The 56,892-nt window shown below is 60.4% G+C and carries 54 protein-coding genes and 1 pseudogene (1 of these 55 only partly in view); 42 read left to right on the top strand and 13 right to left on the bottom strand.

Annotation, left to right across the window (positions count from 1 at the left end; genetic code table 11):
* The 3 genes from QN224_RS29550 to QN224_RS29560 all read left to right on the top strand — a co-directional run.
* Positions 1-959 (top strand): methyltransferase domain-containing protein (locus tag QN224_RS29550; RefSeq protein WP_283979579.1); only part of this gene is annotated, 959 nt, incomplete at its 5' end.
* A 135-nt stretch (positions 960-1,094) separates the two neighbouring features.
* On the top strand, positions 1,095-1,595 hold the full coding sequence (locus tag QN224_RS29555) for an OsmC family protein (protein ID WP_283979580.1): 501 nt from the start codon (positions 1,095-1,097) through the stop codon (positions 1,593-1,595).
* A gap of 72 nt (positions 1,596-1,667) precedes the next feature.
* Positions 1,668-1,904, top strand: a complete 237-nt coding sequence (locus QN224_RS29560) for a hypothetical protein (RefSeq protein ID WP_283979581.1) — start codon at positions 1,668-1,670, stop codon at positions 1,902-1,904.
* 444 nt (positions 1,905-2,348) lie between these two features.
* Here the strand turns inward: QN224_RS29560 and zigA are convergent.
* A pseudogene (gene zigA / locus QN224_RS29565) lies at positions 2,349-3,580 on the bottom strand (zinc metallochaperone GTPase ZigA).
* A 132-nt stretch (positions 3,581-3,712) separates the two neighbouring features.
* On the opposite strand from zigA, the gene QN224_RS29570 reads away from it, so the two are divergent.
* The 3 genes from QN224_RS29570 to QN224_RS29580 all read left to right on the top strand — a co-directional run bounded on the left by QN224_RS29570 (position 3,713) and on the right by QN224_RS29580 (position 6,051).
* Positions 3,713-4,273 carry a hypothetical protein gene (locus QN224_RS29570; protein ID WP_283979624.1) on the top strand — a complete coding sequence of 187 codons (561 nt, stop codon included), beginning with the start codon at positions 3,713-3,715 and terminating at the stop codon, positions 4,271-4,273.
* A gap of 929 nt (positions 4,274-5,202) precedes the next feature.
* A complete protein-coding gene (locus tag QN224_RS29575; protein WP_283979582.1) occupies positions 5,203-5,781 on the top strand; it encodes a hypothetical protein in 579 nt (192 codons plus the stop codon).
* Positions 5,782-5,889: 108 nt separating this feature from the next.
* Positions 5,890-6,051, top strand: coding sequence for a hypothetical protein (locus tag QN224_RS29580; protein WP_283979583.1), 162 nt, complete (start codon positions 5,890-5,892; stop codon positions 6,049-6,051).
* 342 nt (positions 6,052-6,393) lie between these two features.
* On the opposite strand, the gene QN224_RS29585 is transcribed toward QN224_RS29580, so the two are convergent.
* Positions 6,394-8,316, bottom strand: coding sequence for a GGDEF domain-containing protein (locus tag QN224_RS29585; protein ID WP_283979584.1), 1,923 nt, complete (start codon positions 8,314-8,316; stop codon positions 6,394-6,396).
* Positions 8,317-8,419: 103 nt separating this feature from the next.
* Between QN224_RS29585 and QN224_RS29590 the strand changes: the two genes are divergently transcribed.
* Entirely contained in the window at positions 8,420-8,590 is a 171-nt protein-coding gene (locus QN224_RS29590; RefSeq protein WP_283979585.1) for an SDR family oxidoreductase, read from the top strand.
* 148 nt (positions 8,591-8,738) lie between these two features.
* Here QN224_RS29590 and QN224_RS29595 read toward each other — a convergent pair whose 3' ends face one another.
* On the bottom strand, positions 8,739-9,842 hold the full coding sequence (locus QN224_RS29595; protein ID WP_173513735.1) for a LacI family DNA-binding transcriptional regulator: 1,104 nt from the start codon (positions 9,840-9,842) through the stop codon (positions 8,739-8,741).
* A 235-nt stretch (positions 9,843-10,077) separates the two neighbouring features.
* Here QN224_RS29595 and QN224_RS29600 point away from each other — a divergent pair, with 235 nt between their 5' ends.
* The 7 genes from QN224_RS29600 to QN224_RS29630 all read left to right on the top strand — a co-directional run bounded on the left by QN224_RS29600 (position 10,078) and on the right by QN224_RS29630 (position 17,765).
* Positions 10,078-11,070, top strand: coding sequence for an autoinducer 2 ABC transporter substrate-binding protein (locus tag QN224_RS29600; RefSeq protein ID WP_173513734.1), 993 nt, complete (start codon positions 10,078-10,080; stop codon positions 11,068-11,070).
* A 124-nt stretch (positions 11,071-11,194) separates the two neighbouring features.
* Entirely contained in the window at positions 11,195-12,709 is a 1,515-nt protein-coding gene (locus QN224_RS29605; RefSeq protein WP_283979586.1) for a sugar ABC transporter ATP-binding protein, read from the top strand.
* On the top strand, positions 12,702-13,703 hold the full coding sequence (locus QN224_RS29610; RefSeq protein ID WP_283979587.1) for an ABC transporter permease: 1,002 nt from the start codon (positions 12,702-12,704) through the stop codon (positions 13,701-13,703). The genes QN224_RS29605 and QN224_RS29610 overlap by 8 nt, the downstream gene beginning before the upstream one ends.
* Positions 13,700-14,698 (top strand): ABC transporter permease, encoded by a 999-nt coding sequence (locus QN224_RS29615; RefSeq protein ID WP_173513731.1) that lies wholly within the window; start codon positions 13,700-13,702, stop codon positions 14,696-14,698. The genes QN224_RS29610 and QN224_RS29615 overlap by 4 nt, the downstream gene beginning before the upstream one ends.
* 2 nt (positions 14,699-14,700) lie before the next feature.
* Positions 14,701-15,549, top strand: coding sequence for a sugar phosphate isomerase/epimerase (locus QN224_RS29620; RefSeq protein WP_173513811.1), 849 nt, complete (start codon positions 14,701-14,703; stop codon positions 15,547-15,549).
* A 51-nt stretch (positions 15,550-15,600) separates the two neighbouring features.
* Entirely contained in the window at positions 15,601-17,034 is a 1,434-nt protein-coding gene (locus QN224_RS29625; RefSeq protein WP_283979625.1) for an FGGY-family carbohydrate kinase, read from the top strand.
* 26 nt (positions 17,035-17,060) lie between these two features.
* Complete coding sequence (locus QN224_RS29630) at positions 17,061-17,765, top strand: class II aldolase/adducin family protein (protein WP_173513730.1); 705 nt, start codon at positions 17,061-17,063, stop codon at positions 17,763-17,765.
* 70 nt (positions 17,766-17,835) lie between these two features.
* On the opposite strand, the gene QN224_RS29635 is transcribed toward QN224_RS29630, so the two are convergent.
* From QN224_RS29635 to QN224_RS29660, 6 genes are read right to left on the bottom strand one after another with little or no spacing between them, the layout of a single operon-like run.
* The gene (locus QN224_RS29635; protein ID WP_283979588.1) at positions 17,836-18,726 is read right to left on the bottom strand and encodes an SIS domain-containing protein; all 891 of its coding nucleotides are present in this window, start codon (positions 18,724-18,726) and stop codon (positions 17,836-17,838) included.
* A 29-nt stretch (positions 18,727-18,755) separates the two neighbouring features.
* The gene (locus QN224_RS29640) at positions 18,756-19,619 is read right to left on the bottom strand and encodes an MBL fold metallo-hydrolase (RefSeq protein WP_283979589.1); all 864 of its coding nucleotides are present in this window, start codon (positions 19,617-19,619) and stop codon (positions 18,756-18,758) included.
* A gap of 6 nt (positions 19,620-19,625) precedes the next feature.
* Positions 19,626-20,561: a phosphoglycerate dehydrogenase gene (locus QN224_RS29645; RefSeq protein WP_283979590.1), complete on the bottom strand. Its 936-nt coding sequence runs from the start codon at positions 20,559-20,561 to the stop codon at positions 19,626-19,628.
* Positions 20,558-21,511, bottom strand: a complete 954-nt coding sequence (locus QN224_RS29650) for a shikimate dehydrogenase (RefSeq protein WP_283979591.1) — start codon at positions 21,509-21,511, stop codon at positions 20,558-20,560. Before QN224_RS29650 ends, QN224_RS29645 begins: the two co-directional genes overlap by 4 nt.
* Positions 21,508-22,161 (bottom strand): bifunctional 4-hydroxy-2-oxoglutarate aldolase/2-dehydro-3-deoxy-phosphogluconate aldolase, encoded by a 654-nt coding sequence (eda, locus tag QN224_RS29655; RefSeq protein ID WP_283979592.1) that lies wholly within the window; start codon positions 22,159-22,161, stop codon positions 21,508-21,510. The genes QN224_RS29650 and eda overlap by 4 nt, the downstream gene beginning before the upstream one ends.
* 28 nt (positions 22,162-22,189) lie before the next feature.
* The gene (locus QN224_RS29660) at positions 22,190-22,813 is read right to left on the bottom strand and encodes a glucose-6-phosphate isomerase (RefSeq protein WP_283979593.1); all 624 of its coding nucleotides are present in this window, start codon (positions 22,811-22,813) and stop codon (positions 22,190-22,192) included.
* Positions 22,814-23,015: 202 nt separating this feature from the next.
* Here QN224_RS29660 and QN224_RS29665 point away from each other — a divergent pair, with 202 nt between their 5' ends.
* From QN224_RS29665 to QN224_RS29700, 8 genes are all read left to right on the top strand, one after another.
* Positions 23,016-23,996, top strand: coding sequence for a substrate-binding domain-containing protein (locus tag QN224_RS29665; protein WP_283979594.1), 981 nt, complete (start codon positions 23,016-23,018; stop codon positions 23,994-23,996).
* Positions 23,997-24,098: 102 nt separating this feature from the next.
* Complete coding sequence (locus tag QN224_RS29670) at positions 24,099-25,613, top strand: sugar ABC transporter ATP-binding protein (protein ID WP_283979595.1); 1,515 nt, start codon at positions 24,099-24,101, stop codon at positions 25,611-25,613.
* Positions 25,610-26,593 (top strand): ABC transporter permease, encoded by a 984-nt coding sequence (locus QN224_RS29675; RefSeq protein WP_283979596.1) that lies wholly within the window; start codon positions 25,610-25,612, stop codon positions 26,591-26,593. The genes QN224_RS29670 and QN224_RS29675 overlap by 4 nt, the downstream gene beginning before the upstream one ends.
* Before the next feature lie 162 nt (positions 26,594-26,755).
* Positions 26,756-28,258 carry an FGGY family carbohydrate kinase gene (locus QN224_RS29680; RefSeq protein ID WP_283979597.1) on the top strand — a complete coding sequence of 501 codons (1,503 nt, stop codon included), beginning with the start codon at positions 26,756-26,758 and terminating at the stop codon, positions 28,256-28,258.
* Positions 28,255-28,938, top strand: coding sequence for an HAD family phosphatase (locus QN224_RS29685; RefSeq protein ID WP_283979598.1), 684 nt, complete (start codon positions 28,255-28,257; stop codon positions 28,936-28,938). The genes QN224_RS29680 and QN224_RS29685 overlap by 4 nt, the downstream gene beginning before the upstream one ends.
* Position 28,939: 1 nt before the next feature.
* Complete coding sequence (locus QN224_RS29690) at positions 28,940-29,713, top strand: SDR family NAD(P)-dependent oxidoreductase (protein ID WP_173513718.1); 774 nt, start codon at positions 28,940-28,942, stop codon at positions 29,711-29,713.
* Complete coding sequence (locus QN224_RS29695; protein ID WP_283979599.1) at positions 29,704-30,795, top strand: glycerol dehydrogenase; 1,092 nt, start codon at positions 29,704-29,706, stop codon at positions 30,793-30,795. The genes QN224_RS29690 and QN224_RS29695 overlap by 10 nt, the downstream gene beginning before the upstream one ends.
* A 14-nt stretch (positions 30,796-30,809) precedes the next feature.
* Positions 30,810-31,556 carry an SDR family oxidoreductase gene (locus QN224_RS29700; RefSeq protein WP_283979600.1) on the top strand — a complete coding sequence of 249 codons (747 nt, stop codon included), beginning with the start codon at positions 30,810-30,812 and terminating at the stop codon, positions 31,554-31,556.
* Between the two features lie 495 nt (positions 31,557-32,051).
* Here QN224_RS29700 and QN224_RS29705 read toward each other — a convergent pair whose 3' ends face one another.
* Positions 32,052-33,170, bottom strand: coding sequence for a histidinol-phosphate transaminase (locus QN224_RS29705; protein ID WP_173513715.1), 1,119 nt, complete (start codon positions 33,168-33,170; stop codon positions 32,052-32,054).
* Between the two features lie 130 nt (positions 33,171-33,300).
* Between QN224_RS29705 and QN224_RS29710 the strand changes: the two genes are divergently transcribed.
* The 9 genes from QN224_RS29710 (at position 33,301) to QN224_RS29750 (ending at position 42,853) form a co-directional block, all read left to right on the top strand.
* Complete coding sequence (locus tag QN224_RS29710; RefSeq protein WP_283979601.1) at positions 33,301-34,074, top strand: glucose 1-dehydrogenase; 774 nt, start codon at positions 33,301-33,303, stop codon at positions 34,072-34,074.
* A gap of 133 nt (positions 34,075-34,207) precedes the next feature.
* Positions 34,208-35,329, top strand: coding sequence for an ABC transporter ATP-binding protein (locus QN224_RS29715; protein ID WP_283979602.1), 1,122 nt, complete (start codon positions 34,208-34,210; stop codon positions 35,327-35,329).
* Between the two features lie 33 nt (positions 35,330-35,362).
* On the top strand, positions 35,363-36,478 hold the full coding sequence (locus tag QN224_RS29720; RefSeq protein ID WP_210267597.1) for an ABC transporter substrate-binding protein: 1,116 nt from the start codon (positions 35,363-35,365) through the stop codon (positions 36,476-36,478).
* A gap of 70 nt (positions 36,479-36,548) precedes the next feature.
* Complete coding sequence (locus tag QN224_RS29725) at positions 36,549-37,493, top strand: ABC transporter permease (protein WP_173513713.1); 945 nt, start codon at positions 36,549-36,551, stop codon at positions 37,491-37,493.
* Positions 37,490-38,290 carry an ABC transporter permease gene (locus QN224_RS29730; RefSeq protein ID WP_173513712.1) on the top strand — a complete coding sequence of 267 codons (801 nt, stop codon included), beginning with the start codon at positions 37,490-37,492 and terminating at the stop codon, positions 38,288-38,290. The genes QN224_RS29725 and QN224_RS29730 overlap by 4 nt, the downstream gene beginning before the upstream one ends.
* Before the next feature lie 47 nt (positions 38,291-38,337).
* Positions 38,338-39,660, top strand: a complete 1,323-nt coding sequence (hisD, locus tag QN224_RS29735) for a histidinol dehydrogenase (protein WP_283979603.1) — start codon at positions 38,338-38,340, stop codon at positions 39,658-39,660.
* 11 nt (positions 39,661-39,671) lie between these two features.
* On the top strand, positions 39,672-40,730 hold the full coding sequence (locus QN224_RS29740) for a zinc-binding dehydrogenase (RefSeq protein ID WP_283979604.1): 1,059 nt from the start codon (positions 39,672-39,674) through the stop codon (positions 40,728-40,730).
* Complete coding sequence (hutC, locus tag QN224_RS29745) at positions 40,727-41,458, top strand: histidine utilization repressor (RefSeq protein ID WP_173513709.1); 732 nt, start codon at positions 40,727-40,729, stop codon at positions 41,456-41,458. Before QN224_RS29740 ends, hutC begins: the two co-directional genes overlap by 4 nt.
* 87 nt (positions 41,459-41,545) lie before the next feature.
* Positions 41,546-42,853 (top strand): hypothetical protein, encoded by a 1,308-nt coding sequence (locus QN224_RS29750; protein WP_283979605.1) that lies wholly within the window; start codon positions 41,546-41,548, stop codon positions 42,851-42,853.
* A 419-nt stretch (positions 42,854-43,272) separates the two neighbouring features.
* Here the strand turns inward: QN224_RS29750 and QN224_RS29755 are convergent, their stop codons facing one another.
* Together QN224_RS29755 and QN224_RS29760 are read right to left on the bottom strand one after the other, a co-directional pair.
* Entirely contained in the window at positions 43,273-43,686 is a 414-nt protein-coding gene (locus tag QN224_RS29755; protein WP_283979606.1) for a Fur family transcriptional regulator, read from the bottom strand.
* A 202-nt stretch (positions 43,687-43,888) separates the two neighbouring features.
* Positions 43,889-44,878: a GTP-binding protein gene (locus QN224_RS29760; RefSeq protein ID WP_283979607.1), complete on the bottom strand. Its 990-nt coding sequence runs from the start codon at positions 44,876-44,878 to the stop codon at positions 43,889-43,891.
* 144 nt (positions 44,879-45,022) lie between these two features.
* Between QN224_RS29760 and aztA the strand changes: the two genes are divergently transcribed.
* The 11 genes from aztA (at position 45,023) to QN224_RS29815 (ending at position 56,658) form a co-directional block, all read left to right on the top strand.
* Entirely contained in the window at positions 45,023-45,808 is a 786-nt protein-coding gene (gene aztA, locus QN224_RS29765; protein ID WP_283979608.1) for a zinc ABC transporter ATP-binding protein AztA, read from the top strand.
* Entirely contained in the window at positions 45,801-46,667 is an 867-nt protein-coding gene (gene aztB / locus QN224_RS29770; RefSeq protein WP_173513704.1) for a zinc ABC transporter permease AztB, read from the top strand. Before aztA ends, aztB begins: the two co-directional genes overlap by 8 nt.
* Before the next feature lie 20 nt (positions 46,668-46,687).
* A complete protein-coding gene (gene aztC / locus QN224_RS29775) occupies positions 46,688-47,659 on the top strand; it encodes a zinc ABC transporter substrate-binding protein AztC (RefSeq protein WP_283979609.1) in 972 nt (323 codons plus the stop codon).
* 118 nt (positions 47,660-47,777) lie between these two features.
* The gene (locus QN224_RS29780; protein WP_283979626.1) at positions 47,778-48,878 is read left to right on the top strand and encodes a GTP-binding protein; all 1,101 of its coding nucleotides are present in this window, start codon (positions 47,778-47,780) and stop codon (positions 48,876-48,878) included.
* A complete protein-coding gene (locus QN224_RS29785; RefSeq protein ID WP_283979610.1) occupies positions 48,875-49,180 on the top strand; it encodes a hypothetical protein in 306 nt (101 codons plus the stop codon). The genes QN224_RS29780 and QN224_RS29785 overlap by 4 nt, the downstream gene beginning before the upstream one ends.
* 282 nt (positions 49,181-49,462) lie before the next feature.
* The gene (locus QN224_RS29790; RefSeq protein ID WP_173513700.1) at positions 49,463-50,299 is read left to right on the top strand and encodes a MurR/RpiR family transcriptional regulator; all 837 of its coding nucleotides are present in this window, start codon (positions 49,463-49,465) and stop codon (positions 50,297-50,299) included.
* A gap of 27 nt (positions 50,300-50,326) precedes the next feature.
* On the top strand, positions 50,327-51,448 hold the full coding sequence (locus tag QN224_RS29795; RefSeq protein WP_283979611.1) for an extracellular solute-binding protein: 1,122 nt from the start codon (positions 50,327-50,329) through the stop codon (positions 51,446-51,448).
* 79 nt (positions 51,449-51,527) lie between these two features.
* On the top strand, positions 51,528-53,252 hold the full coding sequence (locus QN224_RS29800; protein ID WP_336621135.1) for an iron ABC transporter permease: 1,725 nt from the start codon (positions 51,528-51,530) through the stop codon (positions 53,250-53,252).
* On the top strand, positions 53,249-54,349 hold the full coding sequence (locus QN224_RS29805) for an ABC transporter ATP-binding protein (protein ID WP_283979613.1): 1,101 nt from the start codon (positions 53,249-53,251) through the stop codon (positions 54,347-54,349). The genes QN224_RS29800 and QN224_RS29805 overlap by 4 nt, the downstream gene beginning before the upstream one ends.
* A complete protein-coding gene (locus QN224_RS29810) occupies positions 54,346-54,951 on the top strand; it encodes a histidine phosphatase family protein (RefSeq protein WP_173513697.1) in 606 nt (201 codons plus the stop codon). The genes QN224_RS29805 and QN224_RS29810 overlap by 4 nt, the downstream gene beginning before the upstream one ends.
* Before the next feature lie 30 nt (positions 54,952-54,981).
* Entirely contained in the window at positions 54,982-56,658 is a 1,677-nt protein-coding gene (locus QN224_RS29815; RefSeq protein WP_283979614.1) for a Na/Pi cotransporter family protein, read from the top strand.
* Between the two features lie 86 nt (positions 56,659-56,744).
* On the opposite strand, the gene QN224_RS29820 is transcribed toward QN224_RS29815, so the two are convergent.
* Positions 56,745-56,892, bottom strand: the 3' portion of a protein-coding gene (locus tag QN224_RS29820) for a DUF2274 domain-containing protein (RefSeq protein ID WP_283979615.1). Its footprint extends 92 nt past the window's final position; the window shows 148 of its 240 coding nt (coding positions 93-240); its start codon lies beyond the right edge, outside the window; the stop codon is at positions 56,745-56,747.

A 56,892-nucleotide genomic window follows, 5' to 3' on the forward strand; every position in this document is an offset into this window, starting at 1 on the left:
AGCACTTTCGACTGGTGTCGGAGATGTGGGATGGCCCGACCCGCTCGAGAGATGATGATGGTGCACTTCCACTTATCTATTCAAACCAGCCGCTGATGTACGTCGGAAACAAGGGTGAGAGTTTCCAGGCGTCAAGTTCTGAGCCGGCTTTTATCATGCATCTTCTTGCTGCCCTGGACGTTCAACCAGGTCACAGGGTGCTTGAGATCGGCTGCGGTACCGGCTGGTTGTTGGCAATGATGGCCGAACTTTCGCAGGAACCTCGGAATGTCACCGGCATTGAGATCATACCGGAGCTTGTCAAGCGAGCCCAAGTTAATTTGGAGAAGCTCGGCCTGGGCGAAGTTGCGGTGAAACTGGGTGACGGAAATGTGCTGCCGACCGACATTGGCTCGTTTGATCGAGTGATGTACACCGCTTCTTCATTCACGTTTCCGACTTACCTCTTCGACATTTGCCAGATTGGGGGGAAGGTGGTCATCCCCCTCAGGAATCGAGGATTGGCAGAAGAGGTTCAGATACTAGAGCGGACGGAACAGGGTTTCCAAGCTGTCGCCGCGCGGTTGTGCAAATTCGTTCAGATGACGCAAAGATTCGGAAACGATCCGTCCGGCATCACGCTCAGCGACGAGGCGCTACGCAATAACTATGAACATGCCGATCGGGAGCCCCTTGATATTCCAGGTGGACCGCCCGGCACGCTTGCCTTCTCATCATTCATGTCAAAGACCAGGCCTGATTTCCTCGTTATTGGTTTGAATGATCCCAAAATCCCGTCTGGTTTCAACGCCGGGGGTTTTCGGAGATCCGCAGGCTATTGGTCTGGGCGATCCTTGCCAATGACTGGACCGCGGGAGCGATTTGGAACCGAGGCTTTCTCCGGAGTTTTGGTGGAGGGGACTATCGGAACAAATTCATCGAAGGCCTTTCTGAATGGATCTCGTGCGGTCAGCCTTTAGGCGCGCAGCTTCGGCTGACAATTTCAAAAAACCTTACCGACGGTGATGCCGACAACAGAGGAAAAAGATGGCGCGAGGTCCGTGGGATTCCGTCTTCACTTGGTCTCTTTAGCAACGCACCAAAAGGGAAATCTGATGTCGACGCTTCGGGAGTTTCTGCAACAAAAACGTGCCGCATTACTGTTGAGGCGCGAATGGCTCCATCGCACGCCTGACGCGGCGCTCGTCACGATATCCGCGAGCGCCACAGCTGAGGGACGAAGCGGTATCCGGCGGATTAGACTCAGGGATTTGCAAATTGTCTCAGACAGTCCTGCGAATTTCGCCGGCTACGATCTTGGGGCTACGTCTCCTGAACTGTTGCTTGGTGCGTTATCCAGTTGTCTCACGCACACCTATCTCATCCAAGCTGCGGATCTGCGTATACCCCTCGATGATGTTCGTGTTAACGTGTCCGGTCAGATCGACCCCCGTGCTGGGACACCGGGATTTGAGGATGCTCTGATTTATCCTCACGAGATCCGTTACATCGCTACGGTCGTAACAGAGGTCGAAGATCTATCGCACCTAAACTCAGCAGTAGAGCGGTTCTGCCCAGTCTTCGCCGCGGCAACGAGGTTGTGGGTGAAATCCTGAGAGTTCCGCCTTCTGAGAGGGACGCTAACCTGGCACAGGCCGCCGACCGATAGTCGCGAAAGGGTACAGATCATGAACAAAACTGCCGCGATCACTGCGCTCAGCCTCGTATTCTCTACCGCCAACCCCGCAACCTCCATGATGGTTCACCGCGATGAGAATATCATCCTGTTGGGTGAAGAAATCCCCATAACAGATATCAATCCTGTTGAAACTTTGCTGCCGGCTAAAGTTCCGTCAGAGATCAAACCGCTGACGATTGAGGACCCGATTATAAAACCGTTTTATAGGTGTATAGCGCGGTCATAACGGAAGCTCAGGGAGATCGCGTGAAGGTTTTCAATTCCTGTGGCCGTAATTCGATAATACGGAACCGGGAATACGTTATGTATGGGCAAAGATTTATTACGGAACCCTTCTTTTGCCAAGGGAGAATGCTTCTGAGTTGCTTAGGCTTCAGGAGGATGGGACTTTATTTGGACTTTATTATAGTCGTTCCGTGCACATGCCATCTCGTATCATCTTGACTAAACAACCGGTGAATTAGGACACAAGTAAGCCTTCGACATCGCAAGATGCAGGACGAAGCCGTGAATCGAAAATTGGGGAGTTGATCGACAGGCACTCTTTCGAGCGCTGAAGAGACATCCGCGTTGAGCGTCCGCTGCAAAATGCGGACCGGATTATCCATAAGGATGTCGCGGGCTAGGCACTTCGCGGTGGGGCGGCGGCGGTGGCGGCACGATGGCGGGGTCAGGCAGCATTGGCGGGCTCCCATGCCGGGAATGGATCAGGCAGGTTTCGCCACGCTTTCGGATCGAAGCGTTCAGTATCTGAACTGCCGACGAGGCAGGCATCGAGCGCGGCGCGGATCTTGGCCTCATCCATGCCGGTGCCATGAAGACCAGCTCCTGGCGGCGATCGCCCCATATGTCATGCCAGTTGCGCTTGAGAACGCGCTGCCACTCCGGATGATCGGGCCAGCGATATTTCGGAACCGCGGCCCACCAGCGCCCCAGGGGAATCGAGCGGGCGATGGCGCCGGCGAGCGAAAATTCGCCGACCCAGTCAGGTCGAGTCGCAAGCCAGAAATGCCCTCTTGCGCGGATCAGGCCTGGCCAAGTCTGGTTGATGAAGGTGTTGAAGGTCATGGGATGGAATGGACGGCGCGCGCGATAGACGAAGCTCTGGATGCCGTACTCCTCGGTTTCGGGGACATGGTCCTTGAAGCCATAAAGTTCCTTGAACCAGAGCGGATGACGGTCAGCCTTCTCTTCGCTGAACAGCCCGGTGTCGAGGATGTCGCCCAGTGGGGCGCGACCGAAATCGGTTTCGACGATCCGGGCATCGGCGTTGAGGGCCACCACCACCTTGCGGATCAGGGCACGCTGTTCGGGGGAAACCTCGGAGACCTTGTTGATCACGATGACGTCGGCGAACTCAATCTGTTCGACCAGGAGATCGACGATCGTCCGTTCGTCGCCGTCGCCGGCGGTTTCGCCACGATCGCGCAGAAAGTCGTTTGAGCCGTAGTCCTTCAAAAGGCTTGCCGCGTCGACGACGGTCACCATTGTGTCGAGTCGGGTGATGTCGGACAGGCTGCGGCCCTCCTCGTCCCGGAAAGAGAAGGTGCTGGCGACGGGCAGCGGTTCGGCGATGCCAGTGCTTTCGATGAGAAGGTAGTCGAAGCGCCCACTCTCACTGAGGCGGCGGACTTCCTGGAGCAGATCGTCGCGAAGTGTGCAGCAGATGCAGCCATTGGTCATTTCGACCAGCTTCTCGTCGGTTCTGGAGAGATTTGCGCCGCCCTGGCGAACGAGATCGGCGTCGATATTCACTTCACTCATGTCGTTGACGATGACCGCGACGCGCCGGACTTCGCGATTGTTGAGGACGTGATTGAGGAGGGTCGTCTTGCCGGCGCCGAGGAAGCCGGAAAGAACGGTAACGGGAAGGCGGTTATCGATCGGATTCGTTTGCGACATGGAGCGTTCCTGCGAATGATGAAACGTTATAACATTGCATTCTTGTAGCGTTTATGGCAATTCCAAGTCAAGGGTCCGAGTGATCAGCATAGTGTGGTCCGGGGCTCCGACCAGGAAATGGGAGTGAACTGCATGATTCGCCGTAATCCGCGGGGCGATTGGCCACGTGTGGCCGAGAGCGCCTTTGTCGATCCAACCGCAATCATCTGCGGGCTAGTGATTATTGAGGATGACGTGTTTGTCGGCCCCTACGCCGTGATCCGAGCAGACGAAACGGACGAAGCCGGCAACCTGGAGCCTATTCGCATCGGAAGGGGTACGAATATCCAGGACGGCGTCGTGATCCATTCGAAGTCAGGAGAGGCGGTGACGATCGGATCGCACTCGTCGATCGCGCATCGGTCAATTATTCATGGCCCCTGTACGATCGGCGACGAGGTGTTCGTCGGCTTCAATTCAGTCCTGTTCAATTGCACTGCCGGGAATGGAGCGGCGATCCGGCACAACTCTGTGGTCGAAGGCTGCCATCTCCCGGCTGGATTCCACGTTCCTTCCACCACAACTGTGCACTCCGATTCCGATCTCGCCGGCATTCCGCAGGTGACAGTCGACGTCACGGCATTTTCCGAGCACGTCGCGCGGACGAATGTCGGCCACGCTCGGGACTATCGGAAGCTGAGGAATGACTTCTGAGAGGATGCGAACGCAGTTCGATCAGGGATTTTCGACGGTCGAACCGGTGGCTCGTCCTTTTTCGGCGAATAGATTCAGCGAGACATCAGGAGGGTTTCACCCACGGCATTGGGGGGAGCGTCGCAGCATCGTCGCAGAGGTCGAGCATCGCGCCTGGACCGACGATGGTAGGTTCAGGCATTCTTCGTTCAAGGTGATCGGGGAGCGGGCGGATAATGCGACGTTGTTTGGTTGGGCTACGATTCAAGAAAGACCCCGCTCGACGGCGGGGCAAGTTGCGCATCCCGTTGGCTCATAGATGCGGGGAAAGATGTAGTTCCCAGAGAAACCACGCCGCGACGCTACTGGCATCCGCTGGCGAAAGGGAAGGTCGGATTCCTCAATTCCGGTACGCCTCTGCAAATAAGCCGATGCGACGTTGCTGATGAAATTCCAATGCCGGCTTGTGTTCACCGCGTTCCTATTCTCTTGCCGTCCGTTCATCGTGGGAGTTTGGAGCATATCGGCGCCGTGATCGTCGGCTTCTAGTCCATGTTTCCAAATCCTCCTCTCCATCAGCCCAGTTGGCACGATGTTGCTGTCCTACCTCGATGTGGCTGATCGGCCTTGGAAAACCCTCCGGAAGCGCAAAGATCCGTTGCCCCCGCCGGCCAATCTCTTCTGCAGGGCGGGTCAAGAACAGAAGTCAAGGTTAAACCCTCAACAGCAACGCTCCCTAGCACGCCCTGTGAGCCTGCGCCGGTATTGTAAATGCCACACAGTGGCTCCTCCCGCATCAAGGCCGAGGAACTGCACGAAAGCATCGCTACGGATCGTCATAGGTGTTGGTGTCGCCGATATAGAGCGCCTGAGGTCGTGGCGGCAAATCCTGCCCGTCTCTCTTGATGGCCATGGTAGTCGCTGCGCGATCCAATCACGAGCACGCGCCCTTGACCGCGCGCCATTCGCCCTTTGAGGTAGCCGGCGGTGGCACCGTCCTCGAACTGATTGATGCCACAATTTTGGACGCCTTGGATCACGGGGAATTCGTTGCCACGGTTGCAACCGGCTCCCTCGACCGATCACATGTTCGACAGCTTTACGCACTCGCGGGTGATCCGGGACGGCGAGCACAATGCCTTTGCGCTTGTAACCGGCCACTGAATGAACTTGACGCTAGCTTCGATACGGCTTTCGGGAAGTATGCGGCGGTGCAGCACGATACGGTTACCAAGCATATCGCTAAGCTGCAGGAAAGCGTCATGCAGCTGCCAGAAGAAAGGCGTCCTGTTCGGCGGCAGCAGAATATCGAAACTGTCTCTGGAAGACTTTTCGCAATGGTCGGGGCGCTTGGCTGCAACGACGTCGAGATCCGCAACGACCTGCCCGATGTCGTGGACACGATCGCGCCCGAGGAGGCGCGCGTCTTACGTTTGAAGCCGGCGGCTTTGATTGGGATTTGCAGATGCGTGAGCGACACTTCCCCGGACCGGTCGACCGGATCGGAAGCCCGCGCAGCAAGAAGGTGACGGCCAGAAACTGGCGGCTGCCTTGGGCGCAGAGCTCGATCGTATGGATCAAGCCAACATCTATCCCTGCCTGCCTACGCGCTATCAGGGCAAGCCCATGGACTGCCGATGACTTTCCAGGCCGAGCCGCACTCGATCGTCGTTAATCGATTAGGCAAGCGCTTCGTGAGCGAAAACGATTTTAACATCGGCGAGGCGATTGATGCCGTGGACCGGACGGCGCCCCAATTCATTTGCCCTGCCATCTCGTCGGCGATCGTCGGTTCCTGAAGGTGTCCTTGCCCTTCCGCTGGTATGCCTCATACGAGCGCGACTGGGTACACAAGGCTGGCACGGCGGGACTTGCAATGTCCAATCCTTTCGGAACTCGAGCCGTGGGCGCAGGCACAACCATAGGTCCAAATATGACCTGGGGCTATATTTCTGCGGAAACGATCCTGCAGCAAAACCGCTAACGCAAAGTGCGACCGCACTGTACGCACGACGCTGCATGGAAACGCTGCAATCGCCGGCGAGGTCGGCTCATCGAATGTGGGAGGTCGGCGGGGTGGTCTGCGACAATCATCTGATCTCGTGCCGGCTAGGCAGCGGCTTTAGCCGCAGCAGCCAAGTTTAACCGGCCATTGTATTTGGCCGCAAGACAACGAGTGCCTCCATTGCTGGTCGAGCGAAGCGTACTCGGTTGCGGCCATCGGCCTTCGCCCGATAAAGTGCCTCGTCGGCTGCCGCCACAAGCTCCTGCCATTCATCGACACCGCGCCTGCCGTGGGCCACTCCCAAGCTTGCCGTTAACTTGAGCGGCAGTCCATCGGGTGTCGTGAAGCTATGATTCTGCAGCGCGATCCGAATTTTCCGCGCAACCGATATGGCGCCACGAAGAGTGGTGGGAACGAGAACGGCGAATTCCTCGCCGCCGAACCGGGCCACGACGTCGCTTTCGCGCAGAATGGAGCGAAGCAGTTCTGCCGTCTGGATCAGCGCCCGGTCGCCGGCCAGATGGCCATGCGTGTCGTTGACAGCCTTGAAATGATCGATGTCGATCAGGATCAGTGAGACATTCTTGTCGGCGAATCCGCCCTCGGTCTCGTTCTGGGCTATGCGGTCGAGCGCGCGACGGTTGGTGAGCGCTGTCAGCCCATCTGTTTCTGCCTGCGCCTTTAGCTGGTTCATCAGGAATGCACGTTCCTGCAGCCGTCCGCGCACCAGGTCGATGGCATTGAAGATGCGCAGCATTTCTTGTCTGGCGGCGTGGTCCGACGCTGGTCGCTGGGGACAATCGTCGGCGAGCCGGATGACCTCGTCGTGGACGTGCATAAGAGGGCCGAAGACGTGGATTCTCGCGACAAAGATGAGCCCTGCCAGGATGGCGAGAATGACGGCTGCCACCAGTGCGGCGGTGAGTAGCAGAATGAGGGACCAATTGCGGGCCCCATTGTAGTTTGCGATCGCGGCGTCAAGAAACGCACTGCGATAGGCTTCGAGCGGCTTCATAGTGGGTACATAGCGGTCGGTAAGCTCAGTCGCGGTGAGCGAGTACGTCTCACCCCGCCGGCTCTCCGCGATAAGTTGCTCGATGAGGCTTCCGCCTTTCCCAAGGAACTGCTGTTCAGTTTGCCGGCGCAGTTCGGAGAGCCGCCCGTCAGTATCAAATGCTGGCTCGCCCTCGGTGAGCGTCCAGAGTTCGAGAATGCGACCCTGGGACTGGCGCGTACTAATCACGTTTTTGAGCGGCAGTTTCTCACCGACAGCGACCGGGGCGATAAGATGCGAAGCGAGCCTTCCACCATATTCTCTAAGCTCGCCCAGCATGCGTCCGATCAGCACGGGTGTCGACAATCCGCTGTCATGTTTGACGAGTTCGTTAGCGCGCCAAGCGATCACGCTCTGGTAGCGATCAACGACTTGGAACATGTTTTCAATGGCATCCTGCATTTCCAACGCGCTCACCCTATCGCGAGGTATGGGTGCGATGCGATCGACCTTCCTGCGGGCGACGTCGAGCTGTTCGCGGACGTTGGTGAGCATTGTGGGTGGGATGGAATGATTATGTAGTCCCCACGGGCCGTCACTCGGAGCCGCCAGTCGGGCAAGGGCAGCATCGGTACGCGCTCTTGCTTTTGCAAGCCGCCGGGCCCCTTGGCCCGTAGGTGCCGGATCTTCGGACATGACGATATTGGAAGGGCCTCGCTCCGCCGAAAGATGGTTGGCAGCATCGAGGACAAGTCGGTATTCCTCAAGGTCATAGAGGTTCTGGCGTGCAACGGCAAAATCCTGATACGACCGCTGAATGATCATCAACGCAAGAATGCTCGTGCAGACACTTGCGACGCATACGCCGATTGAAAGGCTGCGGCTAAGCGTCTGATCCGCTCCGGCCCGCCGGTCCGAAGTGGCAAAGTGGAAGCGGTTCCCTCTCAATGACTGCAGTCGCGAGACGATCATCGTGAACATGACGTTCCAGTATTTGGCTGTCGTTACCTCGATGGCAGCTTTGCGCCCAATTGGAGGCGCTATGACCTCAACCTTCGGTTTCATGACGGAAATTAGTTAAACGATCGCAAACCAAAGCATGGAGGAGCTCGACTCTCTCGGTTCGCTCTGCCGCACGGTGTAGGATGCCTCACCGACATAAGGCCGTATGAACCTCGATGATCCCAAGGTCCGCAAGACCTGGCGGGACAAGATCGCCATGCGCCGCATCGGTGATCCGGAAGACGTAGTCGGCGCCGTCGCCTTCTTCGCCTCGGACGACGCAGCTTTATCACGGGGCCAGACGCTGAATGTCGAGGACGGGATCGTGTTGAGCTAGAGCCGGGGGCAGACGGCGCACTACACCACGATGCCGCATAGCGCGTGTTCGAACGGCTATTGTCGTTTGCGACCCTCCGTCGAACCCGACCTATGGCTGGGTCTTGTGGGCTATCCCCTTTTTTCTCTGCGACTGACCACCGAAGAGTCTATGCGGATCGGCTTGCGGCGGAGTCCGAGTCCTGGCCGCCTGACAAGTCGATGTCTTTGAGCGCGTCGAGGGGGCCAGTGAGCGCCGTCCTTGGTGGCACCAGCTCCGGCTGGACCAGGTGAACTTTCGGCGGCGGCCGCAGTTCCTCGATCACCTCGAAGGCTTTGGCGATCATCTCCTCGATGTTTTGCCGGATCATGATGACGGGGAAGGGGAGGAATGACGCAAAAGGATCGTAGTCGTAGCAGCCGACGACGAGGTCGGCGAAATTTTCATGCGGATGCCCCGCCATAAATCGCAGTAACCCCTCGAAGTTGATTGAGGAGTTGACGAAAAGGCCGCGCGGCAGCTTGCCGTGCCTCATATAAAAAGCTTCGAAGGCTTTTTGCGCATTATCCGCAGCGTAGCCGGTCGGCTGAATGCATTCATCCGGATCGCTCCGGAGCAATTCCGTCTTCACGGCGCGAAAGCCGCGGATACGCTCGCGGCTGGCATGATCATTGCGGCCGCCGAACAGGTAGAGATCATCAGGCTGGAGAGGCCGGTCGGCCGGAAAGTGGCGGATGATCGCCTCGGTCAGCAACCTCCCACCTTCATAGTTGTCGCTGATGACTGACGACACCTTCGTACCGGGCAGATCGATGTTGATGTGTTTCAGGCCTGCCGCTTCACAGACCTCGTGGACGCCGTCGGGATCGGTCGCGCCGCAGATGAACAGCTCGTCGATGGAATAGGAGATCAGTGTCTCGGCCGTCTTGCGCTCCTCCTCGGGATCGCGGCTCGCACTGACAACAATTGGGCATTGGCCTTTGCTGCGCACACGCGCCTCGAAGGTTTGGGCAAGCGAGGAGAAATACCGGTTGTCATGTACGGGCAACAGCAAGCCGACGAGGCCGGAGCGAGAGCTTCGCAATCCCCGGGCTTGGCGGTTCGCCGTGTATTGATGCGTCTCGGCAAGATTGCGGATGAACTCGGCGGTGCTCTCCTTGATGCGTCGTTTGCGCCAAGTCCCGTTCAGGACTGCGCTGACCGTTGAAGGCGAACTGCCCGAGAGCACGGAGAGATCGTAGATCGTCGCCTTTTTCCTGCTGCTATTCGCCATCCGAGCCTCCTCGAATCTCTTAGAGCCGATTTCCGCTTGACGAAAGATTAAGTCTGCAGGATAGTCTTTGCACCATCGATTGTGCAAATAAGAAATATCGATTGTGCAAGTCTTTGGGTCGTCTGAGGAGGCGGCGAACGGCGGCGGGAACTTCCTTCCGCCCGAGGGAATTAACTGGAGGCCGGCGCCAAGCGCCCGGGAGCGTTCCCTTTGCGGGAACATGTGGAGGAGAGAGATGATCAGGAAAATTCTTGCCGCCGCTCTGGCGGCGTCGCTTTCGCTTGCCGGTGCCTTTTCCGTCGCGGCACAGGACGCAGCCAAGGTGGGTGTCGTCGTCAAGATCGGCGGCATCCCGTGGTTCAACGCCATGGAAGCGGGTATCAAGGAGCGCGGTGAGAAGCTTGGCGTCGACGCCTTCATGGTCGGGCCGACCAGCGCCGATCCAGCACTGCAGGTTCGCGCCATTGAGGATCTGATCGCCCAGGGCGTGAAGGTCATCGGCGTCGTGCCCAACGATGCCAAGGTGCTGGAGCCGGTCCTGACTAAGGCCAAGGAAAAGGGCATCATCGTCATCACGCATGAATCGCCCAGCCAGAAGGGGGCCGACTGGGACTTCGAACTCGCTTCGTCTACCGGTTTCGGTGAGGCGCATGGAAAGCTGCTCGCCGAGAAGATGGGCGGCAAGGGCGAGTATGCCGTATTCGTCGGCTCGCTGACGGTGCCGCTGCACAATGCCTGGGCGGATGCGGCGATCGCCTACATCAAGAAAAACTATCCCGAGATGACGCTCGTCGGCGAGCGCTACGGTGTTGCCGAAGACGTCGACAAGAGCCGCTCGACGGCGCTCGACCTCATCTCCGCTCATCCGAATCTCAAGGGCTTCCTGGCTTTCGGCAGCCAGGGCCCGATCGGCGCCGGTCGTGCCATCGAGGAGCGCCGCAAGGTGGGCCAGATCTTCGTTCTCGGGCCCTTCTCGCCGGGACAGGGCCAGAAGCTCGTGAAGTCCGATGCGATCTCCGGCGGCTTCATGTGGAACCCCAAGCAGGCCGGTGAGGTGTTCGTGACACTCGCCGACAAGCTGATCAAGGGCGAGGAAGTCAAGGACGGTGACGAGATCGAAGGTCTCGGCGTTGTTCATCCAGACTTCGAAAATCGCAACATCATCGTTGACCAGCTTGTACCGATCAACAAGGACACCGTCGCCGATCTCGCCGCCATGGGTCTCTAGATAACGAACGTTCCGACGATATGCGGGGCGCATCCCACGCGATTGACGGGTTCTCCCGGCTGCTGGGCCGGCTCCGGCCGGCCTGGCAAGTCTTCAGAAACGAAGTTCGACGGGCGCAGGGTCCATGCATCAAGTAACGAGCGCGACGGCTGGCGAAATGCCGCTTCTGTCCCTTCGCAACATCAATATGACGTTCGGCGGCGTCAAGGCACTGAAGAACGTAAGCTTCGAGGTGCGCCCTGGCGAGGTGCACTGTCTTGCCGGCGAGAACGGATGCGGTAAGAGCACGCTTATCAAGGTGATCACCGGGGTCTATCGGCCGGCAGACGGGGCGGTGATCGAATATGACGGCGAGACCTACGCGCACATGTCGCCGGTCACCGCGCAGGATCGCGGCATCCAGGTCATCTGGCAGGACCTTGCGCTTTTTCCGGAAATGAGTGTGGCCGAGAACATCGCCTTTCATACGGTACTCGGTCGTGGTCCGCGTCTCGTGGATTACGGCCGCATGCGACAGATTGCCAATGACGCCCTTCGGCGGCTTGGCGTCACACTCGATGTCGACCTGCCGCTTAAGGAGTATGCGATCGCACAACGGCAGATCGTGGCGATCGCCCGCGCGCTCATCGGTGAAGCGAAGCTCGTTTTCATGGACGAGCCGACCGCATCGCTTACGCAATCGGAAACCGACCATCTGCTCGACATCGTGCGCAATCTCTCAACTTCTGGTGTCGCGGTCGTCTTCGTGAGCCATCGCCTCGCGGAGGTTCTTGAAATCTCGGATCGCATTACGGTGCTGCGCGACGGCGCACTGGTCGGCGTCTACCCGGCCGAGGGCATGACCCAGTCGCGCATTACCGAATTGATGACCGGCAAGACCTTCGACCAGAACGTCCGCGCCCGGTCGAAGAAAGACCAGCCAGTCGTGCTTGAGGTTCAGGGGCTGACGCGACCGGGGCAGTTCGAGGACATTTCCTTGACCCTCCGGCGTGGCGAAACACTCGGCATTACAGGTCTGCTCGGCGCCGGACGGACCGAACTGGCGCTCTCGCTCTTCGGCATGCTGAGGCCCGCACGGGGCGTCATCAGGATTGAGGGTAGGGAGGTCCGCTTCTCTTCCAACCGCGATGCGATCAAGGCCGGCGTCGCCTATCTGTCGGAGGACAGGCTGTCCCTGGGGCTCATCCAGCCACAGTCGATCGCCGACAATCTCGTCATTGCCTCGCTTCGCAAGATCCTTTCCGGAGGGCTGCTGTCAGAGGATCGCCAGCGTAGCCTCGTTTCGCGCTGGATCGCCGATCTCGGCATCAGGATTGGGCGGCAGGCCGACGCGATATCGACGCTTTCCGGCGGCAACCAGCAGCGCGTCGCGATTGCCAAGTGGCTCGCCATCGATCCGAAAATCTTGATTCTCGACTGTCCCACCGTCGGGGTCGATGTCGGCGCCCGCGCCGGCATCTTTGACATCGTTGCGAAGCTCGCCGAGGGCGGCCTTGCGATCATCCTTATCTCCGACGAGGTGCCGGAGGTCTATTTCAACGCCGACCGGGTCTTGCATATGGCGCAGGGCCGCATTGTCGGCAGCTACGATCCGCGCGAGGCGCGGCTGGAAGAGATCGAGGCGGCCGTCTATGCGTAGCTTGATCCGCACTCACGCGACCGAATTCTCGTTATTGGCGGTGATTGTCGTCATCAGCACGGTGCTTTCCGTCGCCACGGCGAATTTCTTCTCGCTCAGCAACGCCTTCGACCTCCTGAACATCAGTGCGGTCAACATCATCTTCGCGGTCGGGCTCCTGGTCGTTCTGGTCGCGGGAGGCATTGATATCTCCTTTGCCGTCGCCGCCTCCATCGTCCAATACGGAACGGCGATCGCGCTCGGCTGGATCGGCGGCGGCAGCTGGATCTCGGGGTTGCTGATCGCCGGCTCGCTCGGCATCCTCCTCGGCTGCGTCAATGCCTTCCTGATCCATCGCTTCCGGATCATTTCAATCGTCGCAACGATCTCCACGTTCAACATCTATTTCGGGCTGTTGATGTTCTTCACCAGAGGCGTGTCGATCTACGACCTGCCCGATTGGCTGACCGACCGTGTCATCCTTTTTGAACATGAGATGTCTGACGGAACCTGGATCGAGATCACATTGCCTGTTCTCGTGATGATCCTCTGCGTCATTGCGACCTGGACCCTGATTACCCGCACGACGACCGGCCGCCAGCTCTACGCCTTCGGCGACAATCCGGAAGGCGCGCGCCGTTTCGGCATCAATATCGGCGCGATGCAGTTCATCGCCTTCGGCTGGCTCGGCCTGATGGCAGGGATCGGTGGGCTGATCCAGGCACATTACGCCCAGGAGGTGGTGCCCAACGCCCTCTATGGACGCGAGCTCGACGTGCTTGCTGCGGTCGTGCTGGGCGGCGCGCGCCTCGGCGGTGGAAAGGGCACGGTGCTCGGCTGCGTCCTAGGCGTGCTCTTGATCTCGATCACCCAGAACGGCCTCAATCTGATGGGCGTCTCGCCCTTTGCCTTCAAGATGATCGTCGGGGCCATTATCCTGATCGCCATCACGATTTCCAATACCCGGATAGAGCGGCTGCTGCCCTTTATCGGGCAGAGCGGAGGGGCACGATGATAACTGTTGCCGATCGCGTCAAAGCGGTCCTCGGGCCGGAGATGGCCGGTCCCGGCCTGGCCTTTCTCGCCGTCGTCCTCGTTTTCGGTGTCGCCTCGCCACAGTTCTTGAGTGCAGCAACGTTCGGCTCGGTCGCCTTCCAGCTCCCGGAACTGGGGCTCCTGACGCTTGCCATGCTGCTGCCGATCCTCACCGGCGGGCTCAACCTTGCGATCACCTTCACGGCAAATGTCGCCGGACTTACGGTGGCCTGGGTCTTGAAGGCGAATGGCGGGCTCGATGCGAGCTTCGGCATCTTCGTCGTCGGCTGCATCCTGGCGCTGATGGTCGGGGCGGCGAGCGGCGCAGTCATGGGGCTGGTGATTGCCTTTACCCGTGCCCACCCGATCCTCGTTTCGCTCTCGATGATGATCTTTCTCCGCGGGCTCGGCGAGTTCCTTACGCGCGGCGGCGATATTTCCGGGTTTCCGGCCTTCGTAGGGCCGCTCGGTCATGGCTCGATCGCCGGCATTCCCGCGCCGCTGATCGTCTTCATCCTTTGCGTGCTTGCCTGGCACTTGCTTCTTGGCCGCACCAAGCTCGGCTTCAACACATATATGATCGGCTCAAATCTCGAGGCGACGCGCTATTCCGGAATCAACACGCGCAAGGCCATCGTTCTCGTCTATACGCTGTCCGGCATCATGTGCGCGGTCGCCGGTATCATCATGCTGGCCCGGTTCAACTCCGTGCGCATCGGTCATGGCGAATCTTACCTGCTGATCACCGTGCTTGCTTGCTTCCTCGGCGGCGTCAATCCGTTCGGCGGATTCGGCCGGGTGATGCCGGTCTTCGTGGCGCTCGTGGTGCTGCAGCTTCTGTCGTCCGGCCTCAATCTCATCGGAGCCAACCAGCATCTCGCGACTGCCGTCTGGGGTATCCTGCTTGTGGGCGTGATGATCCTTCGTTGGGTCGCTTCCAGGATCAAGATTTCAATTGTCAGAAGAGGATCATGACCATGCAGGGTTTTGGCGTCCATACGAGCATGTGGACCATGAATTGGGACCGTCCCGGCGCGGAGCGGGCGGTAGCGGCCGCGGTCAAATACAAGGTGGACTTCATCGAGATTCCGATGCTCAACCCGCCGGCCGTCGACACGGAGCACACCCGTGCGCTGCTCGAAAAAAACCGGCTGCGGGCGCTCTGCTCGCTCGGTCTGCCCGAACGCGCCTGGGCGTCAGTGCGGCCGGATGCGGCGATCGATCACCTGAAAGTCGCCATCGACAAGACGGCCGATCTCGGCGGCGAGGCGCTCTCCGGCGTAATCTATGGCGGAATCGGCGAGCGGACGGGCGTTCCCCCGACGCTGGAGGAGTATGACAATATCGCCCGCGTTCTGGAGGCAGCAGCCAAACACGCCAAGTCGCGCGGCATCGAGCTCGGTGTCGAGGCGGTGAACCGCTATGAGAACCATCTGATCAATACCGGCTGGCAGGCGGTCAAAATGATCGAGCGCGTCGGCGCCGAAAACATATTCGTGCACCTCGATACCTACCACATGAATATTGAGGAAAAGGGGGTCGGCAGGGGCATTCTCGATGCCCGCGAGCACCTCAAATACATCCATCTGTCGGAAAGTGACCGCGGCACGCCGGGCTACGGCACCTGCGGCTGGGACGAGATCTTCTCGACCCTTGCGGCGATCGGCTTCAAGGGCGGGCTTGCCATGGAGAGTTTCATCAATATGCCGCCGGAAGTCGCCTATGGCCTCGCCGTCTGGCGACCGGTCGCGAAGGACGAGGACGAAGTGATGGGCAATGGACTGCCGTTCCTGCGTAACAAGGCGAAGCAATACGGGTTGATCTGACGGACCGTGTCCGCGACGCGGGCAAGCGAGGAACGACACGTGGGTGTTTTGGTGAACGGTCGAGAGGGCAGAGCGGCGATGGTCGCCGTCCTCGACGTCGGCAAGACCAATATCAAGCTTAGTGCCGTGGGCGCGGACAGTGCCGTCATGGAGACCATCAGCGTTCCCAATCCCGTTCTGCCTGACCCGCCCTGGCGTCACCATGACCTCAAGACCCTGGGGGAATGGGTCTTCGAGACCTTGGCGGTACTGTCACGGCGTCATGACTTTTGCACAGTCGTGCCGTCGGGGCACGGTTCCGGTGGCGTTCTGACGGGCTCGGATCCAGATGCCGGCGATGGCGCCGTGCTGCCGATGATCGACTACGAGCAGTCATTGCCCGAGGAGATCCGCGATGGCTATGCGCCGCTATCCGGTTCCTTTCTCGACCGCGGCAGCGCCACCATGCATGGCGCGACCCACCAGGCCCGCCAGCTCTATTGGATGCAGGAGCGGGAGCCGCGCGCCTTTCGCAAAGCGCGTTGGTACCTCGGCCTGCCGCAATATTGGGCGTGGCGGCTCTCCGGGGTTGCTGCTTCGGAGGTAAGTTTCCTCGGCGCCCAGTCGCATCTGTGGAATGTTGCGGAACGCCGCTGGGCGCCGATCGTCGGCACTCGCGGCTGGGAGCCGCTGATGCCGCCCTTCGCCAGGGCATGGCAGAGGCTTGGGCCGATCCGACCCGAACTCGTTCATCGCTACGGCCTGCCAATAGAAATGCATGTGCTCACGGGAGGCCACGACAGCAGCCTCAACCATTATCGCTACCACGCCGCGGGGCTCAGGAATTTTTCGGTCATCTCGACCGGGACCTGGATCGTCGGCTTTTCCGGCTCGACCCCGATCGAGCGTCTCAACGAACATCGCGGCATGACCTTAAACAGCGACGTGTTCGGTAATCGCCTTGGCGGCATCCTGACCATGGGCGGCCGTGAATTTTCGCACATCGCTGGCAGCGATCCGCCCACCGATCCCGTGCCGCTCGAAGTGCTTGCGCGGCTGTTGGCACGGCGTACCATCGCGGTTCCTTCTTTCGGCGACGACGACGGTCTCTTCCCGGGCAGCGCCGGAAGCGGCCGCATCCTCGGGCCGCCGCCCGAAACAGCAATGGAACGCAAAGCCCTGGCGCTGCTTTATTGCGTGCTCTTAACGGTGGAATGTATCGATACGCTTTCCGACGACCGTTTCGTCGTGCTCGACGGGAGCTTCCTGCGCGATCCGCTTTATGCGAGCCTCGTTGCGTCCCTGCTACCGGGGCGCAAGGTGCGTTTCAATCTCGATGCCTGTGGCGTAGCCGCCGGGGCTGCACTGCTCGCCAGTCACGAAGCGCGCGAGAGGCCGGCGCCACTTGGTTTGAGCGACCCCATCGAGCTCGGCGCGCTCACGCGCGAACTTTCCCGATACGCCGCCGATTGGCGGAGCCTCGCCCGCGCAGCCCCAGCGAGATAACATCCAGAACATGAAAGGACGATTTAATGGCTGAACCCGCGACAACCGACAAGCTGGCGCTGAGGCGCGAGATGGTTGATATCTGCCGGCGGATGAACACGAGCGGTATCAATCAGGGCACGGCTGGCAATCTCTCCGTTCGCACGAGCGATGGATTCCTCATCACCCCGTCTTCCATGCCCTATGAGACGATGCAACCAGAAGATCTGGTGGAGATGGGTTTCGATGGCACCTATGTCGGGCGTCGTCCATCCTCCGAATGGCGCTTTCACCGCGACATCCTGCGCGAACGCGTCGACATCAACGTGGTGCTGCACTGCCACTCGATCTATGCGACGACGCTCGCCTGCCATCACAAGACCATCCCGAGCTTTCACTACATGACAGGCGTTGCCGGCGGCACCACCATCCGTTGCGCCAAATACGCGACCTTTGGCACGCAGGCGCTCTCCGACAATGCGCTCGTCGCGCTCAAGGACCGGTTGGCCTGCCTGCTTGGCCAGCACGGCCAGATCTCGCTTGGCAAAACGCTCGAGTCCGCACTCTGGCTTGCGATCGAGGTCGAGACGCTGTCGCGGATGTATGTTCAAGCCCTGACGCTCGGCGAACCGCCGATCCTGCCCGATGACGAGATGGAGCGCGTCATCACGCAGATGCGGCGCATGAGCTACGGCCAGGCGCCCGATGCGGAAGGCGTGAACGACATCGCCCGCCCGCGTGGTGTCTTATAAAGTTCCTTGCGGCCGCTTCATCTCCGAAAATCGAGAGTAGCGTTGCCGACGTCAACAAACTGGATACCGCTCAAAGAGGTTGCATGCGCCTCATATCGGACAATTGCCGCTTCATTTGATGGATGCGCGCCTGATACTCTGCGGGTCGCCGCATTGCGACACTTGTGGAAAGAATATCAATTACGACCAGGGCAGCGATGCGCGAGGTCGTCGGCGTGTACATGTTCGTGTTTTCGAGCGTCTCGACGATCAATGAGACGTCGCAATAATTGGTCAGGGGGGAGTCCGATCCAGTCAGACAGATAACGGTCGCCCCATTACCGCGCGCGATGCGGGCGATCTCGATAATCGAACGCGTCGTGCCGGTGTTGGAAATGACGAAGGCGACCTCTCCCTCCTTCATCATTGAGGCAACCATGACTTGCTGATGCGAATCCAGCTCGGCGCCACAAGGCACGCCAAAGAGGGGGAATTTCTGCTGGGCATCTCGCGCGACGATGCCTGATGCGCCGAAGCCAAAAAAAACGATCGACTTGGCCGCCGTAAGGATATCGACCGCCTTGTTCATCGCCTGCTTGTCCAAGCGGGAACGGGCCCAGTCGAGGCTCGTCATCGTGTAATCGAAGATCTTCTCGGCCACTGTCTCAGGTTGGTCGGTATCCAGCAGCACCGAATGCGTCGCGGGAGTGCCCAGCGCGAGACTTTGCGCCAGGCGTATCTTGAAATCGGGAAAGCCATTGCAGCCAACGGCCGTCGTGAATCTCAGAACAGTCGGCTGGCTGACCTGGGCTAAAGCCGCTGTCTCACCGACTGTCGCATTCAGAATGCGACGCGGATCCTCTAGGACGACATCGGCCACCTTTCTATCGGATTTACGCAGTTCGGGACGCATCGTCCGGATGACTTCTACGATGTTTCGTCCGCCAAGGCCGCGCCCTTCGATGCGGGAATCGGTATCCATGAGCAATGTCCTTTTAATCGGCTCCTATGCTAAGACGCAGCCCATTCGAGAGCAATTGCTTCTCTTGCCCTGAGCAGACGCGGAAACACTGTTGATCGCGCTACGGAATCGATGAGTTCCGGACCGATCGTGTTGAAATCGAATAGGCCATAGTGATGGGCGACGATCGTACCCGCGCCGATAGCGCTGCTGAGGTCAACCGCTTCGGGCAGCGTGAGATTGCCCGGTACGCCTCGGGACGAGAGCTCTGGCCGGCGGCCGTTTACGGGCATGAGCGCGATATCAGGCTGCATTGCTTTGACCTCCTCGACAAGACCGTCGAAGGGAATGGTGTCGCCGGAATGCCAGATCTTCACGTGGGGGCTCTCGAGCATAAAGCCGAGAAACCGGTGATTGCCACTGTTGTCCTGTTCCAAGGTTTCGTGGGCGGAGCGGGTGGCAACGAGACGAAGACCCTCCGCAAGGTCAAGCGTCTCGCCAGCATTAACCAGGAGAATGCGCTCCTCACTAAGCCCAGATCGTTCGAGCGCCGCTGACCGCACTGCCCGTGGAGCCACCAGGCGCGCCGACGGATTGGCAGCGAACAGGCCCGGCAGCGTTCCCGGATCCATATGATCCGTATGGGCATGCGTACAAAGAACATAGTCTACCCCAATCAGACCTGTCGGCTCGATCGGCGGCGGCATCATACGCTGATGCGGATATTGCGTTCCCCGATATTTCTCCGCCAGGGAATCGGAAAGATAAGGGTCGATGACCACGCGGCAGCCCGCGATATCCACGACGAAACCGGCCTGTCCCAGCCAGAGGAGGCGCTCCGCGCTTCCGGACGGCTTTGCCAATTGCTCGGCCAGCGAACCGTTAAACCGCCTTTCCCTCAATCGACCCGTCATCGTTTGTCAACCCCTGAGCGCCGAAAGTAGGTTGTCGGCGGCGATCCGGGTCGCGCGGTCGACACTTTCTGCCGTGAAGCCCCCGATGTGACTCGTTGCAATGACCCGTTCGTGGCCTGCCAAGCGCAGGGAGACCGGAGGCTCGGGTTCGAAAACATCCGTGGCATAACAACCAACCTGTCCGGCGTCCAACGCTTCGATCAGGGCGTCTTCATCGACGAGCCGTGCTCGCGCCGTATTGACGAGCACGAGCCCGGGGCGCGCCGAATGCAGGCGCTTGCGGTCGAGTAACGAGGAGCCGTCCTTCGGCAGGGGACAGTGCAAGGAGAGGACTTCCGCTTCGCCCATGAGGTCATCGACGTCGGCATACTCAAAAGCGCTCGACGGCAGGTCGAGATTAGGCCTCGCCGGATCATGGGCGATGACTCTTGCGCCGAGAGCGACGACCATGCGCGCCACCTCGCGTCCGATCGCGCCGCATCCGATGATGCCTACGGTCCGGCCGCGGATTTCCATGCCGCGCATGCGCGGCCAGTCGCCCGCCTTGATGCCTGCATCGGCGCGCGGGATAGAGCGCAAGGCGCTGAAGACGAGGCCGATGGTGAGTTCGGCAACGCCAAGCGCGTTCGCCCCCTCGGCGATCATGATCTTGACGCCCTTCTTTGCCAGCATGTCGACAGGAAGATTATCGACGCCAACACCATTGCGGCTGATGACCCGCAGATTGCCAGCCGCTTCGACGACCCGTGGGGTCACCGGTTCGACACCCGCGAGCCAGCCGACGCAATCGGGGACAAGCTCAAGAAGCTCGTCTTCGGTGGGCGTGGCGCCGGGGCGCGAATAGACGATGTCGAACCCGCCATCGCGCAGGCGCTCCACGTCCGGATGCGGTTCTGCAGTGAGCGAGCGAGGCGTTACAAGGATACGGGCAGTTGTCGTCATCGTCCTGCTGCCTCGCGTGCTATTTCGGAGATGCGGTCGAAGGATGGGCCGGATGTCGGAATTTCAACATCGAAAACCTCGGCGATGACCTGCGTCCAGCCGTGAATGAAATAGGTCCATCCATCCTCGACCTGCAGCGAGCGTTGCTTCTGCTGGCCGCGTGCTTGGTCGAGAAAAATGAGTTCGCCGCGATAATTGAGATCCCAGGCGACCGCCTTCTCGGGAAAACGTGCGGCACCAGACAAAGGCGAGCCCGGCGCGTCCTTCCCAAGGCCCGTGGCATTGATGACGAGCGAGCCGGGCTTCAGGCCGGCAAGCACGGCATCGTTGTCCTCGGGTTTCGGGGCAAGCACGTATTCGACGGGCACATCGCTTTCGACGCTTTCATGAATGCGCTTTATCTCGTCGAGTCGATGCTGGCTCCGGTTGGAGACGACGATACGCCCGGGCACGTCCCTGCCGCGCGAACGGCGCATCAGGTGCCAAGTGATCGCGATTGTCGATCCGCCGGTGCCCATCGAAAATAGGTCGGCTCCCGTCCGGGCGAAATAGCCCTGACCAAGGAAGCCGTCTATGGCGAGGCCGGAGGAAATCGGATCCTTGGCATGGCAGACAAACTTGCCATTACGTTTCGAGATGCAGCTCGTCTCGTCCATGAGCTTCGCGTGGGGATCGATAACGTTGAACAGGTCCTTGCAGGCCGCAAAGAGGTCGATCTTGTGCGTCGTCACCAACGCGCCCATGGAAAGGGGATCGTCGCGGATGAATTCGACGGCCGCACGGTAGGCGGTCGGGTCGTCGTGGAGCTTGAAGTCGATGCCTTCGATGACGGCGTCCTTCAGGCCGAGATGCTCCGCCCATGCCGGGAAGACCTTCATGATCGAGCTTTTGGCCGTTGTCACGCCGATGAAATAGAGCGTCGCCTGCTTAGCTGGCTGATAGAGGGTCACGCGCGCTTCTCCAGGGCTTCCTTGGCTGCCTTCACGGCTTCTGCCGCGTTGCGGGAAATATCGGCGAAGCGGCCCTCCCGGATATCCTCCGTCTTGGCGATCCAGGTGCCGCCAACGGCAACGACGTGCCTGACCGCGAGCCACTCGCCGATCGTCGCCTGGGTGACGCCACCTGTAGGGATGAAGCGGACATCGAGGTGGGCGAAGGGAGCGGCGATGCCGCAGAGTGCCTTCGGGCCGCCCGCAACGCCCGCCGGGAAGAACTTTGCCAGCCGGACGCCATGCGCGGTGGCAAGAGTGAGGTCCGTAGGCGTCATGATTCCGGGGCAGAAGGGAAGGGTGGCGGACTTCGCAGCGTCGACGATCTCAGGGTCGTAGCCGGGTGCGAGAGCGAATCGGGCGCCGCTTTGGATCGCGCGATCCAGACTCTCTTTGTCGAGGATAGTGCCGGCGCCAATGCAGAGCTCCGGTCGCGCGTCACGGATCGCCGCCAGCACATCGGCGGCGGCTTGCGTGCGGAAGGTGATCTCGGCCACCGGCAGTCCGCCTTCCAACAGGGCATCGGCGAGCGGTACTGCGTCGGAGACACGCTCGATCGCGATGACGGGCACGACGCCGAGGCTGGCGATCAGGTCGATAGAGTTGTCCATAGGGCTTTTCCTTGCGTCCGTTCGGTTCTTACGCGTATCGTTTCATCAGGTCTGCGATGTTTTCGCCGCTGCGCGGACGGTAGTCTTTGTTCTCGACAAGGCGCCAGCCACCGTTCCCATCAGCCATGACACGATGGCGCATGCCGTTCGAGGCTTCGATGATCCCGTAGTCCTGGCCGCTGTCGGACGGGTAGGCGAAGACCATGACGAGGTCGTCTTCGCCGACATTGATGGATCGGTGGATCCAGTAGGGCGGCACGTAGCAGATTGTCTGCGGACCGATCTCGACGATACGCGTCTCGCCCTCGGGCGATTCGAGCTGCATCAGCCCCTTGCCCTTCTGGCCGTAATAGATTTCCGGGCGGTCGGCCTTTGCGTGAATATGGCCGCGCGTCAGGAAGAATTCGCGGCCGATCAGGCCCGGCATCATCCGCGTCACACCATAGATCAGGTCGCCGGCGTGATCGCCCGGACGAAAGTCCTCGACCGCGTAGACGACCGGGTCATCGAGGCGGCGGGTGAGGTCTGAATGGGCGGCGGCGTCCTCGTAAAGGCCTGCGAGGTCGCTCAGCCGCTTTTCATAGCGCCCGGTGTTTCCACTCATTCCGCCTCTGCTTGCGTCGATGACGCTCGTGACCGGTTCTCTCAACATTTCAATCTCCGCAGTTACGTAGCAAAATTACATAAATGACTGGCAAAAATCTGACAAGTGCAAAAATACGCCGTTTTGCACCGCAATAAATCGCCAATGTGCCCGAAATTTTATGTTGACGGAAAAAAAATCTGTAACTACGCTACATTTCAGCCAAGAAACACTGGCTCGCGATCAATCGCGTCCACCCGGAGGAGAAATCATGACCCGCATACCAAGGACCGCCCTGAAGATCGCATTGGCGGCTGCCGCCTCGCTGCTGGCCATCGGCGCCGCCGAGGCCGCCGATTGCAAGATCGGCATTTCGATGAAGACGCTCGACGCGCCCTATTTCGCCGCCCAGGAAGTTTCTGCCAAGAAACATGCCGAAGAGCTCGGGTGCGAAGTGATCTCGGCCGACGCGCAGAACGACCTTAACAAGCAGATCGCCGACATCGAGGACATGGTCGCCCAGGGCATCGGCGCACTGATCGTCAATCCGCGCGACAGCAAGGGCATGGTTCCGGCGGTAAACGCCGCCTCCGCCGCCGGCGTGAAGGTCTTCGTCATCGACTCCACCCTCGACCCAACGGCGAATTTCGTGACACTGGTGCAGTCTTCCAACAGCCGCAACGGCATGCTCGTCGGCCAGTGGCTGGCCGACCAGACCAAGGGCAAGGACCTGAAGATCGCGCTGCTTTCCGGCGACAAGGGCAATGAGGTGGGGCAGGAGCGCCGCCTCGGCGTGCTGGCCGGCCTGCTCGAGGGCCAGCTGCGCAACGAAGGCCGGGCCCGCTTCGAAGTCGTCGGTCAGGGCTGGGGGCTGTGGGGGCACGAGGGTGGCCTGAAGGCGATGGAAGACCTTCTGGTGGCCAATCCGGACATCAACGTTGTGCTCGGGGAGAATGATTCCATGGTGCTCGGCGCCCGCAAGGCGCTGGAACAGGCGGGCCGCGTCGATGACGTGCTGCTGCTTGCCGCTGCCGACGGGCAGAAGGAAGCGCTCCAGATGATCAAGGAGGGCACTTACGGCGCCACCGGTCTCAACGATCCGGCGCTCGTCGCCTCGACGGCCGTCGACCTCGCCAAGAAGGCACTCGACGGAGAGCTGCCGGGCGACACGTCGAAGATTACCTACACGACGCCCACGGCGATCACCAAGGACAATGTCGACCAGTATTACAAGGCCGACGCGGTCTTCTGATCAACTGATCCTCCCGGGCCGGCGGGTCCTTCGCGGCTCGCCGGCCACCACCCGACGGTGGTCGCCAGGAAGCGGACCCCTGCGTCGAAGAGACATCGCACTATGGAAAATCTCGTAGAACTTTCGGGCATCCGCAAATCCTTCGGCGGCGTTCATGCCCTGCAGGGCGTGGATTTCGCGCTTCGGCCAGGCGAAGTCCACGCGCTTCTCGGCGAGAACGGCGCGGGTAAGTCGACCCTCATGCGGGTGCTCGGCGGCGAATATATCGCCGAGGCCGGCATGGTGAAAGTCGCGGGCGAGGAGCCACATTTTCGCTCGCCGTCGGACGCCATCTCGAAGGGAATCGCGATCATCCATCAGGAAATGGCGCTCGCGACGGATCTGACCGTCGCTGAAAACATCTTCCTTTCCGAAATTCCCTCCGTCATTTCCTGGCGCGACCTCAACCGGCGGGCGCGCGAGCTTATCGACAGCCTCGGCTTTTCGATTCACCCGGGCGCGACCGTCGGCGACCTTTCCGTCGCGCACCAGCAGGTGGTCGAGATCGCCAAAGCGCTGTCGCGCAACGCCCGCGTGATGGTCTTCGACGAGCCGACGGCTGTGCTTTCCGTACAGGACGCCGAACGATTGCTCGGCATCATCCGCACGCTTCGCGCCCGCGGTGTCGGTGTCATCTATATTTCCCACCGTCTCGACGAGGTCTTCCGCATCGCCGACCGCATTACCGTCATGAAGGACGGAGCGTCTGTCGCGACCGTGGACCGTTCCGCGGTCGAGATCGACGACGTCATCCGTATGATGGTGGGTCGGTCGCTGAAGGCGCTTTTCGGCGAAGGTGTCGAGCGCCGGCCTGGCGCAGAGGTGCTGCGCATCGAGAACCTCTCGGATGGAGACCGCATCAAGGGCGTGTCGCTCAGCGTTCGCGCGGGCGAGATCGTCGGGCTCGGCGGGCTTGTCGGTGCGGGCCGAACGGAATTCGTCCGACTGGTTTTCGGGGCGGAGCGGGCGCAGTCCGGCCGCATTTTCGTGCATGGCAAGGAAAAGTCGATCCGCTCGCCGGGCGACGGGGTCAAGGCGGGCATTGGCCTTGTCCCCGAAAACCGCAAGGAGCAGGGGCTCATTCTCGACTTTCCGATCCGGGTGAACGCGACCATGGCGAAACTCGGGCCCCTCGTGAACCGCTTCGGCTTCGTGCGCCGCGCCGTCGAGCGGGCGGCGGTCGAGAACCTCGCGAAACGCTTGCGCCTTAAAGCCGGCAGCCTCAACGATCCGGCGTCCAGCCTGTCTGGCGGGAACCAGCAGAAGGTCGTGCTCGCCAAGTGGTTCCATGCCGACGGCGACATCATGATCTTCGACGAACCGACGCGCGGCGTCGATGTCGGCGCGAAGACCGAGATCTATTCGCTGATCAAGGCACTCGCCGCCGAGGGGCGGGCGGTTCTCGTCATCTCTTCCGAGCATCTGGAGCTCTTCGGGCTCTGCGACCGCATCCTCGTCATGCGGGAGGGCGAGATCACGGGCGAACTCGGACCCGAAGACTACACTGAGGAAAATCTCCTGAAGCTTGCGATGGTGAACACCGTCACCTCGCCCGAAAAGATGGTTGTGAACTCATGAGCAGCACCGTGTCAGACCTAGCCGAAACCACTCGCCCGTCGCTGAACGTCAGCCAGATCCTGCAGCGCTACGGCACGATCGCGATCCTGGTTGCGCTGGTCATCGTGGCGGCCTCGATGTCAGACGTGTTCCTGACCGAGCGCAACATCTTGAACGTTCTGCGCCAGATCTCCGGGACCAGCCTCATGGCGATCGGCATGCTATTCGTGATCCTGACGCGCGGCATCGACCTTTCAGTCGGCTCCGTCGCCGCCCTCGGCAGCGTGCTTTCCGCGATCCTGATCCAGCAATACGGGACCGGCCTTTCGATGACAGCAACTCTATTTGCCGGCGCGGCTTGCGGTCTGGTTTCAGGCGTGCTTGTCGCCTTCCTGAAGCTGCCGCCCTTCGTGACGACACTCGCGATGATGACGGTGGCGCGCGGGCTCTCGCTGATCATCTCGGCCGGCCAGCCGATCGTGATGGGCGACAGCGGCGCAGCGATAACTGCGTTCGGCTCAGGCGCGATTGCGGGCGTTCCGTATCCGGTGATCCTGATGACGTTCGTGTTCCTGGTTGCGGGCACGGTGCTGATGTTCACGCGGTACGGCCGTCTCGTGAAGGCGATCGGTTCGAACGTCGAGGCGGTCCGGCTCTCGGGCATTCCGGTGGCTTGGTATACCATGTCGGTCTATGTCATCTCTGGCGTGCTCGCCGCCGCCGCCGGTGTCGTTTCCGCCAGCCGAACCGGCGTTGGTTCGGCCAATATCGGGGTCGGTGCGGAACTCGACGCGATCGCCGCCGTCGTCATTGGAGGCGCGAGCCTGATGGGTGGGCGCGGGGGCGCGTTCAACACCTTTATCGGCGTCATTGTGCTCGGCATTATCGCCAATATGATGAATCTCGCCCGTGTGCCCGGCTATCATCAGCAGGTCTTCATGGGTTGCATCATCATCGGCGCCATGCTCCTGCAATACGCATCCAACTGGCTGCGCCGCTAGAGCAATTTCAGGAACAATGTGTAATCGTTTTCCGTCCGGAATTGCGTCGCTTCAAAGAGTTAGATCCTCTCATTGTTTCTATGAAACAGTGAAGTGATCCAGGGCCGCAGCACACCCGCCCGGGCGAGTGCCCGGGTGGAGGACGCGGAGATGGGTGGATTCATGTCTGAAGACTTGTTTTTGACGATCGACGTTGGAACTGGCAGCGTTCGCGCGGCCCTCGTCGACCGGCGCGGCAAAGTGGTCGAGATCGCGGCGCGCGAGCACGAGCAGATCGTGCCGCAATTCGGCTGGTCCGAGCAGCGGCCGATCGATTGGTGGAACGGCGTCATTGCCTCGATCCGCGAAGTTCTCTCCAGTGAGCCAGACGCCAGCCGCCGAATTGCAGCCATCTCGGCCTGCGGCCAGATGCACGGGACGGTGCTGGTTGACGACCGCGGCGATCTCGCCCGCGAGACAGCGCCGCTGTGGAACGACAAGCGCGCGATCGGCCATGTCGCGGCCTTTGAGAAGGTACACCGGCCAGACAGCTATCTCGCCGACAGCGCAAATCCCGCGACGCCCGCCTGGCCCGGCTTCAAGCTGCAATGGTTGCGCGACAGTGACCCGGAAGCCTGGCGCCGGACGGCTGCCGTCCTCATGCCCAAGGACTGGATCAACCTGAGACTGACCGGCGAGGTCGCGATGGACCGCACCGACGGTGGCGCGAGCTTCCTGATGGATCCGCGCACGAGCGAATGGTCCGAACGGATGATCTCTCTGCTTGGCCTCGACATGGCGAAACTCGCGCCGCTGCGCAACCCCGTCGAGATTTTGGGCCACGTAACCGCCAAAGCGGCGCGCGAGACGGGCCTTCGAGAAGGAACACCTGTGCTTGTCGGTGGCGGCGACTATCCGGTTGCGTTGCTCGGCTCCGGGGTTTGCCGGCCCGGTATCGGCTCGGAGGTGATGGGCACCTCGGCAATCATCACAGCCATCGCCGAAAAGCCGCTGCTCGATGCACGAGTCTCGAACGTCGGTACCGTCGAGGGTAATTGGGGCGCATTCATGCTGCTCGAATCCGGTGGTGACGCCATGCGCTGGGCGCGGCGTGCCATTCACGAGAAGCAGGTCGGCTATGAGGAGATCGTCGCCAAGGCAGCCGAGGCGCCAGCGGGTGCCGACCGCCTCTTCTTCATGCCTTACCTTAGCGGCGAGCGGCTCGGCGACCACCGCAATGCTCGGGCGCAATTCTTTGGTATCGGCGCGGCGCATGGGCTCGCGCATATGCACCGCGCGATCCTCGAGGGCGTTGCCTTCGCGGTCAAGCGGCACATCAACACTCTCGACAGAATCTCGGGCGCGCCGATCGAGCGTGTCATTGCATCAGGCGGTGGCGCCAAGACGAAACTCTGGATGAAGATCAAGGCGAGCGTCTACGGCATTCCGATCCTCGTGCCGGCCGAGGCCGAATGCGGCATCGTCGGTTGCGCGGCAATGGCGGCAACCGCTACCGGGCTCTATTCGCGGGTGGAAGATGCGGCCGAGGCCTATGTCCGTTACTCCGAAGAAATCCTGCCGGATCGCCGATGGGCGGAGACCTACCGGCCGATGCAGGGCTTCTTCGAAAGGCTCTATTTCCACAGCCAATCGCTCTACGATGATCTGGACCGGTTGCCCTCATGAGCCGTAAAGCAGTTCTCTTCGACATGGACGGAACGCTGGTCGACAGCGAGTTGCTGCATTTCGAGACGATGGCGGCGACTGTCGAAAGCTTCGGCTATGCGCTGCCAGAGGGGTTTGGCGAGCGCATCACGGGAATGGCGATCGGCGACTGCCATAGGTTGCTCGTCGAGACGATCGGCTTTGCGCCGGGTGTAGGTGAGCTGGTCGGGCGGAAATATGCCGCCTATATCGATCGCGCCAACGGCCTAAGAAAGCGCGCGGGGGCCGATGCGGCAATGGCGTTCGTCCGCGCGTCGGGAGCGGCCATGGCTGTCGTCTCGAATTCCGACCGCATGCTGACCAGCGCCAACCTCTCAGCCATTGGCCTTCAGGCGCCTGGCCTGGTCAGCGTGACGCGCAACGATGTTCGCTACGGCAAGCCGGACCCGGAGCCCTATCTTCGGGCCGCCTGGCTGCTCGGTATCGAGCCCTCCGACTGCATCGTCGTGGAGGACAGCGCGCCCGGGGCCTACGCCGGACTTGCGGCGGGCATGACCGTCATCGGCTGGCCCGAGCCACATCGCCCGGACATCGCCTTTCCTGCCGGAACGATAGTTGCGGAGGCGGACAGTCTCGTCGCGACGCTTCGGCCGCTCCTCTCTAACTCATCTGAAACCCTTACCGTCCCAAGGATCGCCTGACATGTATCTCGATAAATTCAAGCTCACCGGCAAGGTCGCCGTCGTCACGGGCGCTGCGCGCGGTATCGGGCTCTCGACAGCCGAAGCGCTCGCCGAAGCTGGCGCCACTGTCGTTTTGACCGACATGAATGCGGATGTGCTTGCCACCGCAACGGACGGCCTGAAGGTCAAAGGCTATTCCGTGGAGAGCGAGATCCTCGACGTGACGGACGCGAAGGCCGTGCAGGCCGTGCACGACACGATCGTCTCCCGCCACGAACGCGTCGACGTGCTGATCAACAACGCCGGAATCGCGATCTCCAATCATCCGGCCGAGACGATGGCGGACGAGGTCTGGAACAAGGTGATTGATGTCAACCTCAATGGCGTCTTCTGGTGCTGCCGCGCCTTCGGCAACACCATGCTGAAGCAGGGATCGGGCTCTATCGTCAATGTCGGCTCGATGTCGGGTTTCATCGTCAACCGCCCGCAGGAACAGGCGAACTACAACGCGTCGAAGGCAGCAGTGCATCACCTGACGAAGTCGCTCGCGGCCGAGTGGGGCGCGCGCGGGGTGCGCGTCAACTCCGTCGCGCCGACCTACATCGATACGGAGATGAACAAATATGTCTACGAGGACGAGGAGATGTATCGCCACTGGGTCGGCGGAACGCCGATGAACAGGCTGGGCCGCACCGACGAGGTCGCCTCGGTCATCCTCTTCCTCGCAAGCGACGCGGCGAGCCTGATGACCGGCTCCATCGTACTCGCGGATGGAGGCTACGTATGCTGGTGAAGGCCGATCAGGCTGGCGCCGTGCGCGGTGCGCGTTTTCCCGGACGCTATATCCAGGGCGCCGGCACGATCGCGCGGCTCGGCGAGGAGGCGAGGGGCTTTGGCGAAAAGGCGATCGTCCTTCTCGACAATGGCGTTTTCGACCTGTTGAAAGCGGATATCGAGGCGTCCTTCGCAAACGGTCCGGATATCGAGATCGTCCGCCATGGCGGCGAATGTTCCGAGTGGGCGATCGCGAACCTGGCCGAGGCGGCAAGGATCGCCGAGGCTTCAGTGATCGTCGGCGCTGGCGGCGGCAAGGCGCTCGACACCGCGAAGGCGGCCGGGCGTGACGCAGCGCTTCCCGTCATCGTCTTTCCGACAATCGCGGCCTCCGACGCGCCATGCAGCGCGCTCGCCGTGGTGTATAATGAGGACGGCACCGTCGCCTACGATACCTTCCTGCCGAGCAATCCCGATCTTGTCCTGGTGGATACAGCATTAATCGCCAAGGCGCCCGCCCGATTCCTCGCGGCCGGGATCGGCGATGCGCTTGCCACCTGGTACGAGGCGGAATCCTGCCGCCGAAGCGGCGCCTTCAACTGCATGAAGATGCCGGGCGTGCCGCTCGCCTATGAAGTCGCCCGTTTCTGCCGGGACACCGTCTTCGAGTTTGGCGCGTTAGCGCTCGGAGAATGCGATGCACGGGAGGCCGGCCCCGCGCTTGAACGCGTGGTGGAAGCGAATATCCTCCTTTCCGGCATCGGCTTCGAGTCTGGCGGCGTTGCAGCGGCCCATGCTATCCATCACGGCCTCTGCGAACTCGATGACGTCCACCACCACCTGCACGGCGAGAAAGTTGCAATCGGTGTGCTCGCCGGACTGAAGCTGCACGGGCTGGAGGAAGACTATGAGCGCGTCCGGCAGTTCTGCCTTACCGTGCGTCTGCCGACGAAACTCGGCGACATCGGAATCACGGAAGCGACGCCGGAAAAGCTTGCGATTGTCGCGAAGCGCGCCTGCCGGTCCGGCGAAATCATTCATAACGAGCCGATAAAGGTGACAGAGAATATGGTCGTCGAGGCGCTCAAGGCGCTCGTGTGACTTCGGAGGAGAAGATGAAGGAAGTGGACACATTCCAGGCCGGACTTTTTGTCGGCAAGACGGTGGTTGTCTCCGGCGGCACGAGCGGCATCGGTTTGTCTCTCGCCAAGGGTTTTGCGGAAGCCGGCGCGACTGTCATCGCAACCGGTAGCTCGGAAAGCCGCCTCGTCGCGGCAAGGGCTGAGAGCGGCAGCGGACTTGACTTTCAACGTCTCGACGTGCGCGACAAGGCTGCCGTTGCCGCATTCTTTGCCGGGCTCGACCGCCTCGACGTACTCGTCAATTGCCAGGGAGTCGCCCGGCCGGATGCGGAATGGGATGAAGAGACCTTCATGGATGTCATGGACATCAATCTCTCGAGCGCCATGCGGCTTTCGCGCGAGGCCTTCCCGCTGCTCAAGGCGACGCGGGGCAGCATCGTCAACATCGCGTCCATGCTGAGCTATCTTGCCGACGAGACAGTGCCGGCCTACACGGCCAGCAAGACCGGTATCGTCGGCCTGACGCGGGCACTCGCGCACAAATATGGCCGTGATGGTGTGCGCGTGAATGCGATTGCGCCGGGTTATCATCGCACCGACATGACCAAGCCCTTGTGGTCGGTACCTGAAAGCGAAAACAAGATCAGCGATCGATCCGCGCTGAAGCGCTGGGGTACGACGGAAGACGTGGTCGGGCCCGTTCTCTTTCTTTCCTCGCCCGCAGCTGAATTCGTCACCGGTGTCACGCTGCCGGTGGATGGCGGTTATCACGTCGGTTAAGCGCGGATCACACACATTCGGCGCCTGCTGCCCGCGCTGACGGGCTACCGGCCGGGCCTAACGGCGACGGGGGTTCAAAGTTGGGCTTGGGCTCCCCGGTTCCGGGGATCGCTGAGCCAATACCACCGTCGCTGGGCCATTCTAATTGCTAAAGGCACGCGGTATGGCATGGCGGAACCGACACACTTTAGCGAGATTGAAACCGTGGTGCGAGAGGTGAGGCTAGGGTCTACAGCGAAACCTCTACCGGACGCGAAGATTGAGGATGCCGAGGTGACGAAGCCAGCGCCATGGGTTTAATCCGAATGTCAGTTCCACGAGATGATGCAGTTGATGCGGTTTTGTCTGGGACGGCGCTGGGGGCCCCTTCTACACAAAAGGCTCCAAATTCTGGTGTCGAGCTTTGCGTCTGACCTGACGCTGTGAAAAACCTCTCATTCCATGGTGGTGGAAAGAGACGGCAATGATTGCCGTTGCCGTGCTTCGATTAGAGAGTCACGACGAATGGTCGCGAAGGGCACTGGCCAGGGCCGTGGTGAACAGGTCATTTTCTTCGGACGTTCCGATGCTTACGCGAATGAAGTTCTCATAGCCCGGCTGCTTCCACGGCTTGACGATGACCCCCTGCCTCAGCAAGGCCTCTGCGACTATTGAGCCATTTCGTCCAACATCGATGAACAGGAAATTCCCCTTCGACGGCGCGACACGCAGACCGCGCTGGAGCAGGGCCGTTTTTACCCGCTCCCGTTCACGCGTGGCATGCGCCACTGTCGCATGGAGATGATCGGTGTCGCCAAGCGCAAGCACGGCAGCGGCCTGGGCGATGGCGTTTGTATTGAACGGCGTTCGGGCGCGGTCGAGATAGGAGCGCAATTCCGGGTCGCTGACTACACCAAAGCCGATGCGCAGCCCGGCAAGGCCGTATGCCTTCGAGAAGGTGCGCAGCACGACCCATGGCTTGCCCGACCTCTCCAGAAGTGGCAGGGCGGAAGAATAGTCGTTGCCCGCGGCATATTCAGCATAGGCCTCGTCGATGACAATCAGGGCGTTGTCGTCAACGGCAGCTATAACCTGGCCGAGTTCACCGCTTGTCAGCCAGCTTCCGACCGGATTCATGGGATTGGCGAAGATGACCATTCGCGCCGGCCCCGCAACCGCCGCAAGCAAGGCCTCCGTGTCGATGGACAGGTCTGCTCGAAGACCAACGCGATCAACCTTCGCCCCCATGAGCGTGGCATAATCTTCGTGGAGGGGAAACGAGGGGTAGAGCGTTATGACCCGGTCTCCCGGGCGCAGGACTGTTCGCGCTACGACAGCAATGAGATCCTCCGAGCCGTTGCCGAGGATGATGCGGCTGTCGCTGACGGCGAAGTCAGCCGCCAGCCGCTGCGCAAGCTCGCGTCCAGAAGGATCGGGATAAAGGCGGAACAACTCGATGCTGTTTGCAAGGGAGGCCGCGACGGCCGGGGAGGGACCGAGCGGATTTTCATTGGAGCCAAGTTTCGCGATTTGCGGAGGATCGAAGCGGTCACGAACCTCCTGGAGTGTGAGACCGGCATTGTAGGGCAAAATGCTCCTTATCTCGGGGCGGACCAGCGACACGGATTTCGGCATTTCCATCAATCTCCACTCTAGCTGCGGCACATCATAAGCGCAGTCGGCTCAATTTGTACAGATATGTATAGACATTTAATATCAAACGTGGTGTGCTGTATCCTATGCCGTTCGAAGGGAGATCGAGACCATGGAAGTTTCCACCCTTTTCAGCCTTTCCGGCCGCAAGGCGCTCGTAACGGGGGCCAGCCGCGGCATTGGCCAGGCGATCGCGGCAGCGCTCGCCAGCGCTGGCGCGGATGTCGCCATCACCGCCCGCGAAGCCAGCGCGCTGGAGGAAACATGCGGCCAGATCACGCAGTTGGGGCGCCAGGTCGTTCCGCTTTCTCTCGATGTGCGAGACATTTCGGCCTGCGCAGAGGCTGTCGCGGCTGCCGATGAGAGGCTTGGCGGCCTCGATATCCTCGTCAACAATGCCGGCTACGAGGAAATCCGGCCATCGGTCCACGTCGATGAAGCCCTTTGGGACAGGATCGTTTCGACCAATCTCAAGGGGGCCTTCTTCTGCGCGCAGGCTGCCGCAAGACAGATGTCTGCCGCAGGCAGGGCAGGGGCGATCATCAATCTCTGTTCGCTGACTTCCTATGTCGGCGTGCCAACGGCGGTACCCTATGGCTCATCGAAGTCGGGCCTGCTCGGAATGACCAGGGCGCTTGCCGCCGAATGGGCCCCTCTCGATATCCGTGTCAATGCGATTGCGCCCGGTTATTTCCGCACGGCAATGACGGACGTCTTCTACGAGGACAAAGAATGGCAGGAAGCAATGCTCACCAAGATTCCGCAGCGCCGGTTTGGTGCAATGGAAGATGTCGCCGGTGCTGTCGTCTTTCTGGCGAGTGGCGCGTCAGCTTATGTGACGGGACATTGCATTCCAGTCGATGGCGGCTATCTGGCCTCCATATAAGTGGCTTTCAAGTATTCAATAGATTAAAAAATAGGCAGAAACTAATAGTACCCAGAAACTGTTTGACAATAATGTATGTAGATGTATAGACAATAAGAAAACGGATTGCACAAGCCGGTATCGAGGGGAAGTCATGCAGGATGTGACCGGAAATACCAGCCCGATCGCGGTATCCGTCAAGAATGTCAACATGGTCTATAACGGCTTTCACGCCGTCAAATCCGCCTCTTTCGACCTGCCTGCAGGAAAGTTCCTCACGATTCTCGGCCCCTCTGGCTCGGGCAAGACGACGCTCCTTAGGATGATTGCAGGGTTTCAGGCTCCGACAAGCGGTGAAGTCGTCATCAACGGCAAAGCCGTGAGCGCCGTCCCGGCCCATCACCGTTCCATCGGCATGGTATTTCAGAAGCTGGCATTGTTCCCACACATGACGGCTGCCGAAAACGTCGCATTTCCCCTGAAGATGCGCCGGCAGGATGCTCGCACCATCCCGGAGCGGGTCGAGCGCTATCTCGATCTCGTCAAGCTCGGCGGCTATGGCGGCCGGCGCATCCATGAACTTTCCGGGGGTCAGCAGCAGCGCGTGGCGATCGCCCGCGCGCTTGTCTTCGAGCCCGATCTCTTGCTGCTCGATGAGCCGCTTGCCGCACTCGACCGAAAGCTGCGCGAAGAAATGCAGCTCGAATTCCGCCGGATTCAGCGAGAGCTCGGCGTGACGACCATCAACGTCACCCACGACCAGCGAGAGGCGCTGGTCGTCTCCGACGAAATCATCGTCATGGAAGCGGGTGAAATCCAGCAGAAGGCGCAGCCGACGCGGACCTATCGAAACCCACGCAATGCCTTCGTCGCAAACTTCATCGGGGTCACCAATTTCATTTCCGGCGCGGTGAGCAGAGTCGACGGTAGCGGTGCTGTCATTGCCCAGGATGCGATAGAGATTGCCGGCATTGTGGGCGATGAGCGCAGTCCACCGCGCGTCGGGGAGCGGGCCTCCGGTGCCATTCGGGCAGAGCAGATCCGCATCGCGGCCAATGCGGCGTCTCTCTCCGGTCTCGAAACCGTGCTCGAAGGCACGGTTTGCGATGCGATTTTCGAGGGTGAGCGCATCGTCTACGAGGTCCGCGTTCCGGCGCTTGCCGGCGAGGCGCTCAGGGTCTTTGATCACGATCCGGTCGACCACATCCAGTATGAGCCGGGTGCTGTGGTTTCTCTCGGCTGGAACAGCCGGGACGTCCTTGTTTTCAATAGCTAAACCGGTTCACCGGATAACCAGAGGAGAACGAAGATGAGCAGACAGAATTCGATTTTGCCGGCGTTGCGTCGGCGCAGCTTTCTCCAGGGCGCGGCCGCCCTTGGCGGTGCGGCAGGCCTCTCAGTGCTGGGCATGCCGCGCGCCTTCGCACAGGAGCCGGAAAAACCAAGCGAAATCATCGTTCGCGCCTGGGGCGGAAGCTGGGTCGACAGCCTGAAGGCCGGCGTCTCCGACAGCTTCACCAAAATGACCGGCATCGCCGTTCGGCATGACCTGACCGAAGACAACGAGATCCAGCCGAAGGTCTGGGCGGCCGTCGCACAAAAACGCGTGCCGCCAATCCACATCAACTGGGACACGACCACGAACGCGACGAAATCGGCGCTGCGCGGCGTGACCGAAGACCTTTCCGACCTGCCGAACCTCAAGAATGTCACAGAGCTGGCAAAGCCCGTCGGCCTCGAGGGATATCCGATCGTCAATACCTACGGCTACGTCTATGTTCTCGCCTATCGGCCGTCTGCCTTTCCGAACGGGGCGCCTAAGTCGTGGAAAGATCTGCTCGACCCGAAGTTCAAGGGCCGCATCGCTTTCTACAACGACGGCATCGGCTTCCATTTTCCGGCGCAGGTTGCCGGTGGCGGCAAGCTGGAGGACATACCGGGCAACATGCAGCCGGCCTGGGACTTCATCGCTAAGATGAAGGAGCAGCAACCGCTGCTCGGTGAAGATCCGGATTTCACCACCTGGTTCCAGAAGGGCGAAATCGACGCCGCTTGCACCATTTCCACCAATGCTCGAGAAGCACGCAAGAACGGTATCGAGATTGCGTGGGTCATTCCTGAGGAGGGCGCCAAGTTCGACACGGATGGCCTCTGGATTCCGAAGGGCCTCCCTGAGAATGAGCTTTACTGGGCGAAGCAATACATCAATCACGCGCTGACCAAGGAGGCGCAGCAGGTCTGGCTCGACGGTCTCGGCCTGCCGGGCGTGGTGCCTGGCCTCACGCCGCCCGCCGATCTCGTCAATGATCCCTCGTACCCGACAAAGGAGGAGGACTTCAAACACCTGATCCGGATTTCCTCGAAGATTCAGGTGGAGAACGAGAGCGACTGGTTCGCGAAGTTCAAGGCGATCATGCAAGGCTGAGTCTTTTTGACGAGCCGCCGCATCTTCGGCGGCGGCTCCGTTCAGCCTGTTCAACTTCAGGAATTCTTCCATGCGAGCCGCTCGAACAGCCTATCCGATGACATGGCGCATTATGGATGCGCTGGAAGCCTTCGCCGCCTTCGTCTGGCCGGCAAGTTTCAAGCGCACGATTCCATATCTCATGCTGGCGCCGGCGGTACTGCTGGTCGGCCTGCTCGTTCTCGGTCTCATCCAGATCGGCGACTCGAGCCTCAGGACGCTCGACACCAGTACTTTCCTGCTCTCGGAAGAGTACACACTGGAAAACTATCACAAGGCGGTCACGGAGCCGTTCTTCGCCATCGTGGCGGCGCGCAGTCTTATCGGGTCTCTGATCGTTACCATCGTGACGCTGACATTCGCGTTTCCCTATGCCTATATGATGGTGCGTACCCGTTCGGCGGGCCTGCGCAAGCTGCTGCTGATCGCGCTATTTCTACCCTTCTTCATCGGTCAGGTCGTGCGTGCCTATGGCTGGCTGATCATTCTCGGCAACCAGGGGATGGTCAACGAGGCTCTGGGCCTGGTCGGTGTCGCGCCGCTTCGCTTGCTCTACAATTATCCGGCAGTCCTCTTCGGTCTTGTCCAATACATGCTACCCTTCGCGGTGCTGATGCTCGCTCCCGCGCTGACGGCAATACCGGAGGAACTGGAAACGGCGTCGGCGTCGCTTGGTGCCAACTGGGTGCGCAGCTTCATCCATGTCGTGTTGCCGCTTGCGCGCCCCGGCCTCGTTGGCGCCGGCCTCGTCGTCGTGACGCTGTCGCTGACCGACTTTGCCATGCCCGCGATCCTCGGCGGCGGCTCGCAGGATTTCATTGCCAACGCCATCTATGACCAGTTCTTCCGCACGTCGGATCAAGGGCTTGGCGCGACGCTGGCCCTCATGCTCGTCGCCGTCGGCTCGTTGCTCGTCGGCATCGTCTTTACGCTCTTCGGCGCGGGAACACTTGCCATGGGAAGGGCGCGCCAGTGAACGCCTCAATCAGCAAATCCATCGTTCTCTGGGCTTTCGTCTCCGTCGCCCTCATCATGCTGTCGGCGCCGACCATCGTCGTGCTCGGAGCCTCCTTCACTTCGGGCAACATGATTACTTTCCCGCCTGAAGGCCTGTCGCTCAAATGGTATGCGGCGATTTTGCAGGCGACCGATCTTCGCGATGCTTTCCTACGCTCGGTCTTTGTGTCGGGTGTGTGCACCCTGGTCGCGATCCCGGCCGGAACATTCGCCGGAATAGCACTTGCCAAATATGCGGTGCGCTTCGAAAAAGCGATCCAGGTCTACCTGCTTCTGCCATTCACCATACCCTTGATCGGTTCGGGTATCGGTCTGATGCTGATCTTCGGCAATGCTGGCATTCTCGGCCAGCTCTGGCCTGTCGGCATCGCCTGCTGCGTGATCAATCTGCCCTTCATGATCTGGGCGGTGACGGCAAGCGCTGCAAGCCTCGATCCCGATCTGGAGCTTGCCGCCGCCAATTGCGGCGCGGGCCCGCTGCAGACGTTCCTTTTCGTGACGCTGCCGGCCGTCATGCCGGGGATCATCAGCGGATCGCTGCTGATGTTCATTCTGGCGCTCAACGAGTTTCTGGTGAGCCTGCTTCTGGTCGATGCGCGCATCGTCACCTTGCCGGTGCAGATCTACAATTCGATCCGCTCGATCATAACGCCCGACTTGGCCGCGATTTCCGTCGTCTTCATTGCCTGTGCGGCGGCCGCCATCTTCCTGCTCGATCGCCTGGTCGGGCTGGATATCTTCCTCAAATCGAAGTGATAACAGGACGCCGGTAGCCACACGCCGCCAACTACAAGGAAACTCCAATGACGAATGTCTCCTTCCACGAACTCGACAAATTGGATTCAGGCGCGCGGGCGGCGCTTCTCCGGCGCTCGGAAACCGACCTTTCCGGTTTTATCGAAAGGGTCAAACCGATCATCGAGGCGGTGCGAACCGAGGGCGATGCAGCACTAGTGCGCTTTGGTCGCGAACTCGACAAGGCGGATATTGAGGATGGAAAGCTGAAGGCGACGGAAGCCGAGTTCGACGCTGCCTTCGATCTGGTCGAGAAGGACGTCATTGAAGCGATCCAGTTTGGTATCGACAACATCAGGCATTTCCACGAAGAGCAGAAGCCAGAGGCCATGTGGCTGAAGGAGATGCGTCCGGGCGCCTATGCTGGTGACCGCTTCACACCGATCAAATCGGTGGCGTTATACATCCCGCGCGGCAAAGGCGCGTTCCCGTCGGTCACCATGATGACCGCCGTTCCCGCCGTCGTCGCCGGCGTGCCGGAGCTTGCAATCTTCACGCCACCGGCGCCTGACGGCTCAGTCGATGCCGCGACCTTGGTCGCCGCCCGGCTTGCCGGCGTGGAAACCGTCTACAAGTGCGGCGGCGCTCAGGCCGTGGCAGCTGCTGCCTATGGTTCAGAGACGATCAAACCGGCGCTTAAGATCGTCGGTCCCGGTAGTCCCTGGGTCGTTGCGGCGAAACGTCTGCTTGCCGGCGTCATCGATCCAGGCCTACCAGCTGGCCCGTCCGAAGCAATCATCTTTGCAGACGATACTATCGACGGCGGCTTGGCAGCGCTTGATCTCCTCGTCGAGGCCGAACACGGCCCCGATTCTTCCGCCTATCTAGTAACCCACAGCCGTCGTGTTGCCGACGAGGCCCTGAAGGCGCTGCCGGAACACTGGGGACGCATGACCGAACAGCGCGTGCAGTTTTCGAGCGCCGTGCTCGGGGGCAAGTGCGGTGGTATCATTCTTACCTCGTGCGTTGAGGAGAGCTATCGTTTTGTCAATGACTACGCGCCCGAGCATTTGGAGATACTCTCCACCGATCCCTTCGCGCATCTCGGGCATATCACCGAAGCTGCCGAAATTCTGATGGGACCGCATACACCGGTCAGCATCGGCAATTTCGGCCTCGGTCCGAACGCCGTCCTGCCCACCAGCCGTTGGGCGCGCACCTTTGGTCCGCTCTCGGTGACCGATTTCGTCAAGCGCTCCTCGATCGGCTATGTGACCGCATCGGCCTATCCCGAATTTGCCAAGCATGCGCGCACGCTTGCCCGCTACGAAGGGTTCTCGTCGCACGAGAACGCGGTCTCGGATGTGCGCAACGCCTACCTCCGGGCTTGAGAGGAAAAAGTATGAAGGCGGCGAGACTCTATGCGGCCGGCGATCTGCGCGTCGAGGAGATCGAAGCGCCGGGCGCGCCAAAGCCGGGCTGGGTGCGGCTCGCCGTCACGGCCGCCGGGATTTGCGGTTCGGATCTTCACAATTACCGTACTGGACAATGGATCAGCCGGTCTCCGTCGGTTGCTGGCCATGAGTTCGCCGCCATTGTCACAGTTACGGGGGCGGGCGTGGCGGGGTTCGCCCCCGGCGATCCCGTGGTTGCCGACAGCCGTTTCTGGTGTGGTGCATGCGCCGCCTGCGGGAGTGGACGCCAGAATATCTGTGAACGGCTGGGCTTTGTCGGCGAGGTTTGCGACGGCGGCTTCGCGGAGGAAACTGAATTGCCGGCACGTCTCCTCGTCAAGCACCCTGTTTCGCTCGATCCCGCAATTGCGGCGATGGCGGAACCTCTCGCGGTGGCCTTGCATGCGGTGCGCAAGCAGACCATTCCTCGCCATGAACCGGTGCTGATCGTCGGGTGCGGGCCGATCGGCGGATTGGCGGCGGTTCTTCTTTCCCGGTTCCACGACGGCCCCCTTCTCGTTGCTGACCGCAACGAGGCGCGCGCCGCGCGTGTCGCCGAGGTGACCGGGGCGAGAGTCGTGATACTCGAACGAGGCCCGATTGCCGCGGCTTTGGGTAACAGGGTCCTCCGCTATGCAATCGATGCCACCGGCAATATCGGCGTGCTTGCCGGGCTTGTCGATCTCCTCTCCGGTGGCGGTTCGATTGCGCTTGTCGGCATTACGCATGGGCGGATCGACCTCGATCCGAATATCCTTGTCGAGCGCGAGATCTCGCTCGTTGGCTGCCATGCTTTCACGGACGAGCTGCCCGAGGCCGTCTCCCTGCTTCCATCATTGGAGACGGCGTTGCGGCTCATCATCGACGAGGAAATAACGATCGACGATATCCCGTCAGCCTATGAACGGCTGCTCGGCGGATCAACATCGGGACTGAAGACAATCATTCGCATTCGCACCGATCCGGAGCGGACGGATCGAACAAACGTGGAGAGCAATGGGCTATGACCAATCTTCGTTCCACGGCCGGACCGCTCTACGAGAAGGTCAAGGACTATGTCCTCGGCAACATCGGTAGCGGCAAATGGGGGCAGGACCACAAGCTGCCCTCGGAACACGAGCTCGTTTCAAAACTGGGTGTTTCGCGCATGACCATCCATCGGGCATTGCGCGAATTGACGTCGGACGGACTTCTGATCCGTATTCAGGGCGTCGGCACCTTCGTTGCGCCGCCGAAACCGCTATCCACCCTGATTGAGATCAACAATATTGCGAGCGAGATACGCCAGCGCGGTGGCCGCCATGCAGCGAAAGTTGTCGTGCTGGAGTCGACCGAGCCGGGGCCGGAGTTGCTCGCGGCCTTCGAGTTCGGGACACGGGGACCCGTCGGCCACTCGATGGTTGTGCATTTCGAGGACAACGTGCCGGTGCAACTCGAAGAACGTTTCGTCAATACGGAACTGGTGCCGGATTACGAAAAGCAGGACTTCACCAGGATCACCACCTATGACTATTTGCAGCAAAGCACGCCGCTGACCGAAGTCGAACACGTCATTGCTGCGGTCGCGGCGGATGAGGACACGGCACGCCTTCTGATGATCCGCCCCGGCGAACCCTGCCTGCTCCTCCATCGCCGGACCTGGTCGGGTTCGACGGTCGCTACGGTCAACAGGCTCACCTATAACGGCAGCCGCTACACGCTAGGTAGCCGCTATTCGCCTGGCTCGGTGCGTTGATACGGTGGGAAGCAGGATCGTCGCGCGCCACGGTGCAAGCATGTCATTTGTCGATCCCGGTCGCCCCGGGTGTAAAAGGGGTTAATGATGTCCTCACCGAGTAGAACCGCGGAAATCCGCCGCGTGGCCCTCACCGACGAACGGGAGGCGGCCAGCATGCTGGCCTTGCTGCTCAAGGACATCTTCGATCTTGACGCGGAAAACGTCATCATCAATCGTGACCGCTACAGCCTCAATTCGCTCAACGGCTTCTTCGAGACGAAGGCGGGCGAGTTCTTCTTCAAGTTCCACCAGGAGGAGGGCGAGGAGGCGATGTCCGGCGAATATTACCGCGCCGACATCCTCGCGAGAGCGGGCCTTCCCGTGGATCAGCCCATCCACATGTCCGCGCTTCCCGGAGAGCAGATCCTGATTTACCGCCGTCGCAACGATCGGCGATTTTCCGATGTGCTCAGGGATCTTGATCTCAATCCGAACCTCGACGAGGAGGCGATCGCGGTCGCCGCCGAGCGCCGCCTCTCTGCCGAGCTTCTCTCCGTCTATCGCCGAACGCTGCACTCGGTGACGGCCGAGGAGGTGGCGTCGGAGCCCATTCACCGACTTTTCTACGAACGGATGATCGATCCGGAAAGCCGGACCATGCCCGGCGGCCGTTACGCGAACTTCTACGTTGGTCGAACCTTCCGTTTTCCTGATGTGGAGCTTGATTGGGAGGCCTTCTCCAGGGCCCGTTTCGTCATCAACGGCCTGCGATACCAGCGGACTGTCGGCGAACTCTTCGCCGCCGCGGCCGACCGGCTGCGCCCACAAAAACTCGCCGACGCCGGGGGTGTCACCGCGCACGGCGACGCCCATAACGCCAATGTCTGGTACGCAACGAGCGGCGAGGAAGCGGTGCTTTCGTTCTTCGATCCAGCCTTTGCGGGCACGCATGTTCCGACGCTTCTCGCAGAGATCAAGGCGACTTTCCATAACATCCTAGCCCACCCCCTCTGGCTGTACGATCCCGTTGAGGCCGAGCGTCGGTATCGCGTGCGCGCGGAATATGGCGGTGGCGTCCTCAACGTTGAGACCAATTGGGCCCTGAGCCGCGTGAGACGAAGCCTGCTGGAGGTGAAGGCCCGTCTCCTCTGGCGGCCACTGCTTGCTGAGTTGAAGGCGCGAGGCAATCTGCCTGCAGACTGGCGAACGGTGCTGAGGCTCGCCCTGTTTCTTTGCCCGACCCTTGTCATGAACCTCAGGGCAGGTGCCAGCACCCATAACCCGTCTTCGTCGCTGCTCGCGTTTTCCGTGGCCGTAATGGCCGGCAGCGAGCCGGAAAGCGGAAGCGATGACATGAGGCGTTTTCTGGATGGAATAGACCCTGAGAGTTCAGCAGGTGTTTCTTCGATATGACGAAGTGGCACTACGAGCTCTCTGAGTGACTGTCGTGCCGCAAGTGCTCGAGCCACAATGCGGTTAATTCGTGATCTTACTCAGGCCGCTCTCTGAATCCGGGAGTCGCAGAGTTTATCGCAGCAATTGAGCCATGGCACGAATGATCAACACCGTGGACGCGGTTCCAGGTCGATCTGACCGAGCGAGTGCTCTCCAGCCTTGGCAGCATGGTCGTTGATTGCTGCCATTCAGCGTGTCGTGCTGTCTCCGTCTCAGCGGCACCAAATACGGAGTGATTTTTGTTAAAGGCGACGAGGCGCTATGGACAGACGGGCGTGGACGTCGCCGGCGGCAACTCCATCTTGTCTTGCGGGCTTTGTTGCACGCCGATTTCCGTGAGCTCCGGAAGGTCTGGCAGAGGCGGCCCGTAAATCCTGCTAGCGACATGCGGAACAAAGGCCACGTATTTCGATTGTGGTACGCTTCGCCAGGAAGCCATCGCCGCGAACGTGTCTACCGAGAGCCAATTCGAGGTTCTCATTGTGGAACTCGTTGACCGAACCGCAGGCTTCACAGATTTCGAAGGCAGTAATTGATGGGTGGATGTAGCCGTGTTCAGAATGGCGGCAGCGAACGAAGGCATTCATACTCTCGACCCTATGGATCTTTCCGAGTTCGAGAAGCTTTTCGAGTGCCCGATAGATCTGCAGCGGTGCCTTGAGGCCGTGCTGTCGAAGACGATCGAGAATGCTGTAGGCGCTTAAAGGTACCTGTGATGCTTCCAGAACCGAAAGCACAAGCGTTTGATTGCGCGTGAGGGCTGAGGTTGTATGGCCCGTCCGTCGTGTCATCTGTGTGCCTCCATTCTCGGATCTGAAGTGATACGGGGCTGCCGCGTCAGCCCCGTATTGTGCGATGTGCCCGAACGATCGGCAGCGGACTATGGCCGCGGTGTTCCTCGATCGAAGCGCCGGCCACCGCCGGTCGTTGCCGTGAGGCGAGTGGGGGTCGTCTGTGGCATATTCCAGCACTATTCGTCCGGGAAGCTCCGCGCTATACGGTCGCTGTCGGGAGTGCGCGGCATTTCACGAACCCGTCCGAGATGATGTCCTTCGGCAGGTTGCGGCCAATGAAGACAAGCCGCGACACGCGCTCCTCCCCGTCCTTCCACCGGCGCTGGTGGTCGCCTTCCATCAACATGTGGACGCCCTGGACGACATAGCGGTCGTCGTCGCCGGCAAAGGCGATGATGCCCTTCATCCGCAGCATATCCAGGCCAAATGCCTGGGCGGTCGTTTGGAGCCAGCGGAAGAATTTTTCTGGATCGATCGGCTGGCGTTCGATCAGTGAAAAACTCGTGACATGATCGTCATGCTCATGGTCGTGCTCTTCTTCGAGAAAGTCAGGCTCGACTTCGAGAATGCGGTCGAGATCGAAGGCCTTGCGATCGAGCAAGCCGGCGATATCGAGATCGCAGCGCTGTGTCTGGATAATGCTGGCCGTCGGATTGATGCGGCGAATGCGATCCTCGACAGCTTTCAGTCCGGCGACCGATACAAGGTCGGTCTTATTGAGGATGATCGTGTCGGCGAACGCCAGTTGCTCCTGCGCTTCATGCGCGTGATCGAGTTCGCCGAGAAGATGTTTGGCATCGACGACGGTGATGATGGAGTCGAGCCGTGTCTTGGAGCGGACGTCCTCGTCGACGAAGAAAGTCTGCGCGACGGGGGCGGGATCCGCGAGCCCGGTGGTTTCTATGAGGATTCCATCGAAGCGGTCGCGGCGCCGCATCAGCCCCTCGATGATGCGGATCAGGTCGCCGCGCACCGTGCAGCAAATGCAGCCGTTGTTCATCTCGAACACTTCCTCGTCAGCATCGACGATGAGGTCGTTGTCGATACCGACTTCGCCGAACTCGTTGACGATGACAGCGAACTTCTTCCCATGCGGCTCTGAAAGGATCCGGTTGAGAAGGGTGGTCTTTCCTGCGCCGAGATAGCCGGTGAGCACAGTGACTGGCGTGGGGGCAATCTGGTCTAACATGGGCGAAACCTCATTGTTGCGATGCATGCCGAGCGCGTCGGCGGCACCCGGGCCAGCATCGAAGTTGATATGTTATTACGTAACTTTTTGTTTGACGAATGTAATAACGTAACATATGCAGGGGTTGTCAACCCCGGACCTGCCATGACCAATCATTGCCTTCGTTTTGAAAACTTGACCCTTGGCTATGCCGGCCACCCCGCCATTCACCACCTGAGTGGTAGTATCGAGCGCGGCGCGCTGACCGCGATCGTTGGCGCCAATGGATCTGGCAAGTCGACCCTGATGAAGGGAATCGCCGGCATCCTGAAACCCATCAATGGGGCTTGCTTCGCGCACTATCGGCGGCTCGCCTATCTGCCGCAGCAGTCGGAGCTCGACCGCAGCTTTCCCGCACGCGTGATCGATCTCGTCTCGCTTGGCTTCTGGCAACGACGCGGGTTGCTTGGGCGTCGGACGAAAGCAGACAGGGCGGACTTGGCGGGCTGTCTTTCTGCGGTGGGTCTCACCGGTTTCGAGGATCGCCCGTTGGACAGCCTTTCGGGCGGCCAGATGCAGAGAGCGTTGTTTGCCCGCGCCATGCTGCAGGACGCCGATCTCATCCTCTTGGACGAGCCTTTCAATGCTGTGGATGCCCGCACGATCGCCGACCTCGTCCAACTGGTGCGGCGGTGGGCCGCGGAAGGCAGGACGGTGCTTTGCGTGCTGCACGACCACGCTCTCGTTCGGCAGCATTTTCCGCAAACGCTTCTGCTTGCGCGAAAGGCGGTCGCCTGGGGGCGAACGGACGCTGTGCTGACGCCGGAGAATCTCCTGCGGGCTCGGAATTTTCAGGAAGCCTGGGACGAGACAGCAGAGTGGTGTGAGGACAGTCCGGCGGGATCGACCGCCAGCAAGGGCGCTGTCGAGAAGGCATCGGCGAATGTATGACTATCTGATCGCGCCGTTTCTTCAATATGGCTTCATGCAGCGCGCCCTGTTCGGCTCGCTGATCCTGGCCGTAAGCTGTGCGCCCGTCGGCGTCTTTCTGATGCTGAGACGCATGAGTCTCACCGGCGACGCAATGTCCCATGCGATCCTGCCGGGAGCGGCGCTCGGCTTCGTATTCTTCGGTCTCGATATCGTTCCGATGACGCTCGGTGGCCTCCTCGTCGGCCTCGTTGTCGCTCTTGGGGCAGGCGCGGTGTCGCGCCTGACGATCCAGAAGGAAGATGCCTCCTTGGCGGCATTCTATCTGATCTCGCTGGCGCTCGGCGTGCTACTCGTGTCCTGGCGTGGCTCCAGCGTGGATCTGATGCATGTGTTGTTCGGCTCCGTGCTGGCACTCAACGATGCTGCCCTGACCCTGATCGGCTTGATCGCTGCCATCACGTTGCTGGCGCTTGCAATCTTCTGGCGTGCCCTGGTGGCCGAGTGCCTTGATCCGCTCTTTCTGCGTTCAGTGAGCCGCGTCGGTGCGCCGGTCCATTTTCTTTTCTTGACGCTTGCGGTGCTGAACCTTGTCGCCGGTTTCCAGGCGCTCGGCACGCTGCTCTCGGTGGGCCTGATGATGGTGCCTGCTGCGGCGTCTCGCTTCTGGTCCAACCAGGTCGGTCCGATGTGCCTGGTGGCTATTGCGATTGCCGCCGTCTCGGCCCTGGGTGGCCTGCTGCTTTCCTATCACGCGTCACTGCCGTCGGGGCCTGCCATCATCCTGACTGCCGGCGGCATCTATTTCCTTTCCACTTTGGCTGGCCGGCGAGGTGTTCTGCGCAACGCCTTCGCGCAGCGCCGCCACCGAGTAGCCTGATCAACAAAAAGGAGATCTCCATGTTCAGAACTTTGCGCATTGCGACCTGTGCGAGCCTCGTCACGTTGTGCGGTGGCTTTATTGCGACCGCCTCCGCAGCCGACATAAAGGTCGTTGCCAGCTTCTCCATCCTTGGCGACTTCGCCAAGAATGTGGGCGGCGATCGCATCGAGGTCACGACCCTCGTTGGTCCTGACGGGGACGCTCATGTCTATGAACCACGTCCCGCTGATGCAGCCGCGCTCGAACAGGCGAATGTCGTTCTGGTCAATGGCCTCGCCTTCGAGGGCTTCATGTCGCGGCTCATCGAAACGAGTGGCACCAAGGCGGCGGTTGTCGAGGTCAGCAAGGGCATCGAGCCGCTGAAGGCGAGTGAGGGGGAACACCATGAGGGTGAGGGCCATGAAGATGCCGGGAAACAGGAAAACGATGGTCATGAAGATGAGGGGCATGATCATGGCGAATTCGATCCACATGCGTGGCAATCAATCCACAATGCCGAGATCTATGTGAAGAACATTGCGGACGCCCTCTGCAAAGCCGACAAGGCGGGATGCGCAAGCTACGCGGCCAATTCCGAGGCCTACCTCAAGAAGCTCGCCGAACTGGAGGCGGAGGTGAAGGCCTCGCTAGAGGCAATTCCGGCCGATAAGCGCACGGTCATCACCTCGCACGACGCGTTTGGCTATTTCGAACATGAATACGGGCTGAAGTTTATCGCGCCCGAAGGCATCTCGACCGAGGCGGAGGCCTCCGCGTCTGACGTCGCCAAACTCATCGACCAGGTCAAGGAGGACAAGGCGTCGGCGATCTTCCTGGAGAACATTACGAACCCGCGTCTTGTCGAACAGATCGTAACCGAGACGGGCATCAAGCTTGGCGGGACGCTCTATTCGGATGCACTCTCCGCAACGGACGGCCCGGCTTCGACCTACATCGACATGTTCCGTCACAACCTCGACACCATCAACGCTGCCATCCTGGGTAGCTAAACGCATTGGGACTCGTCCGGCAGTCACGGGCGAGCCCCTTCGTACGTCAAAATTGAGCGTTCCGATCACACATGCAGGGGGCTGGAGGGTGAGCATGCAGCCGTCCAGGCATTGGCGAATGTCGGGCGAAGCACCGCTGGAGTTTGAGTTGATCGTGCGTTATGAACCCGTCCCGGTGACACTGCTGACTGGATTTCTGGGATCCGGCAAAACCACATTGCTCAATGATCTGCTCGCCGATCCCCGCATGGGGAACATGGCCGTCATTGTCAACGAATTTGGAACGGTGCCCGTCGATCATGATCTCGTTCACGCCGGGTCGGAGCGCTATTTCCAGACGACGACCGGATGCATCTGCTGCACGGCGAGCGGCGATATTCGTGCGTCCTTGTTCGAGCTGCACGAGGCGCGCAGCCGTGGCGAAATACCGGCCGTGTCGCGTGTCGTTATTGAGACGACGGGCCTTGCTGACCCTGTTCCGATCATCAACAGTCTCGTTGCCGGTGGCGCCCCTGCCATGGGCCTGCGCGATCATGTTGTGGCGCGGCATTACTATCTTTCCGGCGTGATCACGGCCTTCGATGTGTTTGCCGGCCGCGCAACGCTCGACAGTTTCATGGAGGGGTGGAAGCAACTTGCTTTCGCGGATCACATCATTCTCACCAAGACGGACATCGTAGAAGAGCGTTTGTCCTGGACCGAGGAACTTTGCCAACTGAACCCCGCGGCGATGTTTCATGACCGGCACGCCGCTGGCTTTGATCTTGCGTCGCTCTTCAGCGAGCGGCCTTATTCCATCCAGGGCAAAGCCGACGACGTCCCAGGCTGGCTTGCGATGGAGGCATTGGCGAAGCACGCAGATCATGCTCACGATTCAAACCGGCATGGCGATGAGGTGGAGGCCTTCAGCCTTGTCCACGACGAGCCTCTCGATCCACCGTCCGTCGAGACCTTTCTCCATCTGGTCACGAGCAACATCTCCTCGGGTCTGCTCAGGCTGAAGGGCATCTTCGCGCTCGCCGACGACCTGGACAGGCCGCTCGTCGCCCATGCGGTTCATCGGCGGCTATATCCGCCCCACCGTCTTGACCGCTGGCCGAGTGGTGACCGGACCACTCGCGTCGTGCTCATTGGTCAAGACATGCCGGCGAAACCGATCCGTGACCTATTTGAGGTTCTAACGCCCCGATCCTCTCGCAAGACGAGGAGGCAGGCATGACGGGGCCGTTCATAAATCCTCTCGCGCGACAGGCGCCGGGCGTCGTCAACAGTGCGCGCACCATCAAGCAATGGACGCGGACGATTCTTGGGCTCGATGACGCGACAATCGTTTCAGTGAATGAACTCGTGTGCTCGTTGCCTGATTGCCCGCCGAAGGAAACTGTCATTCTCGTTATGCGACCGGAAATGCAGACGCTCCAGGCATCCATTCACAAGCCAATGCGCGCCATAACGTTCGAGGATGTCTCGTTTGCGTGGGTTGCGAAGTCGGAAGATTCCTTCCGAGCTGAAACGCCGTGATACTGCTGCACAAGGCAGGCACCATCACACCGCTTGCCTTTCTTTTGCGGCCCCTTGCAAAGATTCTGAGACGCGAAACGAGAAGTGGTGTCTGCATCACGGTGGCCGCACGTAAAGGTAGAATCCAGCGTGCAATAGCCTGGTTCGGCTCGATTTCCGGGTCGATGCGTGAGTATTCGGGCAATGCTTTGCAGAGTCTTGCAAGGTTTCTTGCGGCGCCCGTGTTGACGACATGGAAATTTGCAGAAACGATGTGGCCTGCAAACGAGCTTGCAGGATGTCATGACAATACTCGATCGGATAAAAGCTCACTCCAGGCGACTGACGGATGCGGATCAGAAGCTGATCGCGACCATCCTGGAAAACCGCGCCGAAGCCGCTTTCCTCTCGGGCCCGCAACTCTCGCAACGCGCCGCCGTCCACGAAGCCACTGCGACACGGCTCGCTCAGAAGTTGGGCTACAAGGGCTTCCCAGACCTACGTGCGCAATTGCAACGCGAAGTTCTGGATGATCAAGACGCCGCCAACCGCATGCGCCGGTCGGTGTCGAAGGTCGAACATGGCGACTATCTGACTGATCTGATTGCGGCTGAAATTGCCGCACTCGAGACGCTGGCTAGATCCGTCGCTCAGACAGACGTCGATATTGCTGCGGACATGGTTTTCGCTGCACGACGCATATTCATCTTCGGTCAAGGGCACGCCCAATCGGTGGCCGGTTTCTTGCACCGTCGTCTCGACCGGTTCGGCATGACCATCATTGCATTGACGGGGCGCGGACGAGACATCGCAGAGCGCATGGTTAGCATGGACGCCGGGGACTTGGTGATCGCTCTTGCGTTCCGCAAGCAGCCACAAAGCTACGGACCACTCATGCGGCATGCTGCGCGTGTCGGCGCTCAAACAATTCTCATTTCCGACCTTGCTGGCCCGCTGATGGAGCCTGCCGCAAATCTCATGCTGTCGGCGCCACGAGGCCGCTCGGGGAGTGAGTTCCAGACGCCGACAATTCCGTTCGCAATCGTCAACGGCATCGTCCTGACGATCGCCGGCCGCCATCAGCGGGAGATCATCGGCAGGTTGGAGAAACTGTCGGAGTTGTTCAACGACTTCGATTGATTGGGGAAATGTTGGGAGGAGGAAGACATGTTCAAAAGACTAACCAAAGCCGCGCTTGCTGCGTGCGTTATTTTGCCGTCGATAGCGGCGGCTGGAGATCTCGACGAGATGACGCCGGAGCAGTTGTTGCCGCTCGCACAGAAGGAGGGGAGCGTTACTATCTTCTCACTGTCGAGCCGTATCGCCAAAATCGAGAAGGCATTCGAAGAGACCTATCCCGGCGTGGACCTGATAGGGCTTGATATGAGCTCGACGAAGCAGATCGCACGCCTGGAGGCGGAACAGCAGGCTGGGATCCACGCCGTCGACGTGCTCTATATTGCCGACACACCGGTGGTCTTCACAAAACTGCTGCAGGCAAAAAGGGTCAGCAATTATGTGCCGCCCCGTGTGACTGGCGAGATCGATGATCGCTACAAGGTCCCGCTGCTTGCGCAACGGCTGTCGACCAAGGTTCTGATGTACAACGAGGCGGCCTTTCCGAATGGTTCGCCAATCAACAATCTGTGGCAACTCACCGATCCGGAATGGCGCGGCCGAGTGCTTATGGTTGACCCGAGCCAACGGGGTGAACTCCTTGATCTCTTGACCGAAATCGCACTCCACTCCGACGAAATGTCAAAGGCTTACCAGGCACACTTCGGAAAGGAGATAGAGGTGGATCCGGACGTTCAAGGTGCGGGCGAACAGTTTATCAAGGATCTCTTCGCGAACGACCTCATCCTCGTGCCGAACAGCGACGTCCTCAACAAGTCGATCGGTGACATCAATGCTAAGGAGCCGCCCGTCGGCTTCGGCACCTATTCGGACCGTCGCGACAACAAAAAGGAGGGGTGGGCTCTCCAGGTTGCGAATAAAGTCGAGCCCGCCAACGGCATTCTCTTTCCTGCGATTCTGACAATTGCGGACAAGGCGCCCCATCCTGCCGCCGCGCGGCTGCTGATCGACTTCATGTTTGGCGATGACACGCCGAGCGGTGGGCCCGGCTTCGAGCCCTTCAACGTCCCTGGCGACTACGCGACACGCGAGACGATCGCCGGCCACCCGGACTCGGTTAAGCTCGAAGACTTGCAGGCCTGGACAATTGATCCGCAAAAGACGGCCGCCGCTCGAGGCCGGATCGCGGATCTCATCATCACCCTTCAATGAGGGCAGGCTGTTGTCGGCGCGGATCTTGGCCCGCGCCGATACGCCTCGGAGGCATTCAATGACATCGACATCTATCGTCATGCCATCGGGCAGCCGACTGCTCCGATCGGCCTTTCTCATGCCGGCAATATTGATGGCGATCATTGCCATCCTCGTCGTCGCGCCGCTGCTTCGCATCCTGCTTTCCACACTGACACCTGAAGGCCTCGCAGCCTGGGAGACCGTTCTTTTCAGCCCGCTATCAACCAATCTCTGGTGGCGACCGCTGCTCAATACGATGGCGCTGGGTTTCGGTGTCTCTATCGGCTGCCTTCTGCTTGGAGGCTTCCTCGCCTGGCTCGTGATCCTCACCGACGTCCCTGGCCGCAAGGCGTTGGGGTTGATGGCTACCTTGCCTTACATGATCCCGAGTTTTGCCGCGGCGCTTGCCTGGGGCACTGTGTTCAGGAACGCCCGCCTCGGGGGCTCCGCTGGCTTTTTCGAAACTAGCGGACTTGCCATCCCTGATTGGCTCGCCTGGGGGCTCGTGCCGACAGCCATCGTGCTGATCGCGCACTATTATTCTCTCGCCTACACGATCATCGCTGCGGCACTGAGCTCCGTTGGGGCCGATCTCGTTGAAGCCGGCCAAATGGCCGGTGCGAGACGTCCGCGTATCTTTTTCGGCATCATTCTGCCCGTCGTGACACCCGCGTTGATCGCGGCTGGGTCGCTGACCTTCGCCGGCGCCGTCGCCAACTTCGCGGCGCCAGCCCTGCTTGGTCTGCCGGTGCGAATGCAAACGCTTTCGACCCGTCTTTTCGGCATGATCGAAACAGGTCAAAATGAACGCGGCTTTGTCATCGCGCTTTTGCTCATCGCCGTTTCGGCGGCGTTCCTTTGGTTGTCCGATCGGATCGTTTCAGGGCGCAAGGCGTTCATCACGGTGACCGGCAAGGGTGGACGCACGAAACGTTTCCCCCTCGGCGTCTGGCGCTGGCCGCTCTTTGGCTTGGCGCTGGTGGTTGGTCTGCTCACCACCGTCGCCCCGATTCTGATCCTTGCGGCGTCAAGCCTAGCCCCCCAAAGCGGCGCACTGTTTTCGAACTGGACGTTGCATTTCTGGATCGGCGAAGGCGGCGGCGCGATCGCCCAAGGTCAAGCCGGGATATTCCGCAACCCCATCCTGCTTGATGCGCTCTGGAACACCATCCAGCTTGGCCTTGTCGTGGCGTTCACGACCATGCTTCTGGGATTGGCACTCGCCTATACGATTGTTCATCGCCGCGGCAGCCTGCTCGCGTCCGTGCTGAGCCAGCTCGCTTTCATGCCGCTCCTCATTCCGAGCATTGCCTTTGCGGCCGCCTACATCGCGCTATTCGGTGCGCCGATTGGGCCGATGCCCTCTCTCTATGGCACCTTCGCACTGCTGGTGGTCGCTGCTTCCGCACATAATCTTCCCTTTGCGGTTCAATCGGGACGCTCGGTACTTGGCCAGATTTCGGCTGACCTGGAGGAAAGTGCGCGGCTGACCGGGGCAGGGCTCATACGGCGACTGTTCGCCATCATCTTCCCGCTGGCGATCCGCGGGCTGTTTGCCGGAGCGATCCTCGTCTTCGTCAAGATGGTGCGCGATCTGTCGCTGGTGGTGCTGCTCTTCACCGCGACCTCTCCGGTGTTGAGCATGGTTGCCTACCGCTATGCGGCCGAAGGATTCATGCAGTTTGCCAATGCCATCACCCTCATCATTCTCGTGGTCTGCCTCGCGGCCTCGCTCATCGCGCACAGCCTGCAGAACCGCGTTCAGAAATGGAAAGAGTCATGAACGCCATTGTTTCCAGCGCCGCGGACGCCATCCAAATCCGCAATCTCGCAAAACGGTTCGGCGCTTTCACAGCGGTCAAGGACATCAACATCTCTGTGCCTGCTGGTTCCTTTCTGGTGCTTGTCGGCCCGTCCGGCTGCGGCAAGTCCACATTGTTGCGCATGCTTGCAGGTCTCGAGGCCCCAACCGAAGGCGAAATTGCCTTCGTCGGCGAGACGGTTTCCAGTGGCGCAGGGGGTGTCATCTCCGATGCCGGTAGACGCAATGCCGGCCTCGTGTTTCAGAGCTATGCCCTCTGGCCGCACATGACGGTGGCTGCCAATATTGCTTGGCCGCTGAAAGTCGCAAAGTGGTCGAGGGAGCGGCGGGACCAAAGGGTCAGGGAAGTTCTGGCGCTACTCGGCATCGACGCTTTGGCGAAGCGATATCCAGCGGAAATCTCGGGCGGCCAGCAACAGCGTGTGGCGATTGCTCGCACGATCGCGCCGCAGCCGAGCATTCTTCTGTTTGATGAACCCCTTTCCAACCTCGATGCCAAGCTCCGCATCGAGATGCGGAGCGAACTGATGCGCATCCATCGCGCCACCGGCGCCACCTCCGTCTACGTGACCCATGACCAGGTGGAAGCGATGACAATGGCAACTCACGTCGCCGTGCTGAACAATGGTCGCGTCGAGCAGTTTGGAAAGCCGATAGATCTCCTTCGGCGACCAGCCACGACCTTTGTCGCCACCTTTCTCGGCACCCCGCCGGCAAACCTGCTTCCGGCAGTTCGCTCCGGTGACTTCCTGATGTTCGGCGATGTGGATCTTGCTTTCTCAGCCGCGGCACGCGGTCACGAGAGCGTGCAATTGCTTTACCGCGCGGAAGACCTTTGCGTAGGCGCCGTCGCGGGCAGGCCCTCCGTCGAGGCCCGCTTTGCCGAGGCTGCCCCGATCGCGGGGCGGACGATGGTGACGGCGATGATTGGAGACCTCCGCGTCACAGGAATGACCGATGGGTATTTCAGCGCGACGCCGGGTGAGGCCATCACCATGTCATTCATTCGAGGTCCCGACGCAATATTTGCCGTCTCTGGAGAAAGGATCGATCAATGAGGCTCATTCTCATGCGCCACGGAGAAACCGAATGGAACGCTGAGCAGCGCCTCCAGGGCCAGGACAACTCCGTGCTTTCGGAGCGCGGCGTCGCGCAAGTCCGCCGTTTCCGTCCTTACGCCAAGGCGTTGAAACCCGTCCGTGTGATTGCTTCGGATCTCGGTCGGACGCGACAGACAGTTGCCCTTATTGGCCATCCGGAGGCACCCACTGACGTCCGACTGCGCGAGCTTGACATGGGCGATTGGACAGGCAGGCGCAAGCCCGAACTCATCGCCGAGCGGCCGGAGGAGTATGCTGCGTGGCGTGCCGGAACATTCACACCTGCACGTGCCGAAAGCTGGTCGGCGTTTCGCCAAAGAGTGGCGGATAGCATTCGCGAGTGGATTGCGAACACCGAGGGTGATCTTCTCGCGGTCGTGCATGGCGGCGTCATCCGCGCCGTTTGCCATGAATTCTTGGACCTTCCGCCTTCGCGGGTGGTCCCGGTGACCCCAGGGACTGCGACCATTCTCAACTTTGCCGCACCTGACCGTGTGACGGCGCAGCTCGAAGCCTACAACATTGGATCTGTCGCTCCCGACGTGTCCGTTGCCGACTGACTATGCCTGAGGAAGGGGACCGCACGCGAAATGACGTCCGGAACATCTGTCATAATAGAGCTTCTTGGCGGCGTGGCGCTGCTGTTGTGGGGCGTGCGCATGATCCGCACAGGCGTCATGCGGGGATGGGGCGAGCGTTTGCAGAGATTTGTCGAGCAGCGTTTGTCGAACAGACTGGCAGCATTCGGCGGCGGCGTCGTTGCCACGGCCATGCTTGGGAGTGCCACAGCCATGGCGCTCATTATCGCGGGACTCGCCGGGTCGGGGGCGATCGGCGGCACTACTGGTTTGGCGGTTCTGCTCGGCGCTGATGTCGGTTCGGCCCTCGTGTCTGGGCTCTTCGTCTCAGGCTCATCGCTTTCAATGAAACTCGCGCCCTTCTGCCTTTTTGCAGGATACGTCACCTTCGGTCTTTCGAGTGAATTCAGGCTTCGCAGCGCAGGGCGGATCGTGCTCGGGCTTGGCATGATGCTGCTTGCCTTGACGATGATCGTGGCAGCGACGGCGCCGCTTCGGGGCGCGACACTGTTCCATGAAGTCTTGGGTGCGATTGCCGGGGAACCGATCCTCGGGTTCTTGGTAGGAGCAGTCCTCGCTTGGCTCTGCCATTCGACGCTAGCCGTCATTCTTTTGGTCTCTTCACTCCTCATCAACGGCAGTCTGGAGGTGGCCGGGGCGATTCCCTTAATTCTAGGCATCAATTTCGGTGGTGGGCTACCGGCCGTCGCTGCGACGTGCGAACAACCAATGCCGGCGCGCAGGCTTCCAGTAGCCAATCTCTTCTGCCGCGGCTTTCTGGCGCTTGCGGGCCTGCTGCTTGGTCGCACGATAGTCGAAATTGCGGACACATTGTCGATCGAGCCGTTACACATCGCCGTCGGTTTGCATGCGGTATTCAATGTTACCGTCGCAACAGTCTTCCTGCCGTTTTCCCCTGCGGTTATGCGCCTCTGCGAAAAACTTATGCCCGATGCAGCCGCAGCGGACGATCCGTTCGCTGCTCCGCGTTATCTTGACCGGCTGTCGCTCGAGACGCCGACGATCGCGCTGTCCAATGCCGTAACCGAAACGGTCCGCATGAGCGAAATCCTGGAACGGATGTTCCGCCTCTCGTTGATGGCTCTGAAATCCAGGCGTCTGGAAGACCTGAAAGACGTGGCTGCGATTGACGTCAGGCTTGGTAACTATCTGGCGTCTGTCCACGTCTATCTCGGTCAGCTTCCCGCAGACAGACTAACGAGCAGTGACAGCCGACGGGCGTTCGAGGTACTGCATTACGCGAGCAACCTCGAACATGCCGGCGACGTTATCAAGCTCAGTCTCGCCAATCGGATCCGCGCCACAATCAAGCAGGATACCCGGTTCTCGTCGAGCCAGACTGCGGCGCTCGAGGCGCTCTGTGAAGTCATCTCCCTGTCGCTGCGGCTCGTTCCGGCTGCGCTGACTTCACGGGATGTCACGGCTGCGGCGCGCCTTGCCGCACAAAAAGACCGATTTCGTGAGCTTGAGGACAGCATTGTGAATGAGCACCTCGGCCGCGATCAGGTCGACTCAGGAGCCGATGGCAGGGGGAACGCGCTCTTTATAGACCTCGTCAGGGATCTTCACCGCATCAACTCTCATATAGCGGCTGCCGGCTATCCGCTGATCCAAGCCGCTGGCCTGTTGAACGCAAGCCGTATTCGCCACGTTACCGAAGCAAGATAAGGGCTTTGTCGGAAGATGTCGTCTTTCCCTCGGAACCTGCGGCCTCGGCAAGTCAAGGAGCAGTATGCGAACGGTGGCAAAAAAGGCTAGTGCTGCGCGTTCGGTGAAGACAAAGACTTTCTCGCTTTTGCAAATCCACGATCCGAAGCAATGAAGCGCTCGAGCATCGGAACGATCAGCTTCATCGGGTCGCTGACTGGGCGGCCGGTTTGGCGGCCGAGCTGTTCCGCATAG

Origin of the sequence: Sinorhizobium sp. 7-81 (assembly GCF_030124405.1) — a bacterium.
In the GTDB taxonomy this organism is placed as follows: Bacteria; Pseudomonadota; Alphaproteobacteria; order Rhizobiales; family Rhizobiaceae; genus Sinorhizobium; species Sinorhizobium psoraleae.

Bases quoted from the DNA above. Each gene is read 5' to 3' on its own strand.
- QN224_RS29555 (WP_283979580.1), top strand. From the start codon at position 1,095: ATGTCGACGCTTCGGGAGTTTCTGCAACAAAAACGTGCCGCATTACTG.
- QN224_RS29560 (WP_283979581.1), top strand. From the start codon at position 1,668: ATGAACAAAACTGCCGCGATCACTGCGCTCAGCCTCGTATTCTCTACC.
- QN224_RS29570 (WP_283979624.1), top strand. From the start codon at position 3,713: ATGATTCGCCGTAATCCGCGGGGCGATTGGCCACGTGTGGCCGAGAGC.
- QN224_RS29580 (WP_283979583.1), top strand. From the start codon at position 5,890: ATGACTTTCCAGGCCGAGCCGCACTCGATCGTCGTTAATCGATTAGGC.
- QN224_RS29585 (WP_283979584.1), bottom strand. From the start codon at position 8,316: ATGAAACCGAAGGTTGAGGTCATAGCGCCTCCAATTGGGCGCAAAGCT.
- QN224_RS29590 (WP_283979585.1), top strand. From the start codon at position 8,420: ATGAACCTCGATGATCCCAAGGTCCGCAAGACCTGGCGGGACAAGATC.
- QN224_RS29595 (WP_173513735.1), bottom strand. From the start codon at position 9,842: ATGGCGAATAGCAGCAGGAAAAAGGCGACGATCTACGATCTCTCCGTG.
- QN224_RS29600 (WP_173513734.1), top strand. From the start codon at position 10,078: ATGATCAGGAAAATTCTTGCCGCCGCTCTGGCGGCGTCGCTTTCGCTT.
- QN224_RS29605 (WP_283979586.1), top strand. From the start codon at position 11,195: ATGCATCAAGTAACGAGCGCGACGGCTGGCGAAATGCCGCTTCTGTCC.
- QN224_RS29610 (WP_283979587.1), top strand. From the start codon at position 12,702: ATGCGTAGCTTGATCCGCACTCACGCGACCGAATTCTCGTTATTGGCG.
- QN224_RS29615 (WP_173513731.1), top strand. From the start codon at position 13,700: ATGATAACTGTTGCCGATCGCGTCAAAGCGGTCCTCGGGCCGGAGATG.
- QN224_RS29620 (WP_173513811.1), top strand. From the start codon at position 14,701: ATGCAGGGTTTTGGCGTCCATACGAGCATGTGGACCATGAATTGGGAC.
- QN224_RS29630 (WP_173513730.1), top strand. From the start codon at position 17,061: ATGGCTGAACCCGCGACAACCGACAAGCTGGCGCTGAGGCGCGAGATG.
- QN224_RS29635 (WP_283979588.1), bottom strand. From the start codon at position 18,726: ATGGATACCGATTCCCGCATCGAAGGGCGCGGCCTTGGCGGACGAAAC.
- QN224_RS29640 (WP_283979589.1), bottom strand. From the start codon at position 19,619: ATGACGGGTCGATTGAGGGAAAGGCGGTTTAACGGTTCGCTGGCCGAG.
- QN224_RS29645 (WP_283979590.1), bottom strand. From the start codon at position 20,561: ATGACGACAACTGCCCGTATCCTTGTAACGCCTCGCTCGCTCACTGCA.
- eda (WP_283979592.1), bottom strand. From the start codon at position 22,161: ATGGACAACTCTATCGACCTGATCGCCAGCCTCGGCGTCGTGCCCGTC.
- QN224_RS29660 (WP_283979593.1), bottom strand. From the start codon at position 22,813: ATGTTGAGAGAACCGGTCACGAGCGTCATCGACGCAAGCAGAGGCGGA.
- QN224_RS29665 (WP_283979594.1), top strand. From the start codon at position 23,016: ATGACCCGCATACCAAGGACCGCCCTGAAGATCGCATTGGCGGCTGCC.
- QN224_RS29670 (WP_283979595.1), top strand. From the start codon at position 24,099: ATGGAAAATCTCGTAGAACTTTCGGGCATCCGCAAATCCTTCGGCGGC.
- QN224_RS29675 (WP_283979596.1), top strand. From the start codon at position 25,610: ATGAGCAGCACCGTGTCAGACCTAGCCGAAACCACTCGCCCGTCGCTG.
- QN224_RS29680 (WP_283979597.1), top strand. From the start codon at position 26,756: ATGTCTGAAGACTTGTTTTTGACGATCGACGTTGGAACTGGCAGCGTT.
- QN224_RS29685 (WP_283979598.1), top strand. From the start codon at position 28,255: ATGAGCCGTAAAGCAGTTCTCTTCGACATGGACGGAACGCTGGTCGAC.
- QN224_RS29690 (WP_173513718.1), top strand. From the start codon at position 28,940: ATGTATCTCGATAAATTCAAGCTCACCGGCAAGGTCGCCGTCGTCACG.
- QN224_RS29695 (WP_283979599.1), top strand. From the start codon at position 29,704: ATGCTGGTGAAGGCCGATCAGGCTGGCGCCGTGCGCGGTGCGCGTTTT.
- QN224_RS29700 (WP_283979600.1), top strand. From the start codon at position 30,810: ATGAAGGAAGTGGACACATTCCAGGCCGGACTTTTTGTCGGCAAGACG.
- QN224_RS29705 (WP_173513715.1), bottom strand. From the start codon at position 33,170: ATGCCGAAATCCGTGTCGCTGGTCCGCCCCGAGATAAGGAGCATTTTG.
- QN224_RS29710 (WP_283979601.1), top strand. From the start codon at position 33,301: ATGGAAGTTTCCACCCTTTTCAGCCTTTCCGGCCGCAAGGCGCTCGTA.
- QN224_RS29715 (WP_283979602.1), top strand. From the start codon at position 34,208: ATGCAGGATGTGACCGGAAATACCAGCCCGATCGCGGTATCCGTCAAG.
- QN224_RS29720 (WP_210267597.1), top strand. From the start codon at position 35,363: ATGAGCAGACAGAATTCGATTTTGCCGGCGTTGCGTCGGCGCAGCTTT.
- QN224_RS29725 (WP_173513713.1), top strand. From the start codon at position 36,549: ATGCGAGCCGCTCGAACAGCCTATCCGATGACATGGCGCATTATGGAT.
- hisD (WP_283979603.1), top strand. From the start codon at position 38,338: ATGACGAATGTCTCCTTCCACGAACTCGACAAATTGGATTCAGGCGCG.
- QN224_RS29740 (WP_283979604.1), top strand. From the start codon at position 39,672: ATGAAGGCGGCGAGACTCTATGCGGCCGGCGATCTGCGCGTCGAGGAG.
- hutC (WP_173513709.1), top strand. From the start codon at position 40,727: ATGACCAATCTTCGTTCCACGGCCGGACCGCTCTACGAGAAGGTCAAG.
- QN224_RS29750 (WP_283979605.1), top strand. From the start codon at position 41,546: ATGTCCTCACCGAGTAGAACCGCGGAAATCCGCCGCGTGGCCCTCACC.
- QN224_RS29755 (WP_283979606.1), bottom strand. From the start codon at position 43,686: ATGACACGACGGACGGGCCATACAACCTCAGCCCTCACGCGCAATCAA.
- QN224_RS29760 (WP_283979607.1), bottom strand. From the start codon at position 44,878: ATGTTAGACCAGATTGCCCCCACGCCAGTCACTGTGCTCACCGGCTAT.
- aztA (WP_283979608.1), top strand. From the start codon at position 45,023: ATGACCAATCATTGCCTTCGTTTTGAAAACTTGACCCTTGGCTATGCC.
- aztB (WP_173513704.1), top strand. From the start codon at position 45,801: ATGTATGACTATCTGATCGCGCCGTTTCTTCAATATGGCTTCATGCAG.
- aztC (WP_283979609.1), top strand. From the start codon at position 46,688: ATGTTCAGAACTTTGCGCATTGCGACCTGTGCGAGCCTCGTCACGTTG.
- QN224_RS29780 (WP_283979626.1), top strand. From the start codon at position 47,778: ATGTCGGGCGAAGCACCGCTGGAGTTTGAGTTGATCGTGCGTTATGAA.
- QN224_RS29785 (WP_283979610.1), top strand. From the start codon at position 48,875: ATGACGGGGCCGTTCATAAATCCTCTCGCGCGACAGGCGCCGGGCGTC.
- QN224_RS29790 (WP_173513700.1), top strand. From the start codon at position 49,463: ATGACAATACTCGATCGGATAAAAGCTCACTCCAGGCGACTGACGGAT.
- QN224_RS29795 (WP_283979611.1), top strand. From the start codon at position 50,327: ATGTTCAAAAGACTAACCAAAGCCGCGCTTGCTGCGTGCGTTATTTTG.
- QN224_RS29800 (WP_336621135.1), top strand. From the start codon at position 51,528: ATGCCATCGGGCAGCCGACTGCTCCGATCGGCCTTTCTCATGCCGGCA.
- QN224_RS29805 (WP_283979613.1), top strand. From the start codon at position 53,249: ATGAACGCCATTGTTTCCAGCGCCGCGGACGCCATCCAAATCCGCAAT.
- QN224_RS29810 (WP_173513697.1), top strand. From the start codon at position 54,346: ATGAGGCTCATTCTCATGCGCCACGGAGAAACCGAATGGAACGCTGAG.
- QN224_RS29815 (WP_283979614.1), top strand. From the start codon at position 54,982: ATGACGTCCGGAACATCTGTCATAATAGAGCTTCTTGGCGGCGTGGCG.